The organism is Segniliparus sp., from assembly GCF_051660745.1.
GTDB lineage: Bacteria > Actinomycetota > Actinomycetes > Mycobacteriales > Mycobacteriaceae > Segniliparus.
Genome location: NZ_JBOFQF010000017.1, coordinates 114,774 through 166,411 on the forward strand (window position 1 = coordinate 114,774; position 51,638 = coordinate 166,411).

General features: G+C 69.0%; 39 protein-coding genes and 1 pseudogene. 28 read left to right on the forward strand and 12 right to left on the reverse strand.

The window, feature by feature from the left end:
- Positions 1–18: 18 nt before the first annotated feature.
- Together ACRC20_RS04895 and ACRC20_RS04900 are read right to left on the reverse strand one after the other, a co-directional pair.
- The gene (locus tag ACRC20_RS04895; protein ID WP_438685221.1) at positions 19–1,194 is read right to left on the reverse strand and encodes a 3-deoxy-7-phosphoheptulonate synthase; all 1,176 of its coding nucleotides are present in this window, start codon (positions 1,192–1,194) and stop codon (positions 19–21) included.
- Between the two features lie 291 nt (positions 1,195–1,485).
- Positions 1,486–2,655, reverse strand: coding sequence for a hypothetical protein (locus ACRC20_RS04900; RefSeq protein WP_438685222.1), 1,170 nt, complete (start codon positions 2,653–2,655; stop codon positions 1,486–1,488).
- A gap of 328 nt (positions 2,656–2,983) precedes the next feature.
- Between ACRC20_RS04900 and ACRC20_RS04905 the strand changes: the two genes are divergently transcribed.
- Together ACRC20_RS04905 and ACRC20_RS04910 are read left to right on the forward strand one after the other, a co-directional pair.
- Complete coding sequence (locus tag ACRC20_RS04905; protein ID WP_438685223.1) at positions 2,984–3,970, forward strand: hypothetical protein; 987 nt, start codon at positions 2,984–2,986, stop codon at positions 3,968–3,970.
- Positions 3,967–5,361, forward strand: coding sequence for a purine-cytosine permease family protein (locus ACRC20_RS04910; RefSeq protein ID WP_438685224.1), 1,395 nt, complete (start codon positions 3,967–3,969; stop codon positions 5,359–5,361). The genes ACRC20_RS04905 and ACRC20_RS04910 overlap by 4 nt, the downstream gene beginning before the upstream one ends.
- Here ACRC20_RS04910 and ACRC20_RS04915 read toward each other — a convergent pair.
- The 4 genes from ACRC20_RS04915 to ACRC20_RS04930 form a co-directional block, all read right to left on the reverse strand.
- On the reverse strand, positions 5,315–6,043 hold the full coding sequence (locus ACRC20_RS04915) for a class I SAM-dependent methyltransferase (RefSeq protein ID WP_438685225.1): 729 nt from the start codon (positions 6,041–6,043) through the stop codon (positions 5,315–5,317). The two genes, ACRC20_RS04910 and ACRC20_RS04915, sit on opposite strands and share 47 nt — an antisense overlap.
- 250 nt (positions 6,044–6,293) lie before the next feature.
- Positions 6,294–6,599, reverse strand: a complete 306-nt coding sequence (locus tag ACRC20_RS04920; protein WP_438685226.1) for a growth/differentiation factor — start codon at positions 6,597–6,599, stop codon at positions 6,294–6,296.
- A 15-nt stretch (positions 6,600–6,614) separates the two neighbouring features.
- Positions 6,615–7,943 (reverse strand): TFIIB-type zinc ribbon-containing protein, encoded by a 1,329-nt coding sequence (locus ACRC20_RS04925; RefSeq protein WP_438685227.1) that lies wholly within the window; start codon positions 7,941–7,943, stop codon positions 6,615–6,617.
- Between the two features lie 213 nt (positions 7,944–8,156).
- Positions 8,157–9,518: an SPFH domain-containing protein gene (locus tag ACRC20_RS04930; protein WP_438685228.1), complete on the reverse strand. Its 1,362-nt coding sequence runs from the start codon at positions 9,516–9,518 to the stop codon at positions 8,157–8,159.
- Between the two features lie 495 nt (positions 9,519–10,013).
- Between ACRC20_RS04930 and ACRC20_RS04935 the strand changes: the two genes are divergently transcribed.
- The 3 genes from ACRC20_RS04935 (at position 10,014) to ACRC20_RS04945 (ending at position 14,391) form a co-directional block, all read left to right on the forward strand.
- Positions 10,014–12,884 carry a hypothetical protein gene (locus tag ACRC20_RS04935; protein ID WP_438685229.1) on the forward strand — a complete coding sequence of 957 codons (2,871 nt, stop codon included), beginning with the start codon at positions 10,014–10,016 and terminating at the stop codon, positions 12,882–12,884.
- A complete protein-coding gene (locus ACRC20_RS04940) occupies positions 12,881–13,744 on the forward strand; it encodes a hypothetical protein (protein WP_438685230.1) in 864 nt (287 codons plus the stop codon). Before ACRC20_RS04935 ends, ACRC20_RS04940 begins: the two co-directional genes overlap by 4 nt.
- Positions 13,745–13,836: 92 nt before the next feature.
- Positions 13,837–14,391, forward strand: coding sequence for an RBBP9/YdeN family alpha/beta hydrolase (locus ACRC20_RS04945; RefSeq protein ID WP_438685231.1), 555 nt, complete (start codon positions 13,837–13,839; stop codon positions 14,389–14,391).
- A gap of 50 nt (positions 14,392–14,441) precedes the next feature.
- On the opposite strand, the gene ACRC20_RS04950 is transcribed toward ACRC20_RS04945, so the two are convergent.
- Positions 14,442–15,632, reverse strand: a complete 1,191-nt coding sequence (locus ACRC20_RS04950) for a glycoside hydrolase family 6 protein (protein ID WP_438685232.1) — start codon at positions 15,630–15,632, stop codon at positions 14,442–14,444.
- Positions 15,542–16,558, reverse strand: a complete 1,017-nt coding sequence (locus ACRC20_RS04955; RefSeq protein ID WP_438685233.1) for an o-succinylbenzoate synthase — start codon at positions 16,556–16,558, stop codon at positions 15,542–15,544. The genes ACRC20_RS04950 and ACRC20_RS04955 overlap by 91 nt, the downstream gene beginning before the upstream one ends.
- 390 nt (positions 16,559–16,948) lie before the next feature.
- Here ACRC20_RS04955 and ACRC20_RS04960 point away from each other — a divergent pair, with 390 nt between their 5' ends.
- The 5 genes from ACRC20_RS04960 (at position 16,949) to mdlC (ending at position 23,253) form a co-directional block, all read left to right on the forward strand.
- On the forward strand, positions 16,949–18,328 hold the full coding sequence (locus tag ACRC20_RS04960) for a DEAD/DEAH box helicase (protein ID WP_438685234.1): 1,380 nt from the start codon (positions 16,949–16,951) through the stop codon (positions 18,326–18,328).
- Positions 18,329–18,463: 135 nt separating this feature from the next.
- Positions 18,464–19,609, forward strand: a complete 1,146-nt coding sequence (locus tag ACRC20_RS04965) for a DNA cytosine methyltransferase (RefSeq protein WP_438685235.1) — start codon at positions 18,464–18,466, stop codon at positions 19,607–19,609.
- A complete protein-coding gene (locus ACRC20_RS04970) occupies positions 19,606–20,541 on the forward strand; it encodes a DUF4928 family protein (protein WP_438685236.1) in 936 nt (311 codons plus the stop codon). The genes ACRC20_RS04965 and ACRC20_RS04970 overlap by 4 nt, the downstream gene beginning before the upstream one ends.
- 281 nt (positions 20,542–20,822) lie before the next feature.
- Positions 20,823–21,620: an SDR family NAD(P)-dependent oxidoreductase gene (locus tag ACRC20_RS04975; protein WP_438685237.1), complete on the forward strand. Its 798-nt coding sequence runs from the start codon at positions 20,823–20,825 to the stop codon at positions 21,618–21,620.
- A 43-nt stretch (positions 21,621–21,663) separates the two neighbouring features.
- Complete coding sequence (gene mdlC / locus ACRC20_RS04980; protein WP_438685238.1) at positions 21,664–23,253, forward strand: benzoylformate decarboxylase; 1,590 nt, start codon at positions 21,664–21,666, stop codon at positions 23,251–23,253.
- Here the strand turns inward: mdlC and ACRC20_RS04985 are convergent.
- Positions 23,188–24,294 (reverse strand): AraC family transcriptional regulator ligand-binding domain-containing protein, encoded by a 1,107-nt coding sequence (locus ACRC20_RS04985; protein WP_438685239.1) that lies wholly within the window; start codon positions 24,292–24,294, stop codon positions 23,188–23,190. The genes mdlC and ACRC20_RS04985 overlap by 66 nt on opposite strands.
- Before the next feature lie 98 nt (positions 24,295–24,392).
- Between ACRC20_RS04985 and ACRC20_RS04990 the strand changes: the two genes are divergently transcribed.
- The 8 genes and pseudogenes from ACRC20_RS04990 (at position 24,393) to ACRC20_RS05025 (ending at position 34,977) form a co-directional block, all read left to right on the forward strand.
- On the forward strand, positions 24,393–25,649 hold the full coding sequence (locus ACRC20_RS04990; protein WP_438685240.1) for an alanine racemase: 1,257 nt from the start codon (positions 24,393–24,395) through the stop codon (positions 25,647–25,649).
- Positions 25,646–26,953 carry a D-arabinono-1,4-lactone oxidase gene (locus ACRC20_RS04995; protein ID WP_438685241.1) on the forward strand — a complete coding sequence of 436 codons (1,308 nt, stop codon included), beginning with the start codon at positions 25,646–25,648 and terminating at the stop codon, positions 26,951–26,953. Before ACRC20_RS04990 ends, ACRC20_RS04995 begins: the two co-directional genes overlap by 4 nt.
- Before the next feature lie 2 nt (positions 26,954–26,955).
- Positions 26,956–28,386: an amidase gene (locus tag ACRC20_RS05000; protein WP_438685242.1), complete on the forward strand. Its 1,431-nt coding sequence runs from the start codon at positions 26,956–26,958 to the stop codon at positions 28,384–28,386.
- Positions 28,387–28,582: 196 nt separating this feature from the next.
- Positions 28,583–30,139, forward strand: a complete 1,557-nt coding sequence (locus tag ACRC20_RS05005; protein ID WP_438685243.1) for an APC family permease — start codon at positions 28,583–28,585, stop codon at positions 30,137–30,139.
- Positions 30,139–31,386 (forward strand): annotated as a pseudogene (locus ACRC20_RS05010) (acyl-CoA dehydrogenase family protein); the annotation flags it as partial. The gene ACRC20_RS05005 and the pseudogene ACRC20_RS05010, both read left to right, overlap by 1 nt.
- 98 nt (positions 31,387–31,484) lie before the next feature.
- Positions 31,485–32,675 carry a GNAT family N-acetyltransferase gene (locus ACRC20_RS05015; RefSeq protein WP_438685244.1) on the forward strand — a complete coding sequence of 397 codons (1,191 nt, stop codon included), beginning with the start codon at positions 31,485–31,487 and terminating at the stop codon, positions 32,673–32,675.
- A gap of 8 nt (positions 32,676–32,683) precedes the next feature.
- Positions 32,684–34,024 (forward strand): NtaA/DmoA family FMN-dependent monooxygenase, encoded by a 1,341-nt coding sequence (locus ACRC20_RS05020; protein WP_438685245.1) that lies wholly within the window; start codon positions 32,684–32,686, stop codon positions 34,022–34,024.
- A gap of 50 nt (positions 34,025–34,074) precedes the next feature.
- Complete coding sequence (locus tag ACRC20_RS05025) at positions 34,075–34,977, forward strand: oxygenase MpaB family protein (protein ID WP_438685246.1); 903 nt, start codon at positions 34,075–34,077, stop codon at positions 34,975–34,977.
- Positions 34,978–34,996: 19 nt separating this feature from the next.
- On the opposite strand, the gene ACRC20_RS05030 is transcribed toward ACRC20_RS05025, so the two are convergent.
- Together ACRC20_RS05030 and ACRC20_RS05035 are read right to left on the reverse strand one after the other, a co-directional pair.
- Complete coding sequence (locus tag ACRC20_RS05030; RefSeq protein ID WP_438685247.1) at positions 34,997–36,352, reverse strand: LLM class flavin-dependent oxidoreductase; 1,356 nt, start codon at positions 36,350–36,352, stop codon at positions 34,997–34,999.
- Positions 36,349–37,596, reverse strand: coding sequence for an MFS transporter (locus ACRC20_RS05035; RefSeq protein WP_438685263.1), 1,248 nt, complete (start codon positions 37,594–37,596; stop codon positions 36,349–36,351). The genes ACRC20_RS05030 and ACRC20_RS05035 overlap by 4 nt, the downstream gene beginning before the upstream one ends.
- Positions 37,597–37,900: 304 nt before the next feature.
- On the opposite strand from ACRC20_RS05035, the gene ACRC20_RS05040 reads away from it, so the two are divergent.
- Genes ACRC20_RS05040 through ACRC20_RS05050 form a run of 3 tightly spaced genes read left to right on the forward strand, consistent with a single transcriptional unit; the run spans position 37,901 to position 40,781 of the window.
- Positions 37,901–39,100 carry an ABC transporter substrate-binding protein gene (locus ACRC20_RS05040; RefSeq protein WP_438685248.1) on the forward strand — a complete coding sequence of 400 codons (1,200 nt, stop codon included), beginning with the start codon at positions 37,901–37,903 and terminating at the stop codon, positions 39,098–39,100.
- Positions 39,094–40,035 carry an ABC transporter permease gene (locus ACRC20_RS05045; protein ID WP_438685249.1) on the forward strand — a complete coding sequence of 314 codons (942 nt, stop codon included), beginning with the start codon at positions 39,094–39,096 and terminating at the stop codon, positions 40,033–40,035. The genes ACRC20_RS05040 and ACRC20_RS05045 overlap by 7 nt, the downstream gene beginning before the upstream one ends.
- A complete protein-coding gene (locus ACRC20_RS05050; RefSeq protein ID WP_438685250.1) occupies positions 40,029–40,781 on the forward strand; it encodes an ABC transporter ATP-binding protein in 753 nt (250 codons plus the stop codon). Before ACRC20_RS05045 ends, ACRC20_RS05050 begins: the two co-directional genes overlap by 7 nt.
- On the opposite strand, the gene ACRC20_RS05055 is transcribed toward ACRC20_RS05050, so the two are convergent.
- Positions 40,759–41,646 carry a hypothetical protein gene (locus ACRC20_RS05055; protein WP_438685251.1) on the reverse strand — a complete coding sequence of 296 codons (888 nt, stop codon included), beginning with the start codon at positions 41,644–41,646 and terminating at the stop codon, positions 40,759–40,761. The two genes, ACRC20_RS05050 and ACRC20_RS05055, sit on opposite strands and share 23 nt — an antisense overlap.
- A 310-nt stretch (positions 41,647–41,956) precedes the next feature.
- On the opposite strand from ACRC20_RS05055, the gene ACRC20_RS05060 reads away from it, so the two are divergent.
- From ACRC20_RS05060 to ACRC20_RS05090, 7 genes are all read left to right on the forward strand, one after another.
- Positions 41,957–43,093 (forward strand): SGNH/GDSL hydrolase family protein, encoded by a 1,137-nt coding sequence (locus ACRC20_RS05060; protein WP_438685252.1) that lies wholly within the window; start codon positions 41,957–41,959, stop codon positions 43,091–43,093.
- A gap of 65 nt (positions 43,094–43,158) precedes the next feature.
- Positions 43,159–44,007: a PhzF family phenazine biosynthesis protein gene (locus ACRC20_RS05065; RefSeq protein ID WP_438685253.1), complete on the forward strand. Its 849-nt coding sequence runs from the start codon at positions 43,159–43,161 to the stop codon at positions 44,005–44,007.
- 244 nt (positions 44,008–44,251) lie between these two features.
- Positions 44,252–45,031, forward strand: a complete 780-nt coding sequence (locus ACRC20_RS05070; RefSeq protein ID WP_438685254.1) for a TIGR03084 family metal-binding protein — start codon at positions 44,252–44,254, stop codon at positions 45,029–45,031.
- The gene (locus ACRC20_RS05075; RefSeq protein ID WP_438685255.1) at positions 45,028–46,743 is read left to right on the forward strand and encodes an acyclic terpene utilization AtuA family protein; all 1,716 of its coding nucleotides are present in this window, start codon (positions 45,028–45,030) and stop codon (positions 46,741–46,743) included. Before ACRC20_RS05070 ends, ACRC20_RS05075 begins: the two co-directional genes overlap by 4 nt.
- Positions 46,740–47,888, forward strand: coding sequence for an acyl-CoA dehydrogenase family protein (locus tag ACRC20_RS05080; protein ID WP_438685256.1), 1,149 nt, complete (start codon positions 46,740–46,742; stop codon positions 47,886–47,888). Before ACRC20_RS05075 ends, ACRC20_RS05080 begins: the two co-directional genes overlap by 4 nt.
- A gap of 34 nt (positions 47,889–47,922) precedes the next feature.
- Positions 47,923–49,521 carry an acyl-CoA carboxylase subunit beta gene (locus ACRC20_RS05085; RefSeq protein ID WP_438685257.1) on the forward strand — a complete coding sequence of 533 codons (1,599 nt, stop codon included), beginning with the start codon at positions 47,923–47,925 and terminating at the stop codon, positions 49,519–49,521.
- Between the two features lie 14 nt (positions 49,522–49,535).
- A complete protein-coding gene (locus ACRC20_RS05090) occupies positions 49,536–51,545 on the forward strand; it encodes an ATP-binding protein (RefSeq protein ID WP_438685264.1) in 2,010 nt (669 codons plus the stop codon).
- Positions 51,546–51,638: the final 93 nt, after the last annotated feature.

A 51,638-nucleotide genomic window follows, 5' to 3' on the forward strand; every position in this document is an offset into this window, starting at 1 on the left:
CCTCCTTCGGGCTGTTGATTAGGAACCGGCGGTCTCGAGGCATGGCCCGAGCGGCGCATCGGTTCCAATGCGGGCTTGGCGGTCGCGGGAGTTTTCGCGACGGCGGCGGACTGACGCCGCCAGATCCTGGAGCACGGCAGCGGTGTTTTCCCACCCCATGCAGGCGTCTGTGACGCTCTGGCCGAAGACGAGCTCTCCGGGGCCGAGCTCCTGGCGGCCTGCCACGAGGAAGCTTTCCAGCATCACGCCCCGGATGGTGGTGTCGCCTTGGGCGACTTGTTCGCCGATTTCCCTGGCAACGAGGGCCTGTCGTTCGTGATCCTTGCCGCTATTGCCGTGGCTTGCGTCGATGACGAGCCTCGCAGGCAGTCCTGCGGCCGCCAATGCGTCTTCGGCGTCGCGGATATTGAAGGGGAGGTAATTCGGCCCTTTCGAGGAGCCGCGGAGCACGAGATGGCAGTCGGGGTTTCCGCTCGTGTGCAGTGTGGCTGCCGCGCCGTGGGGGCCTGGCGCGACATAGGCGTGCGGCTGGGCCGCGAAGCGTATGGCGTCCAGTGCGACTTTGACTGATCCGGTCACACTGTTTTTCATCCCTATGGGCATCGGCAGGCCGCTCGCCATCTGTCGATGCACTTGGCTCTCGACAGTGCGTGCCCCGATGGCTCCCCACGAGACCAGGTCGGCCAAATAATGAGGGGTCACAGGGCTGAGCCACTCCGTCGCGATCGCGAGCCCTTGTTCGGCGACTTGCAGCATCAGCGCCCGTGCGGCGTACAGGCCCTGGCTGAGGTTCAAATTGCCGTCGAGCGCCGGATCGGCGAGCAATCCGGTCCAGCCGGCAACAGTCCGAGGTTTTTCCACGTAGACGCGTGCGACGACCACGAGGTCCTCTGACAGGCTACGGGCCAGCGCGCCGAGCGATTCCATATACACGAGCCCGGCCTTCGCATCGTGGATCGAGCAGGGCCCGACCACAACGAGCAATCGGTCGTCGGCTCCGGTGAGCACGCCCTGGACCTCGACGCGGCCATCGCGCACTGTGCGAGCTCCGGATTCAGTGAGGGGCAATTCGCTCAGCAGCTGCTCGGGGCTGATCACAGCGCGTATCTGATGCTGTCCACCGATCCTATGCGGTGAGAATTGGCAGATTTTTTCTTCTCTGGTCTTCTGAGTCAGAATCTCAACGCTTTGCATGGATCTCACTCCTTCCGTTTTCTATGCTGTTTGTTGCTGCGCCGGTTGTTCCGAAAATTTTTCCTAAATATTTGCGGTCAACCATGAACGATGCGCTGCGCGGGAGTCGCCCTTGTCTCATGGTGGCGGGCTTGGTTCGTGGACTCGCGGGCTTGGTTCGTGATGAGGGTTGATATAAGTAAGCGCGGTTTTCGGCGAAGTGGTTCGATAGGTCCGTGTCGGCTGTTCTCGATATCTCTATCTGGATTTTCGACGCAGTCCCGGGGCGCGGCAGTGCGGGAATTCACCGCCTCAGGCGCTCTTCCTCTCTTCGGCTGTCTCTGCCAGCTCTGCTTGGGCAATGATATCGCGCATTATCCACCCAGCTTGAAACCTGCTTTGCACCCCGAAGTCGCTGTAGATATCTGCAATATATTTGCGACACGTCCGAACGGCAATGCCGAGGCGTTTGGCCACCACCTCGTCTTTGCAGCCTGTGGCGAGCAGTTTTATTATAGCGATCTTCATATCTTGGGAAAGCGATTCAGGCATCTTCTTGCTGCCGCTGGCCCCCTGGAACACTTCGCTGCCGCTCCAAGCGTTCTCGGCCGTGCAGGCGATGAAGCCGAGGAGCGTGTCGTGGCGCACGATGTGCGCCTTCTTCGTTTCTCGCAAGCTATCGAGCAAAAGGGCCTCCGTGCTGTCGAAAATCGCCAACGCGTGCAGGGGGGAGGCTGTTGTGCGCACTTCGCCGCCCGATGCGGTGATCTGATCCGCGAGATCTCTGGCTTCTGCGTCGTAGCGCGATGTATGGGGGAACAGCACCCGGACTCTCGCGCGTTTCGATAGGATCCTCGTGCTGCTCGCAATCATATGTTGGGCCATAGTGGAGGCTTCCCTCCACGAGGGCGACATGACGAGGATGTCCTGTGCGTGACGAGCGCTGGTCACAGCGAGCGCGTCTGACACGTAGTCCCCGTCCGTGACTGTGACGATGGAGTCGATTCCCTCATAATCCGCTCGGCTGGCGCTCGGAAGCGTGATCGCGTCAAGCTGTGCCTGAAGATCGTTCAGCTGGGCCTGCCATGCTGCGATAGTATCGGACAAGGGCCTTGTTCGGCGTAGCCTGAGCACCTCCGGATGTATCGCTACGCAGATGTGCTGGCGCCCTGCGTCGGGCGTGGCCAGCAGTTCTGCTTTTTGTAAGGCTACGAGTGCCTGCTGGACCTGGTTCGCGCTCCATTTGAAATCTGCTGAAAGCTGCTCACGAGTTCGACCCCCGGTGGCGACGAGGTGTTCGTAAGCTTTTATCTCGTTTTCTTCCAAATCGAGATATATTGCCGTCGTTGAGTTCTCGTAGTGGTGCGACGCCGTATCAGGTGGTGAATTGCGGCCCGCGAGCGAATATTCGAGCCCCGTGGATCGCGCAACTGTCGATGCTTCAGGTTTGCAGATGTTTAAGTCAGTTATTTTTTTAACCATTCAAACCTCCCCGGTGTGTCATCTGTGAGTTTTGAAAATTTCTGCATCAGTCACGTTGCGGAACAAAGTAAAGCAAAGCCGCGTGTTCTCCTTGCTTGTGTTTTGTTGCCTGCATCTAGTAGTTTATAGAGCGGTCTTGCGTTTTCCAACATAAATTTTACTGAGCGCAATCTGCTTGCGTGCAAGCAATATCTCTTGACAAGAGATGCTTGAGCATGGTAAGTATGCCCCTGGCCGTGTGTGCTGAGTTTCTTTTCCGTTAACTGGAGGGGTCGTGGCTGTTACATTAGCCGATTTGGCGGGACGCTCAGGACTTTCTGCTGCCGACGTGGCGTTTTTGGCGGGAGTGGAGGAGAGCACGGTGGGCAGGCTCTGGGCGGCGGAGGACTGGTTGGACCGGATTAAGGGCAAGACGCTTCAGTCGCTTGTGGCCATCCTGCCGGGCGTGGCGGAGTATATGGTGAGTGACGCGCTGAAGCGCAGGCGGCGGCAACTTGTCGATGCGCTGGGGGAGGTCGGCCTACATGTGGACCCGATGTCATTCCGGCGTTTGGTCGCGGCGGAGAAAGTCCCGGAACAGGTCCTCGCGAACACTTTAAGCGCGGCGCTCTATGTTATGAGGGGAGACGCCCAAGAAGCAGCCAGGCATTTGGCTCGATTCTGGAATCGGTCACATGACCGCGCCTTGGGGTGCTTATGGAAAGACTATGGGTCTGGCGGGGTTTTCACGGACCCCGGCCCCCTGATCGAGGCTTCCTCGGAGCTCGTTTTGAAGCTGGCGGAGAGCGGCAACTCCTATCACGCGATGCTTGGGCACGCCACTTTGGCGCATCATATAGCGAAGGCGACGGGGCATCGGGTGTTCGCGCCGGATCCGAAGCAGTTGAGCCGTCGTACAGTCATGTCGTTTCGAAGCATGGTCATCGGGCGTATTATCCAAACCGGCGACCTTGCAGAGGTAAGGCATTACGGCCAGATGACGAGCCGGAACACGTTGCTCGGCATGGTGGAGCGCTGGTCGTTCCCCACCTACAACCGGGATGCGACGGCGACCACTGATTTCTCGTTGCCAGGGTCGGTCCTTCTGCGCAATACGGCGGTTGAGCTGTTGGGCGATCTCGGCACCCCCAACGAGGCGTACTTCTTCTACCTGGTTGCGGTGGCCGTGCCGCTCATGCTCCAGTACGATCCGACTTTGGGGCTGAAAGCCTCGCAGGTGGGTGCGGCAGTGGTGACAAGAATGGAGACTTGCGTCTCTCCGGTCGTGAGACAGGCCGGTGCGACGCTGTTAGGAGCTTTGCCGAGATCAGCATGACCTTCTCCCAGCAGATGCTTGAGCATCACGGGGTCGAGCAGATCCCGCTTCGGGCGCGCTCGGGATCCTTGCGCTCTCAATCGTGGTTGTGGGCGGCGGCGAACCTCAATCCGTTCGTCATCGCCTACGGCTTTTTCGCTGCGGAGTTCGGGTTGTCGTGGCAGTGGGCGGCGGTCGCGGTCGTTGTTGGCTGTGCTGTGGGCTACGGCCTGCTCGGCTTGGTCGCGGTCGTGGGGGCGAGAGGCGGGCGGCCGACTATGGCGCTGAGCCAGTCGGTTTTCGGGCGCACAGGCAACTTTCTTCCAGGCGCGGCGAGCTGCCTGGCGCTCTTGGGTTGGAGCGCGGTGAACCTGGTGCTGGCGGTCCTTGCCGCTGTTTCGCTGTACGAAGAGAGGGCAGGCTTCGAGGCGGGGGGTCGTGCTCGGCTTGTGTGTTTCGCCGCAGTCGCCCCGGTGGTTCTCATGATCGCGTTTTTCGGGTACCGGTTGCTGATGGCCGTGCAGCGGTGGATCGCCCTCTTGGCTTTCACGGTGGTCGCGGGTTATGCGGTTCTCACCGCGCATCTGGTCCATCTCCCGGAAAGCTCTGCCGCGCCGGGGCTGGCGGCGCTGACGGGCGGGGCGGTGTTCGCGCTTGCTGCCGGGGGGTTGGCGTGGGTGATGGCAGGCGCGGACTACAGCCGGTATTTGCCCGCGTCGGCGAAGGCGTCGAGCGTCGCGGGTTGGACGGCGCTTGGGGGAGGGCTGCCTGCGGCGCTGCTGATGTTGTACGGGGTGTTGCTGTGCGCGTCACGCCCCGAGCTCGTCGCAGGTTTGGGCCAGGACCCTGTCGGCGCGCTCGCGAGCCTCGTCCCGCCGTGGTCCGCCGCAGTTTTTCTGTCCGTGACCGCCGTCGGGTTCATGAGCAACGCGGCGATCAACCTCTACTCCTCGGGCTTGAGCCTGCTCGCGCTCGGCGTCCGGCTGCGCAGGCCGGTGGCGGTCGTGGCCAACGGGGCGCTCGTCCTGGCCGCCGCAGGGTACGTGGTGTTCGTGTCGCCGGGATTCTCCGTGGCGTTCGAATCATTCCTCGACATCCTCGGGGTGCCGATCGCCGCATGGTGTGCGGTGTTCCTCTCGGAATTCGCGCGGGGAAGCGAGTGGTCTATGCCCGCTTGTCCGGCCCGGGCCACAGGGAACACCGGAGCCGTGGTGCTTGCGAGCCTCGTGGGGTTTGGGCTCATCACCTCGCGTGACCCCGTGCTCAGGCCGATCCTCGGCTGGTTGTTCACCGAGCACGCCAAACAGTCGGGTTGGGGTGCGGCGAACGTTGGCGTGCCGGTCGCGTTCGTCCTGGCTTGGGCGCTCAGTCGAGTTTTCTCGCCTCGATCAGAAGGAACTTCGGCGCGGTGAAGCGCTCCTGCCACCACGGGTCCAGCATCTGTTCCGTCGAGGGGCGCGGCTCCTTCAGCCCGGTGATCGCGAACCCGGCTTCGGCGAGCAGCGCGCTGTAGGACTCCAACGGGCGGACCCAGTAGACCACTGGCGCGGGCGATCTCGTCCCGTCGACCTCGAAGCACCGAGAAGCCCGGTAGTTGGCGAAGTAATCCTCCACGTCGCCCCCCTGGTGCGTGAAGCAGGGGTGCAGCATCAACACGACAATCTTGCCTTCAGGCCGTAGGACGCGGGCCGCCTCGGAGAATGCCGGAGCGGGGTTCTCGAGATCGTTGACCACGTGGTTGAGCACGACGATGTCGAAGCTCGCCGCGAACTCCGTGGGCAGGTCGCCTGCGTTCGCGACCAGATGCTCCACGGCGATCCGGCGTTGAGCCGCCTCTTGCCGGGCGGCCTCGACCAGCTCCACGGCAGTGTCCACGCCCACGACCTGCGCGCCCCGTTCGGCGAGGAGCCGTGAGAGGTACCCTTCGCCGCAGCCCGCGTCGAGCACGCGCAGCCCCGCGAGCGGGCCGACGAGGGAGAGCACCGCCGCGTCCGTGAGCTCCGTCCGGTATCGGTCCCGCCTCCGGCGGATGATGTCGACCCAGAACGCCGCGTTCTGCGAATAGCTGCTCGCGCCCAGCGCCTGGTTCGTCAAAAAATCCTCCGGATTGAGTTAAAGGGCTTGCGACCGGCCACCCGTGCCTCGGGCATGCCAGCCGTAAGTTGCTGGGGTCTTGGCCGCATAGCGTACCCTTTGTCGCCCCCGAACTCCACCGATCCGAACTCAGGCCGCGCACCGAGAAACACGCAGTTCGCGCACGGGTTCTCACGTTTTATCGGTTCGCAACCGCGATGCGCGTCTCTAAATCGCTAGGATCGTGTCTCTGTCGCACGCCCCACACGCGCTACCCGCGCACCTCGCGTTCGTTCCTGCCGGACATCTTCGGGTCCGAAGCCCCCGTCACGTGGTCCACGTGGTGGTCGCCGCTTTGCAAATTGGCGACCTCGGAGGCGGTCTCCGTCTCGTGGTGGTGCCGCTTGTCGGTGTTGCGGTAGCGCGTGTACATGAACATGTAGAAGGCAGGCCCGCCGAGCAGGCACACCAAGCCGTACCACTTGCTGTTGTCGCTGGACGACGAGTGGGACGAGTGGGATTGGGCCACGACGAGATCTGTCATGGCCGACAGGTGGCTCAAGACCAAGGAACCCATGCTTGCCTCCTTCTCTCAGAACATCAGATACGACGCGAGCGCGCCGAAGGCCGAGCAGACTTCGACCACGCCGGACATGACCCAAAGGCGCCACATGTTGAGCGGCACCGAGCCCATGGTCTCGCCGGTGCGCCCGTTGACGGCGATGTAGTGCAGGAGCTCGTTCCCGTTGCTCTTGCGCTCGTAGTAGCTGTAAAGCCAGACGGGCAGGTAGGCGGAGATCCAGCGCTCGCCGCGCACGTCGATGTCCTGCTGGCCCCAGCGCACGCCTCGGTCGTAGAAGCCGAGCGTCTCGGCGGCGCGGAAACGCCCGATGTCTTGCGCTTGCAGACGTGCTTCGTCGAACATCGAGTCGATGTCGAGATCGCGTCGCTGCGAAGTGAATCCCGAGAGGTAGTTCGGGTCGTAGCGCACCGCGTTCTTCGTGTCGAACGGCATGATCGAGTTGATGATGTTGTTCGTGTTGCGATCGGTGTGGAAGTCGCGCTTGTCGGCCGCCGACTCGATCGTGAGGTCGTCGATGTAGAGGTCGAATTTGCGGGCCACCTGGAACACGTCGTAGTCGTAGCGCGTCTCCGACCGCTCGTTGTCTCCGCTGCCGACGCGAACCGAGTAGGAGCTGGTCGTGTGCTCGCCGTATCCGGTGAACTCGAGCTCGGCGTTGAAATCGACGATGAGATAAGGCAGGTAGACGCCCACGACGTTTTCGGGGGCGAACTGCGCGATGAACTTCCGGTTCGCGAAGAACTTGCGCTTGCTGGCGAATTCGGAGATCCGGCGGACCGCTTCTGCTTGTGGGAGCGCGAAGGGCAGCACGACGTCGGGCACGGCGCCGTTCTGGATCTGCTGGTTGATGGAGAGTTTGTTGCGGCACCAGTGGCAGCGCGCCTGCACGGCATGGGCGGTGTCGATCGACACTTCTGCGCCGCAGGCGTTGCATTTGAAGCTGACGACCTGGTCGACCCCCGGCACGACATTCCCCGACCCGGAACCGATCTGACGTCCGCGCAGCTCGCTGATGGGCGAGTTGAGATTGAACACTTCGGCGGCGTTCTGCCCGCTCCACGAGAACCGGCAGAACCGGCACACGAGGTTGCTGCTCTTGATGTCGAGAGCGATGTCTGTGGAGCCGCAGCGCGGGCATTTGTTGAGCCCGTCGCCGCGTTCTGAGCCGGTCTGGATGACTTGCGGCCCGTCGTGGCTCTCGTAGGTCACTTGCGGCGCTTCGCCGGGGGCGTACCCCGCGTTGTTCTCCGCGTCGCGCGTGTGCCGCACGTCGTCCCACGTGGTTCCTTGGAACGATTCCGCAGGCGTCTCTTGGGCGGCTTGGTCTGGCGGGATCAAGCCTGCGGTTTGGGCTCCGCCTTGGGGCGGTGGCGGTGGCGGTGGCGGGTACGCGCCTTGGGGCGGTGGCGGTGGCGGGTACGCGCCTTGGGGCGGTGGCTGCGGCGGGTAGTTGGCTTGGGGCGGCGGGTAGCCTGCTGGCGGGTATCCGCCTTGGGGCGGCGGGTACGCGCCTGGCCAGTTGCCACTGTTGTGCGGGCCTGTCATTGCGGACTAGAGCCCGAGCGCCTTGGCCTTGGCGGCGTCGTAATCGGCCTGTGTGATGAGGCCCTGGTCGAGCATGTTCTTGTACTGCGCGAGCTTGGCCACGGGGTCTTCGCTGGCAGGCGCTTGCTGCTGTTGCGGGGAGTCCTGTGCGGGTGCGCCTTGCTGGGGGTAGCCCTGGGCGGGTGCGCCTTGCTGCGGGTAGCCCTGTTGCGGGTAACCCTGGGGGTAGCCTTGTTGCGGGTAGCCCTGCGGGTAGCCTTGCTGCGGGTAGCCCTGGGGGTAGCCTTGTTGCGGGTAGCCCTGTTGCGGCGGCACCTGCTGATACGGCGTCGGTCCGGCGGGTTGCTGCAGGCCGCCCACTGCGCCGCCTGCCGCGTTCAGGCCCATGCCCATCATCGCGATGCCCGGAGCCCCGCCGCCGGACTCGCCCGCGGCCTGGAAGCCGCGTGCGACCGACTGCTGCAGGAAGGAGTTGCCGCGCGAGCCGCTCAATGCGTCAGCCTTCTTGACGTCGGACAGCAGCGCGCGGGTGTCCTCGTCGTACTCGATGGACGCGATCGCCACGTTGACGATGGTGATGCCGCGAGCGCTCTGCCAGTGGTAGCCGTTTTCGACGGCGGCCGAGAGCGACTGGGCGAAGCCGAGCGAGTCGCCCTGGATGCGGGCCATCCGGTTGCCCTTGCTCGGGTCGTTCGTGTAGTGCGAGAACGCGGGCGCGAGCGAGGACACGACCTCGTTGAAGAGCTGGGTGGCGGCGTCGTTCTCGAAATCTGTGAAGTCGAAGACCGCGCCGCCCGGCTGCAGGTACGTGAGGGGGACGAACTGCGCGGCGAAGAGGATCGGGTCGAGGATGCGCATCGTGTAGGTGCCGCGGGTGATCGCGCCGACCTGGGCGCCGAGATAGGCGTCGTCCCAGTAGATCTCCGACTGCGTGCCGAAGCGGTTGTTCGGGATCTCGCGCAGGTTGACGTAGAACACCAGTTGTTGGCTGCCGGGCTGGCCGCCGAACTTGAAACGCTCCCACGACTGTTTGATCAGCGGGCTGACGATACCGTCGCCCGCGAAAATCGACTGCGAGTTGACATCGTTGGAACGCCACTCGTAGCCGCCGGGCTGGGCGATGAAGCCAGTGATCTTGCCGTCCTGGAAGGTGAGCAGCCCAGTGCCCTCGGGGACGACGATCTTCGAGCCGTTGCTGATGATGTTCGACGACCCGTGGACGTTGGACCCCCGGCCCGCGTTTTGGCCGGAGGGCACACCGGGGAAGATCGCCGACGTCGGAGCGACCTGTGGCGGGACGATGAAATCTTTCCACTGGTCGGCCAAGGTTCCGCCGATCGCGCCTGCGAACGCCTGAATGAATCCCACTTTTCCGCTCCTTAGCCTTTCGGGCGACCCGAGAGTGGTCCCCAGACCGCCAAGTATATGGGGTGGCGGGTTTATCGGGTTTATATGGGGTGGCGGGTTCTGGCGCGCGTGGGCCTTCGCTGGGGGACGGTCTGATGATTGCGAGCCTGCTCCGGTCGCGCTATGATCATGAGAGCCCCGTTCTGGGGTTTCGAACTGAATTTCTTTCGGACCTTCGCCCGATCCGCTCCCCGAAAGGCTTGCCCGCCGAAAGGCTTGCCCGCCGAAAGGCTTGCCCGCCGAAAGGCTTGCCCGGGAAATGGCGACGCGAAGACCGCGAACCTCATCAATGATGTATCTGCTCTTCCGCAGTGAGCCGCAGTTCCAGGACGACCTGATCGAGCTCGGGCACATCGCCTGACTTGCCGCATTCCTGTCAGCCACGCGCGAGCGCAGGAAGCGCCGCCGCCCGACATTTTCGGCATGCAGTGGACGAGGAGTCGAGGAGGAAACCTCATGACCACCGTCAAACGGATCACCGATCTGTCCGACTACACCACCGTGCTGCCCTATGCCAGCGAGCTGTTCGGCATTTACCAGCCGCTGCTGGGCTGGAAGTCCAAGCGCATCGCCAAGCGGGTCGCGGACGGCTACCAGGCGGACAAGAGATCGCTCATGGACCGGCTCACCCGCCGATTCGCCGCCGTCGTCGACATCCGGTACGGCGAGGGCGAGCGCGTCAGCATCGCGCTCAAGCCGGGAGTGCTCCAGGGCGTCAAGCAAAGAGCCCACGACAGCGTGCTGCTGGACACGCTGGCGGCAGACCTCCCCGCCGCTGTCGTGCCCGGCCCGGACGTGTGGGCGCAGAAGATCACGCCGACGCGGGTCGAAGCCGTGCTCGGCAAAGACGTCGTCGCGGCGTACACGTCCGCGTACCGGGAGATCCGCAAGGCCGACGGCGGCGACGCGGGCGAGCGGTCGCGGGGGGCGGCATCGGCGCTGGACAGGAAGAACGCGCAGACTGCCGCGTTCGAGCACCAGCTCCAACGCGAGTCCGCGCTGGCGGGGCTCCTGCTCAAGCTTGTCGCGGAGAAGGACTTCGCGGCGCTGGCCGCGCTCTTCTACGCTCCGAGGGACAACATCGAGGAAGCCGAAGACCTCATCCGGCGCGCGAACGCGGCCGACGGCGCGGACGCTCTGCTGAGCATCGGGAACTTCGACCCCCAGGACCGCGTGGGCATCAAGAGCGTGGTGCTCTCGCCCATCAGCGTCGTGCACCTGTTCCGGCAGTATTTCTTCGAGCTGGACACGTTCCTCGGGACGCCCGTCAGCCACGTGTGGCTCAGCCCTGGGTCCAGCGTCGAGCTCGTCGAGGTGCAGACCCGCAGGACGACGGTGGAGCGGACCCTGCAGACGGTGCTGGACACGATACAGAAATCGGAGTCCGCCACGACCGACCGCGACGAGATCTCCGACGCCCTCAAAGAGGACAACAGCCAAGACATCAAGTTCGGCGCGAGCGTCAAAGCGTCCTACGGCCCCATCGAGGCGACGTCCAGTTTCGACTACAACAATTCGCAGAAGCTGGCCCGCGAGGCGACGCACAAGCAGATGCGGGAGAAGACGAGCAAGCTCTCCTCGGAGATCCGCAAGAATTTCACGTCGACGTTCAAGCAGGTCACCGAGTTCACCGACGTCTCAAGCGTCAAGCATGTGATGGCCAACACCGGCAGCGGCCTGATCAACTACGAGCTGCGCCGGAAGATGCGCCAGGTCGGGGTCCAGGTGCAGGACATCGGCACGTACCTGTGCTGGCAGACCTATGTCGACGATCCCGGCAAGACCCTCGGCCTGGCGAGCCTGCTGCATATCGCCAAACCTGCGGACCTGGACGGCATCCCCCACCCGGAGGAGATCCCGCTGCTGCAACCCTTCGCCGACGAGCGGATCGTGACGATCCCGTTCATCTCGATCGAGGGCACCGACGCCGACAACGAGGGCGAGGTCTACGTCGACGGCGTGGAAGCCGACAACTCCGAGTGGTTCGGGACCCTTGAGAAGATCCAGTCTGATTTCCTGCAGGAGTTCGTCGCGGCCAAGGCCAACTACGAGCTGACTGGCGTCGAGTTCGACTCGCAGGGCAAACCGGTGACCGCGTCCCGGAAGGGCCCGATCGCCAACTCCGGCGAGAAGGCGAGTTTCGTCCTGCATCTGAATTCTGCGGATTTCCAAGGCCAGAACAGCCTGACGCTCAAACTCGTCCTGCACTGGTCTCCGCGAGCTGGGGCCAACAGCGACATCGTCGCCAAGAACGAAGCGAATCTGGCGAGCTTCAAAGCCGCTGAAAAGGCCGCCTACGAGCGGGCCTATGTCGAGTCCGTCAAGGAGCGGGTGACGCTGGCGAGCCAGATCACCACGCGAAGCAGCGACGACCTCCGCGAGGAGGAGCGGATTGTGGTGTATCGAACGCTCGTCCAGGACATGCTGCTCAAGGGTGTCGAGCTGCCCGACGACCGGACCAGGCACGTCGCAGCCGAGCTGTTGAACTCCATTTTCGACGTCGACAAGATGCTGTATTTTGTGGCGCCGGAGTGGTGGCGGCCCCGGTTGCACCGCAGCAGCCAGCAACTCGGCCAGGCCTCGGGCCCGCCGCACGATCGAGCCGCGCTCCTTGGCGCCGACATCCGGCCCGCGCTGCGCCAAGGGCTGCTCGCGCACACGTTCAACGCGAACACGAATGCAGCGCCCCCGACGTCCAGCGCGGCGCGAGTCGGCTGGGGCGGCGTCGACGATCCGGCCAGGGACAACTATTTGATCACCGAGTCCTCGGACCCGGCCAAACTGGGAAGCTCGTTGGGCTGGCTGCTGCAGCTCGACGGCGACAATATGCGCAACGCGTTCCTCAACGCGCCGTGGGTGAAGGCGGTCATCCCGGTGCGGCCGGGCCGGGAAGCGGCGGCCATCGACTGGCTCAAAGGCGTGGAGGGCATGAACGGGATCACCGACGACGTGCTGTACCACACCGACAATCCCGCCGAGGTGGACGTGGACGGGCAGCCCCTCGACGGCCAGAAGATGATCGACGTGCTGATGGACCTCGCCGAGAAGGTTCGGCGCAAGTACCAAGAGGGCATCCAGACCGGGACGTTCCCCAAGCCAGGGGAGGTCGCCGACCCGCAGCTGGTGGACGACGAGAACACCGTCACGGCGACGCCGATCGACCGGGTGTACGAGCATGGCTTCTTCCCGCTGCAGGGGAGCTTCCGGGCCGACGTCGCCGGGAACTACGAGATCTTCGACCAATGGGTCGAGATCCTGCCGACCGACCAGATCGTGCCCGTCGAGGTGAAGTACGACCCGCGCAGCGGGCGCATGATCGTGGAGTGACGATCATGGGCAAGCGCGAGATACGGATCAGTATCTTCTACACGGACCTGTACGTCTGGGACTTCATGCGGCGCAAAGCGTTCCTCGAAAGCTTCCTGAAGCAGGCGAACGACTTTTACGGGAAGTACAAGCTCCGGATCGACCCGTTCCCGTTCCCGTGGGACTACACGCTGTACAAGAATGCCTTCGTCCTCTCGACGGGCAAGGGCTTCCAGCCCGACGTGAACCAGGACCAGCTCGCCGCCGACATGAGGGCGGACACTGCGGACCGGGCGGCGCTCCAACAGAAGCTCGCGGATCCCAACCTTACCGTCGGCGAGCGGGCGGAACTCGTTCGACAGGGACAGGAGCTGGACAAACGGGCCCAAGGGCGGATCTGGCAGGGCAGCACGTCCAACGGGGAGTACGACCTGCGCCTCGCCCTCGGAAAGCGTTTCGCGAGCGACAAGACGCTCAAGAGCCGCGAGGCCGAGTTCCGGAAGACGCCGCGACTGGTCATCGTGTTCTGCGAGTTCGTCTCGCTGCAAGTCCACTCGCAAACCAGTTTGGACGCGATAGGCATGTACATCGACGCGCTGAGCCAGTCGGAGAGGAAGCGGTATGCGGCGTACAAGAAGCCGGTCCCCGCCTTCGAGCAGTCGTTCGTGATCATCGATATCTCGGGGGCCTCGTGGCACACGCTGGCCCATGAGATCGCCCACGGCAACGGCCACGCGCACCCGACGTCCTCGTACGGCGGCTATTACGACGGACCGCAAGAATCGATTTACAACTACTTCTCCAGCGGGATGGACCCGTCCAAGGTCGTCCTCGAGGACGCAGACCTCAAGTCCCTGGAGAACGCGTACTTCGTGAGATGAGCCCACGCGCGGGCGCGGGCGACAGGTTTGCGCGCGCCGAAACCCGCATCCCGTTAATATCGAATACCAGTCCACCTCACGAAAGGACGCGAGTGCGTATTTTTATCGTCCACGGGTACAGCGCCGGGGCCGGCGATCATTGGTTCCCCTGGCTCGCCGACGAGCTCCGGAGCAAAGGCCACGAGGTCGAAGTCGTCGGTCTGCCCACGCCTGCCGAGCCGGTCCGGGAGGAATGGGAAAAGGCCCTCGCCTCCCGCGTCGGCCCGGTCGGAGCCGACACGGCCTTCGTCACCCACAGCCTCGGGACGATCACCGTGCTGCGCTACCTCGCGAGCCTCCAAACGCCGTGGCGGGCGGGCGGGCTGGTCCTGGTCTCCGGGTTCACCGGACCGCTCGAAGCGCTCCCGCAATTGGACGAGTATTTGGCCGAGGACCTCGACCCGGCTCCGTTGCGCGACCGCCTCGGCGCGGTCAGCGCCATCTATTCGGACAACGACGAGTACGTCCCGCCCTCGGCCACCCGGAAACTCGCCGAAGCGCTGGGCGCGGCGAGCACTGTTGTCCCCGGCGCGGGGCACTTCCTCGGCGCGGACGGGCACACCGCGCTTCCCGAGGCGCTCGAAGCCGTCCTTGCCATTGCCCGCTGAGCCGGGCCTGGGCCTTCGAGGTTTGCTAGCGCCTGCCCGCGCGGCGGCTCTTACCGGCCCGCGTTGTGGACCAGGTCGATGGCGTACTGGTCGACGAAGGTCCCGGCTCGGGGCTCTCCTCGGCTGCACGCGCCGTCGGACTCGCCCGGGCGTTTGATCCAGAGGTAGGCGTCGGCGTGCTCGCCCGCCGTGTCGGTGGTGGGCTGGGCTCCGAGCGCCCGGCCGTTGGGGTTGCACCAGCTGAGCGGGGAGTCGGGCGCAGGCCCGACGCCGTTGCGCCCGGTGTCGATCACGTAGTGCGAGCCGCCGGTGAGGGCCGAGACCGCTTCGCCGTAGTCGACCTCCTCGTCGGTGGTGAAGAAGTTCGAGGTGTTGAGGCTGAAACCCCGCGCGTGGTCGACGCCGACCGCGTTGAGCCGGGAGGCGATCTCCTCGGCGCCAAGCCAGCGGGAGTTGCCGCCGTCGATGTACACGGCCGCAGCCGGGTCGCGGTTCAGCGCGTCGACGGCGTAGCGGATCAAGCCGAAGCGCTCCTGGCGCTGGTCGGGAGACAGGCAGTCGGCCATGTCGAGCGCGTCGGGCTCGAGGACGATCGCGACGGGCGAAGAGCCCAGGCTGGCCGCGATGCCGTCGATCCACGCCCGGTAGTCCGCTCCTGTCGCGAACCCGCCCGCGGCGAAGCTCCCGCAGTCTCGGTGCGGGATCGCGTAGATCGCCAGGACGGGCATGTTGCCAGCGGCCTGGGCCCCGTTGAGGTAGCCGTTGACCACCGACGAGGAGACGGCCTCGTCGATCCAGAACGCCTGCGGCGTGTTGGCGATGGCAGTCAGCTCCGTGCTCGCCGGATTGGCGTTGGCGGCGCGCAACGCCGCCGACGTGGGATTCACGTAGAGGGAGGCGCCTGCGAGGGGATTGCCCCCGTCGGCCAGGCGCAGCGACGGCTCGGGACCGTCCTGCGCAGCGCCGTCCTGGGCGGTGTTGTCTTGCGCAGCGTTGTCCTGCGCCGGATCGGCGGCGCAATCCGCGCTCGCGACGGCCACGAGGGCCACGAATGGGGAGATCCACCGCGCGACTGCGCCAACGGCTGAGGAAACCACGCTGAAAAGCATAGGGCCACAAGGCGGGAAGCGCGAATCAAGATGGTGTTCTCTCACATGGCGGCAGCCGCGTTGTGGAGGCGGAGGACGCGGTCGAGGCGCTCGGCCCACCACTGGCGGCGCTGCGGGTCGCGCATGTCCCATCGTTCGAGGAGGGCAGGGTCGGGGACCGGGCGGTCGGCGTGGGCGGCGACGCGGCCGCCTCGGGGGTTGCGGTCGTCCTCGGGTTGGAGGAGGTCGCCGGTGAGGAGGGAGCCGGTGCCGAAGCCACAGGCGTAGGGGAGCTCGGGGAGGCTGGCGGCGAGGGCGATTTGGGCGGCGAGCCCGACAGAGGTCTCGACGGCGCTGGAGACGACGACGGGCAGGCCTGCGGCGTGGGCGATCTCCAAGGAGCGCCGCACGCCGCCGAGTGGGGTGCATTTGAGCATGGCGATGTCGGCGGCGCCTGCTTTGGCGACGGCGAGAGGGTCTTCGGCCCGGCGGATGGACTCGTCGGCGCAGATCGGCACGTCGGTCTTCTTGCGCACCTCGGCGAGTTCCTCGATGGTCCAGCAGGGTTGCTCGACGTATTGGAGGCCGCCTGCGGCTTTGTCGAGGAGGGGGAGGTGTTTGAGGGCGGTGTCGACGTCCCATTTGCCGTTGACGTCGATGCGGACGTGCCCACGGGGTCCGAGGGCGTCGCGAACGGCTTCGACGCGGGCGACGTCCTCGGCGAGGGAGTCGGGGTGGTCGGCGACTTTGATCTTGGCGGTGCCGGATCCGGCTTCCCTGGCGCGCCGGTTGGCCTCGTCGGGGCCGACGGCGGGGATGATCGAGTTCACCTGGATCGAGTCGCGGACGGGAGCGGGCCAGTCTTGGAAGGCGGCTTCGAGTGCGGTGCGCAGCCAGGGGAGGGCCTCGTGGTCGTCGTAGTCGCCGAAGGCGCAGAACTCGCCCCAGCCCGATGGCCCCCGGAGCAGGACGCCCTCGCGGACGACAATGCCCCGGAACTTGACGTTCATGGGGACCGAGAAGAAGCGGACATCGGTGAGATCCGAGCGGGAAACGGGCAGCTCGCTGATCGGGGTCATGGTCGCTCCTTCATGCGGTGGCGGTGGTCCGGCGTGTCGAGTCGTCAGGTCGAGCGTAATGTTCGGACGCCTCGCGCCGCCATTCGGAGCGAGTGCCGCGAGGCTGACCTGCGCTTGCGGCTGCGCCAACAGACCGAGGGCAGCGCCGGGGTTTCTGCGCCTCGACTGCGCCCGGCGGGCGCGGACCGCATGTTGTGATAAGGTTTCAGGGTATCCAGACCGGGCGGTAGCGGCGTGTGTCGGGCGTGAGGGAACTCTTTTCCACGCCGATGCGAGATTCGCGCCAACGAGCAGCGAGAGATCGAGGGCTTCCATGTCCTTGGCCTCCGCGCCTGCGCTCCGCCGTTTTAGACCACCGTTTTGTCCATCACTTTTGAAAGCAGCACACGTATGTCCAACCCCACTTTTGCCGACTTAGGCCTTTCCCAGCCGCTCGTCCAGACCTTGGCGCGCCAAGGGGTCACCGAGCCGTTCCCCATCCAGGCCGCGGCGTTGCCCCCGGCGCTCGCAGGCCGGGACGTCCTCGGCCGTGGCCCGACCGGCTCGGGGAAGACACTGACCTTCGGCCTGCCGATGCTCGCCCGCCTCACGGGTGGGAAGAGCGCCCCCCGCAAGCCTCGGGGCCTCGTCCTCGTTCCGACCCGGGAGCTCGCGGCGCAGGTCGCGGCCGCGCTCGCGCCGCTCGCCTCGGCGGTCGGGCTGCGGGTGACGAGCGTCGTCGGCGGGTTGTCCATGCAGCGCCAGTCCGACGAGCTCGCGCGGGGGGTCGACGTGCTCGTCGCGACTCCGGGCCGTCTCGCCGACCACATCGGGCAGCGCTCGGTCTTCCTCGACGAGGTGTCGATCACGGCATTGGACGAGGCCGACCAGATGGCGGACATGGGGTTCTTGCCGCAGGTCGTGAAGATCCTCGACCGGACCCCCGACACCGGGCAGCGCCTGTTGTTCTCGGCGACGTTGGACGGCCAGGTGGACAAGCTCGTCCGCCGCTACCTGAACGATCCCGAGACATGCTCGACGGCTCCGTCCTCGGCGAGCGTCTCGACGATGGAGCACCACATGTTCTTCGTCGGCCAGGAGGAGAAGAAGCAGGTCGTCGCCGAGATCGCGGCGCGCGAGGGGCGCACGATCCTGTTCGTGCGCACCAAGCACGGCGCGGACCGGCTCACCAAACAGCTCCGCGCGGTCGGGGTGGGCGCGGCGGCGATCCACGGCGGCAAGGCGCAGAACAACCGCACCCGCACGCTGGACGCCTTCAAGTCGGGCGAGATCTCGGTCCTCATCGCCACGAACGTTGCGGCGCGCGGCGTCCACATCGACGGCGTTGACCTGGTCGTGCACGTCGACCCGCCCGCAGATCCGAAGGACTACCTGCACCGCGCGGGCCGCACCGCGCGGGCGGGCGAGTCCGGCGTGGTGGTCACGCTGGTGACCCCTGCGGAGCGTCGTGACGCGGAGGCGATGGCGCGGGCCGCGGGCGTCGTCGTCAAGGGCGTGCCGGTCCGGTCGGGAGACGAGGAGCTCGTCCGCGTCAGCGGCGCGCGCCAACCGTCCGGAGTCGCGCTTGCGGCTGTCGCGGTGCCCGTCCCCCAGACACAGCCGCGCAAGCCCGCCCGAGCCCGCGCGGGCGGCAGGCCCGCCGCCGCGCGAGCGCACGGGCCGAAGCGCTCGGCCGAGGCTCAGACCGGCGGAGCGCACGCCGCAGGCCACTCGCATTCCGCCGCCAGCCACTCGCGCGCAGGCGCGCGGCGCTCGCGCACCGGGCGCTGAGCAGGCGGCTCATGGCCTGAGCCGCTGCCGCCCGAGGCGGCGCGGCGCGCGACCGGATTTTGTCGGAGCCAACTGTCATACTCTCCCCATGGGATTCTCCGTGCGGCACGCGCTCGCAGGCTTCGAGGAGCGTGAGTGAGCGGCTTCTACGAGTTTTTCGCGGGCGGCGGGATGGCCCGGGCCGGTCTCGGACCGGGCTGGGACTGCTTGTTCGCCAACGACATCGATCCGAAGAAGGCCGCGAGCTATGCGGCGAACTGGACGGGCGAGCAGTTCCGCACGGCGGATATCAGCACGTTGGCCGCCGCCGACCTGCCGGGCCGCGCCGAGCTGGCGTGGGCTTCGTTCCCATGCCAAGACCTCTCGCTCGCGGGCGCGGGCGCGGGCCTCGGCGGCGAGCGCTCGGGGACGTTCTGGTCGTTCTGGGGCCTGGTCAAAAAGCTCAAAGCCGAGGGGCGCGCCCCTCGGATCGTCGTGTTGGAGAACGTGGTGGGGCTGCTCAGCTCCCACGCGGGCGGAGATTTCGCCGCCGTGTGCTCTGCGATTGCCTCCGCCGGGTACAGCATCGGCGCGCTGGTCGCGGACGCCGCGCGTTTCACGCCGCAGTCCCGGCCGCGTTTGTTCGTAATCGCGGTCTCGAAATCGGCTCCCGTCCCGCGCGGCCTCGTCGCCGGGGAGCCGGATCCGGCGTGGCATCCGCGCGGGCTCGTCCGCGCCCACGCCCGCCTTCCGGAGAACATCCGGCGAGCCTGGAACTGGTGGGCCTTGCCCGAGCCCGCGCCGAGGCGGCACGTCCTCGCGGATCTGGTCGAGGCCGAGCCGACGTCGGTCCAGTGGCACGCCCCCGAGCAGACCGCCCGCCTCCTGGACACGATGAGCCCGATCAATCTCGCGAAGGTCGAAGCCGCGAAGCATGCGGCCTGCCGGTCGGTCGGCACGGTCTACCGAAGGACCAGGGCGGGCTCAGGCGGCGAGAAGGCTGTGCGGGCCGAAGCCCGTTTCGACGGATTGGCGGGATGCTTGCGGACTCCGGCGGGAGGTTCGAGCAGGCAGGTCCTTCTTGTCGTCGAAGGGGGCGAGGTCCGATCCCGGCTGCTCTCCCCGCGCGAGGCAGCCCGGCTGATGGGCCTGCCGGACAGCTATCTCTTGCCGGAGCGCGCCAACGACGCGTACCACCTCCTCGGCGACGGCGTGGTCGTGCCGGTCGTCCGGTTCCTCGCCGAGCACCTTGTCGAGCCGTTGGCGGACTCCCGCGCGGGCGGGGCGAAGAGGACCGCGTGACAGGGGGCTTCCCCGACGGGCTCGACGCGTTCGCGGCAGAACGGGGGTTCAACGGCAAAGGGCCGCTGTGCGTGGCGTTGGTCGTCACCCAGCACGCCAGGGCCGCAGGCTTGCCGCTCGACCCGGACGCGCTGCTCACCGACGGCGGCGGCCAGGTGCTCGGGCTCGGCAGAAGCGCCGTGCAAGCGATCTTGGGCCGCCACGGCCTCACCCGTGTGCTCGCCTCCGAGGGAGGTCGCACGAGCCGGGGCAGCATCGGCAATATGCGCGAGTACGTCGCCTTCCTGAACCGCCAGGCCGCGACGGGAACCGTGGACCTCGACGCGGCCGAGGCGTTCTGGATCCAGCGTGTCCACGCGTTCTTCGCCGCCAAGCCGTTCAAAATCCGCCTCGACGCGTCGCGCGGCTCGCGTGTCGTCGTCCGCGACGTGCTCGAACAGGCGGTGGACCGCCAACGCGCGGCGCCAGGCACGCAGTACGCGGGAGCCGTGCTCCAGCATCTGGTCGGGGCCGTCCTCGACAACGCGCTCGGCCTCGGCGCGGTCGCGCACCACAGTTTTTCGACCTCGGACGCCCAGACCGGGCGTGTCGGCGACTTCCACATCGGGGACGCCGCGATCCACGTGACCACCGCGCCGAGCGAAGCGTTGGTCCGTCGGTGCCGGGAGAACCTCGACGACGGCCTCTCGCCGATCATCGTGACCACAGCGCGGAACCTCGCCGCTGCGGAGGTCTTGGCGGCGAACGCCGGGCTCGAAGAGCGGATCGACATGTTCGAGGTGGAGCAGTTCGTCGCCTCGGACCTCTACCGGCGCGGGAATTTCACGGCCGAAGGGCGCCGAGGGGCGGTGCACGAGATCGTGGCCCGCTACAACCAGATCATCGACGAGCACGAGACCGATCCGAGCCTGAAGATCGAACTCCGGCAGTAGCCGTGCGGTTTCGGGCGTTCCCGTTCCGGCTGCGATTGCGACGCGCAACCAGGCGAAGGGGAACAGCAGCGTCATGCCCGCGTGGCCGAGCAGGCGACAAGAGCCAGAAATGGTCAATAAGGCGTTCTTCCGCGAGGGCGCGCCGAATTTTCGGGCCATGTGTTTTGCGTCAATTTTCCTGACATATTGGACGTGGGCCTGCCTATACTGGCCGAGGGCGCGCCGCCGCGTCGCATGCCCGCCTGCACCATCGAACCCGATCGAACAAGAAGAGGCCGACTATGACGAGCGCGCAGACTTTTCTCATCACCGGCTCGGAGTCCGGGCTGGGCCGAGAGACGGCCATCCAACTCGCCAAGGCAGGGCACCGGGTCGTCGGCGGGACGTTGGACGAGCGCCGCCGCGCCGAGGCGGACGCGGCCTTCGCCGAGGCGGGCGTCTCGGTGGAGACTGTTGTCTTGGACCTGACGAACCCCGACGATATCGCGAAGGCCGTCGAAATCCCGGCGGACGTCCTGATCAACAACGCCGGGTTCGGCGCGCAGGGGCCGATCGTGGAGAGCCCGCTCGAACTGGTCCGGCAGGTGTTCGAGGTCAACGTGTTCGGCACGCTCGCCCTCACCCAGGGCGTGGCCCGCAGGCTGCTCGCGCAGGGCGCCCGAGGGAAGATCGTCATCATCTCCTCGATCGCGGGACTGTTCGTGAGCAAGGGCGCCGGGGCCTACACGGCCAGCAAGTTCGCCCTTGAGGCGGTGGCCGAGGAGCTTCGGCTGGAGCTGGTCCCGCACGGCTTCGAGGTCAATGTGATCAACCCCGGGCCCTTCTCGACCGGGTTCAACGAACGGCTGGTGGGGAACGCGCCCGCGACGACGCTCTTGGCCGACGACGGGTTCGCGGAGGCGTACTCGGGACTGACCGAGGGCCAGTACGACCCGAGCATCGCGGTCGACGCGATCGTGCGGGTGGCCTCGACCCCCGGCTCGCCGTACCGGACGATCGTCCCGGCCGCCGTCGGCGAGCTGGCGAAGGGCTACCAAGAGCAGGTGTGGCACGACCTCGGCGATGTCGTGGCCGTCTAGTCCGCCGCGCAGGCAACACACACCCGGCAAAGGAGGCGGAGGCATGGGCACAGTGCGCGACGCGGTGTACGCGGTGCTGCGAGAGCACGGCGCGACGACGTTCTTCGGCAACCCGGGGTCCAACGAGCTGACGTTCCTCGACGGGCTGCCTGAGGATTTCCGCTACTTCCAGGCGCTCCACGAAGGGGCGGCGGTCTCGATGGCGGACGGCTACGCGCAAGTCAGCGGCAGGCCGGCCGTGGTCAGCCTGCACTCCTCCTCGGGCACCGGCAACGGGATGGGGATGCTGAGCAACGCCTACATCTCGCGCAGCCCGCTCCTGCTCATCGCGGGGCAGCAGGTGCGCGCGACCGTCGGGGCGGACCCCATGCTGGCGATACCGCGCCCCACGGTCCTCACCGCGCCGTTCACCGGCTTCTCGGGCGAGCCGCTGGCCGCCTCGGACGTGCCGAGAATGGTCAAGGAGGCGCTGGTCGACATCGCGCACGGCAGCCGCCTGCCTGCGTTCCTCTCCATTCCGTACGACGATTTCGACGCGCCGTTCGAGGAGCCTGCCGCCCGTGCGCTCGGCCACCGGCCTCGACGCGGCGACCGGCTCGCCGCGGCGGACCTGGCATGGCTGGCCGACCAGCTCCGCTCGGCCGGGCGGCTGGCGCTCGTGGCGGGATCGGACCTCGACGGCGCGGCCGACCAGCGCCAGCTCGTGGAAGTGGTCGAAACATTGGGGGCCGATGTGTGGGCGCCGCCGTCGGGGTACCGGCTCGCCTTCCCCAACCGGCACCCGAGCTTCCGGGGTTCTCTGCCCGCCGCGCAGCGGCAGGTCGCCGAGCTGCTGTCCGGATACGACCTGGTGGTCGTCCTCGGCGCGCCGGTGTTCCGCTACCACCAGCACGTGCCGGGGACGGACATCGGCCTGTTGACCCGGCTCGTCCACATCACCGACGACGCGCGGGCAGCGGGCCGAGCCGCGGTGGGCGAAGCACTGATCGCCGGGCTCGGCCAGATCGTCGCGGACCTCCACGAGGCGCTGGGCGCCGCGCCCGGCGGCGCCACGCAGTGGCAGCCGGTTCCCGAGCCGCCCGCGAGCCCCGGCCCCGCGCTGCTGTCGGAGCAGGTCTTCGCCGCCGTGCGCCGCGCTGTGGCGGACCCGGTGCACGTGCTCGAATCGACCTCGACGGTGCGCCAGTTCTTCGCGCAGGCGGATGTGCGCGCGCCGCGCTCGTATCTTTTCCCCGCGTCCGGCGGGCTGGGCTTCGGCCTCAGCGCGTCGATCGGCGCGCAGCTCGCGGTTCCGGGCCGCCAGGTCGTCGCTCTCATCGGGGACGGGTCGATGAACTACACCGTCTCCGGGCTGTGGACCGCCGCCCGCTTCGGCGTGCCGGTGCTGTTCGTGGTCCTGCGCAACGGCAGCTACCAGGCACTTCGGGACTTCTCGAACCTGTTGGGCACGACGGACGCGGATTATCTCTCGGTGGCAGGGCTCGACTTCGTGCCCATCGCGCGAGGATACGGAGTCGAGGCGCACCAGGTCGCGTCCGCAGGGGAGCTGGAGGAACGGATCCGCGCGTCATTGGGCGAGGACGGACTGGCCTCGGCTCCGCTGCTGCTCCAGGTCGACACCGTGCTGGAGTAGCAGCGACGCGCCATCGCGCGTCCCCGTCGCCCGGTCCGTGGACGGTGTCAGCCCGGTCCACCGGAGATACGCGCGGCGGAACTCGCGCGTGTCGCTGAAGCCGACTTCGGCTGCGATCTCGTTGATCGCCTTCCGCGTCTCGCGGACGAGGGAACGGGCCCGTTGGCAGCGCACCCGGTCGCGCAGGCCGCTGAACCGCTCTCCTGCGGCGGCGAGACGGCGATGCAGGGTGCGTTCGGCGACGTGCAGGCGGTTGGCGATTGCGGCCATCGTCATCGGGCGGCGCAGGTTCTCCCGCAACACCGCCTCGACCACGGCCACGATGTCGTGCGGGGCCTCGTCGGAGCGCAGGAGGCTGCGGCACGCGGCGACGGCGACAGCCTGGTTGGCCGGGTCCCATCGGGGCAAGGGCCGCCGCAATGTCGCGTCGGAGAAGACGAGCCGGTTGGCTCCGGCCCCGAATCGGACCTGGCAGCGGAAGAACTCGGCGTACTCGGCGGCGTAGGACGGGGCGGGGTAGGCGAGCTGCAGGTAGTGCGGCACAGACTCCTCCTCCAGCATGAAGCGCGCGGCGAGGAGCACGCTGCAGAACAGCTCTTCGCAGAGGAAGGGGAGGATGTCCGGCTCCGGCGCGCGCTCGTAGACGCGCAGGGCGGTCTCGCCGTCGAACTCCTCCTTCGCCACGTCCATCAGGCTCCCGGTGGTCTGGTGCAGCTCCAGTCCGAGGTCCAGCGCCTCGCCGAGCGTCGCGGAGGAGCGCATCGCGAGGCCGAGCATGCCGAAGGAGAGGAACACGTCGCGGCGGCCGACCTCGATGCCGAGGGGGACTCCGGGCATGGCGCGGACCGCGCAACGCAAGAAATCGGCGGCTTGGCGGAAGGACACCCGCGTGTCCGGCGCGGTCAACGACAGTTCGGCGAGGCCCGCCCGGGCGAGCCACGGCCGGGAGTCCAGGCCCCGGCGCTCGGCGGCGGCGGCGACGCTGGAGAGCACCGAGGCAGGGATGAGCGCGGCGCGCAGCCGCGGGTCGGCGAGGGTCATCGTGCTCCTCTCGTCCTGCGGGCAGTGTCCGGTTTGCCACCCATTGTGACTATGCTACCCCTGGCGCTGGGCCAGGCCCGTGCGGTTGAATCGACGTCATGGCTGTCGACTTGTCCCACAAGCCGGAGACCCCCGGCGCGTGGGAGTCCCCAGAGCGCTACTGGCCGTCGCTGACGGCGGCCACGCGAGAGCTCGACCCCCCGCTCGGAGTCCTCGAACTGGACGCGCTTGCCCACAACGCGCACGACATGCTTCGCCGAGCAGGCGGCAAGCCGATCCGGGTGGCCTCGAAATCCGTGCGCTCGCGGGCCGTGCTCGACGCGGTGCTCGCGCTGCCCGGATATGCGGGCGTGCTCGCCTACACCCTTCCCGAGGCGCTGTGGCTCGCCCAAGGCGACGCGGAGCATCCGCCCATCGGGGATGTGGTCGTCGGGTACCCGAGCACGGACCGGGCCGCGCTCGGCAGGCTCGCCGGATCCGCCGAACTGGCCGCCAGAGTGACGCTCATGGTCGACTCCGTCGACCAGCTCGACGCGGTGGACCAGGTCGCGGCTCCGCGAGGGCGCGAGGTCGTCCGGGTGTGCCTCGACGTGGACGCCTCGTGGCGCTCGCCCCGCCGCAAGCATGTCGGAGTGCTCCGGTCCCCGGTCCACACGCTGGACGAGGCGCGCGAGCTGGCCGCGAAGATTGTCGCCCGGCCTGGCTTCGCGTTGGTCGGGATCATGGCGTACGAGGCGCAGATCGCGGGTCAGGGCGACGATCTTCACGGCCGGGCGGCACGAACGGCGGTGATCCGCTGGGTGCAGCGCCGCTCGAAGGCCGAGCTGCTCGAGCGCAGGGCGCGCGTGGTCGCCGCCGTGCGCGCGGAGGCCGATCTCGCGTTCGTGAACGGCGGTGGCACCGGATCGCTGGAATACACCTCGTCCGACCCGTCGGTCACCGAGCTCGCGGCGGGGAGCGGGCTGTTCGGCGGCTTGTTGTTCGACTCGTACCGCGCGTTCCGCCCCGCGCCCGCCGCCGCGTTCGCGCTCCCGGTCGTGCGCAAGCCCGCGCCGAGGGCCGCCACGCTGCTCGGCGGCGGCTGGATCGCCTCCGGGCCGCCGGGGGCGGACCGGGTCCCGCTGCCCGTGTGGCCGAGCGGGTTGCGCCTCGTGCCGGGGGAGATGGCGGGCGAGGTGCAGACCCCGGTGGCCGGGGATGGGGCCGAGGGGTTGGCAGTCGGCGACCGGGTGTGGCTGCGCCATGGCAAATCCGGCGAGATCAGCGAGCACGTCGACACGTTCGCCCTGGTGCGCGGCGGAGCCTTGGCGGGCCGGGCGCCCACGTATCGAGGCGAGGGAAAGGTGTTCCTATGAGCGACCGGCTCTGGCAGAACTGGGGGAGGACCCAGTCGGCGCGGCCAAGCGAGATCGTCCGTCCGCTGGACACGGCGCAGGTCTGCGAGGTCGTCGCCAACGCGGCGCGGCGCGGCGCGCGGGTCAAAGCGGTCGGCTCGGGGCACAGCTTCTCCGGGATCGCCGTCGCGCCGGAGATCCTGCTCGACCTTGGCGCGATGGCCGGGCTGGTGGACGCCGACCTGCGGCGCTGCCGTGTCACCGTCGCCGCAGGCACGCCGCTGTGGCAGCTGTCGGGGCTGTTGGCCGAGCGCGGGCTCGCCATGGCGAACATGGGCGACATCGACCGCCAGACGGTGGCGGGCGCGATCGCCACCGGCACGCATGGGACGGGCGGCGCGTTCGGCGGGCTCGCGACGCAGGTCGTCGGGCTCACGCTGGTCACGGGGAGCGGGGAGACGCTCCGCGTCGACGAGGCCGAGCACACGGAGCTGCTCCTGGCGGCCAGGATCGGGCTCGGCGCGCTCGGGGTCCTCGTGGATGTGACCCTCCAATGCGTCCCCGCCTTCCAGCTGCGCGCGCAGGACCAGGCAGAGCCGCTCGCCGACGTCCTGGACGGCTTCGACGAGCGGGTCGCCTCGGCGGACCATTTCGAGTTCTACTGGTTCCCGCACACGCAGGTCGCGCTGACGCGGACGAACACGCGGCTTCCGGCGGGCGCGCCGTTCACGCCGCCGGGCCGGATCTCGCGATGGGCGCGCGACGAGATCCTCAACAACGCCGTCTTCGGGGCGGTCTGCGGCGCCGGGTCGCTCGTGCCCGCCGCCGTCCCGTCCCTCAACCGCGCGGTGGCCAGGCTCGCCGGGAGCAGCGTGCGTGTCGACCGCTCGGACCGCGTGTTCGTCTCGCCCCGCAGGGTCCGCTTCCGCGAGATGGAGTACGCGATCCCGCGCGAGGCCGTGCTGGCGGCGTTCGCCCGGGTGCGGGCACTCCTCGACGGGCGGGGCTGGCGGATCGGCTTCCCGGTCGAGGTGCGCACGGCGGCGGCGGACGAGAACTGGCTGTCCACCGCGCACGGGCGCGAGAGCGCGTACATCGCCGTCCACCGCCATGCGAGGGAGGACCCTGCCGAGTGCTTCGCGGCGGTGGAACAGATCATGCGCGATTACGACGGGCGCCCGCACTGGGGCAAGATGCACAACCGGACGGCAGCCGACCTGCGCGGCAGCTACCCGCGATTCGACGACTTCCTCTCGGCGCGCGAGCGCCTCGACCCGAGCCGGGTCTTCGCCAACGATTACTTGAGCACAGTATTAGGAGACTGAATATGGCCGAAGCCCCCTTGTCCGCCACCGTGTCCGCGTTCACGGACGACGCGCTCGGCGACCTCGACGCGACCGGGGTCGCCGAGCGGATCGCCTCGGGCGAGACCAGCGCCAAGGAATGCGTGGCGGCGGCAATCGCTCGGCTGGAGCGGGCGAACCCCCGACTGAACGCGGTGGAGTTCGAGGACTTCGAGCGGGCGTTGCGCCGGGCTTCGCAGGCCGAGCGGCCGAGCGGCGCGTTCGGCGGCGTGCCGACGGCGGTCAAGAACAACATCCACGTCGCGGGCCTGCCGCTCACGATGGGCTCCGCCGCCATCCCGCCGATCCCGAAGGCCTTCGACGGCCCGTTCGCCAAACAGTTCCTCGACACCGGGGTCATCCCGATCGCGTCCACCTCGCTGCCCGAGTACGGCTGGTCGGCCAGCACGGAGCGGTCCGGAGGATTCGTCACCCGCAATCCCTGGCACACGGATTTCTCCTCCGGCGGCTCCTCGGGCGGCTCGGCCGCGCTCGTCGCCTCGGGCGTGCTGCCGATCGCGCACAGCAACGACGGCGGCGGCTCGATCCGCATCCCCGCTGCGGCCTGCGGCTTGGTCGGGCTCATGGCAAGCAGGGGGCGGCTCCTTGGCGACCCGTCGAGCGACTCGGCCCCGATCAAATTGGTCGTCAACGGGGTGCTGGTGCGCAGCGTCCGCGACTGCGCGCGCTTCTTCGAGGCCGCGGAGCAGTCCTATCGCAATCCTCGGCTGCAGCCGATCGGCAGGGTGGAGGGGCCTGGGGCGCGGAGGCTGCGCGTCGGGGTGTGCGTCGACTCGCCGCTCGCGCCGCCGACGGACCCGCAGACCCGCGCGGCGACCGAGCGCGCCGCCGCGCTGCTCGAGTCGCTCGGCCATGTCGTCGAGCCGTTCTCGCCGCCGCTGCTGTCCTCGTTCAAGACCGATTTCCAGGACTATTGGTCGTTCCTCGCGTTCGCGATCGCGAAAGGGGGGCGGCAGATGTTCGAGGGCTTCGACCCGGACGGGCTCGACCCGCTGACCCTCGGACTGGCCCGGCGGTTCGCGAGGCGCGCGTACCGGGCCCCGTTGTTCCTGGCCCGGCTCGCGGCGGCAGGACGAGTGTATGAGCGCGGCTTCGGCCAGGTGGACGTCATCCTCACCCCAGTGCTCACCCATGTCACGCCGCGCATCGGGTTCCTCACGCCGGACCAGGACCCCGAGGAGCTCTTGGCCAAGCTCAGCGACTACGCCGGGTTCACCCCGCTGCACAACGCGGCGGGCGCCCCGGCGATCTCGCTGCCGCTCGGACGGAGCGCGGAGGGCCTGCCGATCGGGGCGATGTTCAGCGGCAGGCGCGGCAGCGAGCGCATGCTGCTGGAGCTCGCGCACGAGATCGAGCAGGCGCAGCCGTTCTTGAGGCTCGGCGCGGAAGGCTGAGGCCGAAGTTCTGCGCGGCGAGGGCCGAAAAGTCCGCGCAGGTGGCGAGCGGCGATTCCGGGTTGGCCGTTGACGTGCGCCGAGACTCCGCAGAGACTTGTGCCTATGCGCTTGGACTGTAGCTGAGCGGGCGGCGGGCTCGGCCCGTTCGCCCGCGTTCGGGGTGCTCGATCCGTCCAACGCAAAGGCCATGCGCATGTCTGCTCCACAATTCGCCGTCAACGGCCGCTCACTGCGCGAAGCGGGCTCGGGCGGGCTCGAACAGGACGCGGTCGGCTCGTGGGGGGTGTTCGCCCAGGGCCTGGCCGCGGCGGCGCCAAGTGTCGCCATCGCAACCGTCCCGTTCTCGCTCTTCGTCGCGGCGGGCAAGGGCGCCGCGTTGGCGGCGGTCGTCGGGCTGGCGGCAGTCGTCCTGGTCGCGGCCACCATCAGCTTCCAGGCCGGGCGGACGGTGTCCTCCGGATCGCTGGGCACGTACGCGGGCAACGGCCTCGGCCCGGGGTTCGGCTATGCGGCGGGTTTCAGCCTCCTCGTCGGCTACATCGGGTTCGCGACAACGGGGACGCTCGGCGGGGTGCTGTACTTCGAGTCGTTCTTGGAGTCTGTCGGCGTCCGCTCGGAAGCCACGTGGTTCAAGCTCGCGCTGGTCGCGGTCGTCGTCGCGGTCGCCGTCTATCTGCCGTACCGGGGGGTGTCGATCTCGGCCAAGTACGAGCTGGTCTTCGAGGTCGTCGCCGTCGCGCTCATCTTTTTGATCGTCGCGGCCTCGTACACGAGCTACGGATGGCGCCTCGATGTCGAGCAGTTCTCGCCCGCGCATTTGGGCAACAGCTCGACCTTCATCGCCGCCGTCACGGCCGTCGGCTCCTACGCCGGGTTCGAGAGCGTTGCCTCGCTCGGCGCCGAGTCCCGCGACCCGCACCGGACGATCGCCCGCTCCTTGCTGCGCGTGGTCCTGATCATCGGGGCGCTGTACATTGTCGCGACGTATCCGCAGATCCTCCAGTTCCGGGGCGTCGACGGGGACCGCGCGATCCTGCCCCAGGTCGCGGCGAACGCGGGTGTCGGGTGGGCGGTCTACCCGGTCGGCCTCGCGGTGACTGTCGCGTTCGTCGTTTTCGTCACCGCCGTGATCAACTCTGCCTCCCGAGGGCTGTTCACCTTGGCCCGCGAGGGCGCGCTGCCCGCGTTCTTGACCCGGGTCCATCCGTCCCACAAGACTCCGGTCGCGGGCATTTTCCTCATCGGGGCCATCGCCGCCGCCTTCTCCACTACCGCGACGCTCATCTCGGTCGGGCGGCTCGTGTTCGACGTGTACGGCGGCTACGTGGCCAATTGGGGCTTTTTGACGAGCTACCTGCTCGTGGTGGTCGCGACCCCGATCTGGTTGTACCGCATCAGGGCGCTGACCACGGCGAAGCTCGTGGTCTCGGCCACGGCGGCGTTGGCGATCGGCTACGTGGTCCTGAGCAATTTCTATCCGGCGCCCGCGTTCCCGTTCAACGTCTTGCCGCTCATTTTCGCCGCGATCCTCTTCGCGGGCATGTCCCGGTACTGGTACTTGCGGTTGCGCCGCCCCGAGACGGCGGCTCGGATCGGCTCCGTCCAGACGCTCTCCGAGGCGGAGCAGGCACGGCTCGCGGAGCTGGGGATCCTCGAAGTCCTCCGTGCGGGCGGTCGGGAGCCCGCAAGCGGTCCGCCCGGTCCGAAAACGGCCCCCGGCCCACGGCACGACGAAGGAGCGCTGGTCTGATGGCCGTTGCAGCACGAACCGACACGACCGCGTACCGGGGCGTCGGCGACGAGGACTTCCAGACGTGGCGGGCGGCTGCCGAGCGGGCCGCAGCCGAGCTCGCCGCCACCGCGTTGGCCAGGGACCGGGCGAACGAGAACCCGGTCGCGGAGATCGGTCTGCTCCGCGAGAGCGGCCTCTTGTCCTTCGCCGCGCCGCGCGAGCACGGCGGCGCGGGCGGCAGCTTGAGCCAGGCGCTCAAGCTCGGACGGATCGTCGCGGCGGCGGACGGCTCCATCGGCCAACTGCTGCTGTACCACTACTCCAACGGGGTGTGGACCCATATCCTCGGCTCGCCCGAGCAGCGCGAGCGCATCGAGCGGGGCGTCGGCGAGCGAGGCTGGTTCCAGGGGAGCGTCAGCAACCCGCGCGACCCAGGGATCGTCGTCGTCCGAACGGGCGAGGGCTACCGCGTCACCGGGAAGCGGACATTCGCCACCGGGGTCGCCGTCGCCGACCTCGTCACGGTGCTGCTCTACGGCGACGAGCCGGTCAACGCGGTCATTCCCCGCGACCGAGAGGGCCTGAAGTTCAACGACGACTGGGACAACCTCGGGCAGCGCCTCACCGCGAGCGGCAGCGTCGAGTTCGACAATGTGCTGCTGCGCGACGACGAGGTGCTGAGCGGGCTGGCGCGATTCGACGGGGACCGTGAACGGCGCGACGGGCTGCGCACGCTGTTCAGCCAGCTGATTTTCGCGCATCTGTACGTCGGGATCGCCGAAGGCGCGCTCGCCTCGGCGGTCGCCTACGTCCGGGACAAGGGGCGGCCCTGGCCGGAGGCCCAGTCGACGGCGGCGGCCGACGACCCGTACCACCAGCAATTGCTCGGACGGCTGTCGGCGCAGATCGCTGCCGCAGCCGCGCTCGCCGACGCGACGACCCCCGAGTTCGAGCGCTCGCTCGCGGCGGGGGAGCGGCTGGCCGCTGAGGACTGGGGCGGGCTCGCCATCCGCGTGGACCAGGCGAAATCCGTCGCCACCGAGGTCGCGCTCGATGTCACGCACAATATTTACCAAGCCACCGGGGCGCGGTCCACCGCCAACTCCGTCGGGCTGGACATCTACTGGCGCAATGCCCGCACCCACACCACGCACGACCCGCTGCCGTATCGGCAGCGCGAGATCGGCAAGCATCTTTTGACCGGGGAATGGCCCGCGCCGCGCGATATCCGCGCCATCGCGAGGGCCGTCGAGGCCACCCAAGGGGGCGCAGCGCAGGGGAAGGAAGCGCAGGGGAAGGAAGCGCAGGGGAAGGAAGCGCAGGGGAAGGAAGCGCAGGGGAAGGAAGCGCAGGGGAAGCGGCCATGACCGCTCCCGTCGACATCCGGTTCCTCGACGACCCTGCCGAGCGGGAGCGGGCCTTCGCGGTCTTCTGGCGCGCCATGGTCGGGCTCCCGGCGCTCGGCGGGGCGCGCGTCGAGGAGCTGGTCGAACCGGGGCGCTACCTCGGCGCGTTCGAGCGCGGTGCGATCGTCGGCGGCGCGAACTCGTACACCAGTTGGCTCGTGGTCCCCGGCGGCGGCAGGGTCGCGCACGCGGCGGTGACGCACATCGGCGTGCTGCCGACCCACACCCGGCGGGGCATTCTGACCGCTTTGGCGGCCCGGCAGCTCGACGACATCGCGCGGCGGGGCGAGGTCGTGGCGAGCCTGCGCGCCTCGGAAGGGGCGATCTACCGCAGGTTCGGCTACGGCGTTGCCACGACGAGCTCGACATACCGGGTGCGGCGCAGGCGCGCCGCGCCGCATGCGGCGTTCGACCACGGCCCGGTGGAGCTGCTCGACTCGGCAGCTTCTCCAGACCGGTTGGCCGCGATCTACGAACGCGCGTCCTGGACGGGCGCGGTTGCCCGCCCGCCGCAATGGTGGCGGCTGAGGGCGTTGTTCGAAGCCGCGGATCCGGTCACGCCGTACACGGTTGGGCACGCGGACGGGTACGCGCGGTACCGGCCGCTGGGCACGGCGGCATGGTTCGCCAGCGACGAGCGGGTCGTCAAAGTCGACGACCTCGTCGCCCACAGCGACGACGGCTACCGCGCGCTGGTCGGCCATCTGCTCGGCCTCGACCTGGTCGACGTCGTCGAACTGGGCCCGCGCCCGGTCGACGACCCGCTCGGCCACCTGGTCGACGACCCGCGAAGCGTTGCCGTCGTCGGGACGCGCGACGAGACGTGGCTGCGTTTGGTCGACGTCGAGGCCGCCCTCGGCGCGCGCCGGTACGCGGAAGCCCGCCCGGTGGTCGTCGAGGTCGCCGACTCCGTGCTGGAGCGCAACGCGGGCCGGTACATCGTCGGCCCCGACAAGGCCGCGCGCACCAAGGCCGCACCGGAGCTGTCGCTCGACGTGGCCGCGTTGTCGTCGCTGTATCTCGGCGGAGCCACCTGGCGCCAGCTCGTCAGGGCGGGCAGGGCCGTCGAGCGCGAGGCGGGGGCCGCTGTCCGCGCCGACGCCCTGTTCGCCACCGGCTCGCAACCTTTCGCGGGCACCAACTTCTAGGAGCACCCATGTCGCGCCAACTGCACCTGCTCGCTTTCGGCAATGTGCGCTCGGGCGGCGCTTGGCGTTTGCCGGGCGTCGAGAACGGCCCCGAGCACCGGCTGCGCGCATTGGTCAAAACCGCCCAGACCGCCGAGGAAGCCAAGTTCGACGCCATCTTCTTCGCCGACGGGCTGAACTTCGGCCCCGAGGCGACCTGGGCGCACAAGGCCACGGAGGACTTCGAGCCGCTCACGGCCACCTCGTTCCTCGCCGCGGTCACCGAGCGCCTCGGGCTCGTGGTGACCGGGTCCGCGACGTTCCAGCCGCCCTACCACCTCGCCCGCCAGCTGCTCTCGCTCGACCATCTCAGCGCGGGGCGCGCCGGGTGGAACCTCGTCACGAGCTTCGCCAAGGCCGCCGCGTCGAACTTCGGCGACCGGGGCTTCCTGCCGCATGACGAGCGCTACCGGCTCGCGGAGGAGACGCTGCACGTGGTCAGGGAGCTGTGGCATTCCTTCGAGCCCGAAACCGTGGTGGAAGACCGCCGGGCGGGGGTGTACAGCGATATCGCGAAGATCCACGTCGCGGACCACGACGGCGAGTACCACCGGGTGCGAGGGCCGCTCGGCGCCGCGCCGTCGCGCCAAGGCGAGCCGGTGGTCTTCCAAGCAGGGTCGTCCGCGACTGGGAGGGCGTTCGCGGCCAAACACGCGGAAGTGGTGTTCACCGGGCAGACCGACGCCGGTCGGGCCACGAGTTTCGCCGACGCGCTGCGCGCCCAAGCCCGCGCGGCGGGCCGGGCCGTGGTCCCGTTGATCACGCCGTCGCTCGGGGTGGTGGTCGGTTCGACGGACGCGGAGGCCGAGGCCGTCGAGCGGACGGTCTACGAGCATTTCATCCCCGAGTTCCAGGCAGGCTGGCTGCTCGAGGTGGACGTCGACGTGGTCGGCGCGGATTTGGACGGCCCCGTCCCCGCCTCCGCCTTCCCCGAGACCACCGAGACGCATCAGACCGCGTTGGCGGGGTACAAGCACCTCGCCACTGCCGGCAACCCCACCGTGCGGGAATTCTTGTACCGCACGCTCACCGCGTTCGGGGCCCGGTTCGTGGGATCTGCCGAGCGGGTGGCCGACGAGATCGAGCGTTGGTTCGCCCTCGGCGCGGCGGACGGGTTCATCGTCAGCACCTCGGGGCTCCCCGGCCAGTTCGAGCTGTTCGCGGAACAGGTCGTGCCGATCCTGGTCCGCCGGGGCCTCTTCCGCGCCGACTACGAAGGGACGACACTGCGCGAGCACCTCGGGCTGCCGCGGCCCGCGTACACCCGCTCGCGATGGGGCGGCGATATTACCCAAAGATTAGTGCGATGAATCACGAAGTTAGCTTGCTAGGTGCTGCATAACACTGATAATCTCGCTGTATGTCCCGTTACGCCATGCGCGACCGCATTTCGGCTCTCGACCCGGAAACCGACTATGAGGAAATAGCCCGGCTCCTCGTCGCGCACGAGTTCCCCTGGGACACCGTCCAAGCGTTGAGCTTCGCCTTGTTCCGCACCTACGCGGTGCCGTCGATCGGCGACCTGCTCTACGACACCGCCGAGCTGACCAAGCGCACGCAGAAGCGCTACGACGACACGGTGTTGATCCTGGACGCCGTCGTGGAGCACGGCATGGCCTCGGAGGAGGGGCGCATGGCCGTGCGGCGGATGAACCAGATGCACGGGTCGTACGACATCAGCAACGCGGACTTCCTGTACGTGCTGGCGACATTCGTGGTGATGCCGGTGCAGTGGATCAACAGTTACGGCTGGCGGAAGCTGACCGACGTCGAGACGGACGGGATCACGAACTACTACCGGGCGCTGGGCAAGCGGATGAACATCAAGGGGATCCCCGAGACGTACGCCGAGTTCTCGGCGCTGCTCGACTCCTACGAGGCGGCGAACTTCGCCTACACGGAGAAGACTCGCGCGGTGGCGGACGGCACGCTCAACCTGCTCACCGAGCTGCCGCCCAACAAGTACGCGCCGAAGGCGCTCGTGCGCTGGTTCTCGTTCGGGCTGATGGACGACCGCTTGGCCGACGCGTTCCACTACCCCCGGCCCAGCGCGTTCGCCAAGACGGTCGCGGTGGCGGCGCTGCGGCTGCGTTCGGGCTTCGTCCGGCTGCTGCCCCCGCGCAAGCAGCCGTACTACTCCCGGCAGATGCCGTCGGTCCAGAGCTATCCCAATGGGTTCCAGGTGGCGCAGCTCGGCACGTTCCCGTCCTGCCCGGTGCGCCACCAGGACGTCGAGAAGCTCGAATCAGAGCAGGCCGTCTAGGCCGTCTCCGCGCCGCGCGCTAGCGGCGGTACGCGGCCCCAGGATGGCTGAGGGGGAGCAGCGGGCCGTCCGACCCGAGACGCTCTCGCAAGGTGCCGCGCTCGGGCTCCTGCGGCACTCGTCCGCGTTTGCGCAGCTCGGGCACGACGAGCCGGGCGAAGTCGGCGAAGGTGCCCGGCGTGGTGGCGTACGCCAGGTTGAAGCCGTCGACATCGGCCTCGTCGGCCCAGCGCTCCAACTCGTCCGCCACTTCTTCCGGCGAGCCGACGAGGACGGGGCCGCGCCCGCCGATCCCCAGCTCGCCCGCCAGCTCCCTCGTGGTCCAGACCCGGTCCGAGTCCTTGGTGAACGAGGCCAGCGCCGAGCGGTTTGCCTCGGTCTCGACATGGCGGAGCGGCTCGTCGGGGTCCAGATCCGCGAGGTCGACCCCGGTCCAGCCGCCGAACAGCGCCAATGCGCCCGAATGGCTGGCGAACCGGCGGTACTCGTCCAATTTGGCCACGGCGAGGTCGTGGGTCTCGGCGACGACCGGGGTCGCCATGGTGAACACCTTGATGGCGCGGGGGTCGCGCCCCTGCTCGGCGGCGGCCGCGCGCAACGCCCGCACCGGGCCGCGCACGATCTGCGGGGTCGGCCCGGAGACGAACACCGCCTCGGCGTGCGCGGCGGCGAACCGGACGCCGCGCGACGAGGAGCCCGCCTGGAACAACACCGGCGTGCGCTGCGGGGAGGGCTCGCACAAGAACGGCCCCGGCACGGTGAAATACCGGCCCTCATGCCCGATGTCGTGCACCTTCGCCGGGTCGGTGAACACGCCGCGGTCCCGGTCGCGCACCACTGCCGAGTCCTCCCAGGAGCCCTCCCACAGCTTGTAGCAGACCTCGAGGTACTCGTCGGCGACGTCGTAGCGCTCATCGTGCGGGATCTGCGCGTCGAGCCCGAGGTTTCGCGCGGCGCTGTCCAGGTAGGAGGTCACGATGTTCCACGCCACCCGGCCATTGGTGAGGTGGTCGAGCGTCGTGAGCCGCCGGGCGAGGGCATAGGGCTGCTCGTAGGTGAGCGACACGGTGACGCCGAAGCCGAGCGTCTCGGTCACCGCGGCCATCGCGGACACCGCCAGCGTGGGGTCGTTGACCGGGAATTGGGCCGCGTCCGCGACAGCAGCGTCCCGAGAGCCGCCGTACACGTCGTACACGCCCAGCACGTCGGCGAGGAACAGCGCGTCGAACCCGCCGGAGTCCAAGATCTTGGCGAGTTCGGTCCAGTAGCCGAGCTCGCGGTAGCGGTGCCCCTGGTCGTCCGGATGCCGCCACAGCCCCGGCGCCTGGTGCCCGACGCAGGCCATGTCGAAGGCGTTGAGATAGATCCTGGTCACGCGTCCTCCCCGATGCTGTCGCGGTGCGTCTCCCGCGCCGCGAGCGCGGCGGCGAACGTGAGCGCGGCGAGGACGGCGAAATACCCGAGGACGAGTCTCGGCCGCCCGTGGTCGGCGGCGACCAGCGCGGCCGCGACGAGCGGGGCGAACCCGCCCGACAGGACCGCTCCGACCTGGTAGCCGAGCGAGGCGCCGCTGTAGCGCACCCGGGTGTCGAACAACTCCCCGAACCATGCTGCCTGCGGCCCGTACATCGAGTCGTGCACGACATTGACCCCGACCACGATCGCCAGCACGACGGCGAGCTTCGACCCCGTCTCGGCGGCGGCGAAGAACAGCGCGAGGGCGAGCACCCCGGCCACGGCTCCGAACAGGTACGGGGGACGGCGGCCGATCCGGTCGGACAACGCGGCCCAGGCGGGCGTGCTCACGAGCCCGACAGCCGAGGAGACCAAGACCGCGACCAGGCCGATTTGGCTGTCTTTGCCGAACCTGCCTTGCAGATACGTCAGCGAGTACGTGGTCAAAAGGACGAACAGCGCGATCTGGGACAGTCGGAGCCCGGTGGTGAGCAGCACCTCGCGGCGCTGGGTCCGCAGGACCTCCACGACCGGCAGGCGGACCAGCTCGCCGCGCTCGCGCAGCTTGCCGAACACCGCCGCGTCGGCGAGGCGCAGGCGGATCGCCAGCCCGACCGCCACCAGGACGACGCTGGAGAGGAAGGGGATCCGCCAGCCGTAGGCGAGGAATCCCTCGGGGCCGGTCGCGACGCGCACGAGGGCGAAGACCCCGGAGGCGAGGAGCATCCCGGCGGGGGAGCCGAGCTGGGTGAAGCTGCCGAACAGGCCGCGGCGGCCGGGCGGCGCGTGCTCCACGGCGAGCAGCGCGGCTCCGCCCCACTCCGCGCCTGCGGCCAGGCCTTGCAGCACCCGCATCGCCGCGAGCGCCGCCGTGGCGGGCACGCCGACGTCGGCGTAGGTCGGCAGCAGTCCGATGGCCGCAGTGGCGACCCCCATGAGCAGCAGCGCGCCGACGAGCACCGCTTTGCGCCCGACCCGGTCCCCGAGATGCCCGGCGATCACCGCCCCGAGCGGGCGGGCCCCGAACCCGGCGGCATAGGTCGCGAACGCCGCGAGGACGCCCGCCGTCGGCGAGATATTCGGGAAGAACAGCGGCTTGAGGACCAGCGCGGCGGCTGTGGCGTAGAGGTAGAAGTCGTACCACTCGACCGTGGTCCCGACCATGCAGCTCAGCGCGACCGCGCGCAGGCTCGGCCCAGGCTGGTCGGCGGCGCCCGCTGTCGGGGGCCGGATCGCCACATCGGTCTTCATCCTGCTGGATGCTAGAGCGAACCCTGCCGGGCCGGGGTTGTCGAGACCTGCGCGGCCAGACGGCCTGCCGGGCGCCGCCGGGCCGGTCCCGGCGGATTCTCGACGGCTACGGTCAGAGCGATCCAAACTTGCCCGAACGCCGCAGCGCTCGCCCGATGGCTCCGATCCCGCGACCGGCCCCCTTGACCGCGCCTCGGATCGGTGGCCTCATGGACCCATGAGCGAGAGAGACGAAGGGGCGCACGAGAGCCCTGACCAGTCCGAGGGCACTGCGCCGTCTGAGGGCACTGTGCCGTCCGAGGGCACTGCGCCGTCCGAGCACTCTCAGAGCACCGTGCCCGCCGAGGGCACGGTCCTGCCGAGCGGCGCGGTGGTGGGCGGCGCAGGCTCCGACCCGGAGCCCGCCGCAGGCTGGTCGAGGCGGAAAGCGCTCACGGCGGCTGGGCTCGGCGTGGGCGCGCTCGCCGCCCTCGGCGGCGGAGCAGGCTGGTGGTTCTTGCGCAAAGACACTGTCGAGCTGCGCCTCGCCCACGGCGGCGGGGTGTGCGAGGCGCCGCTGTACGTGGCGTACGAGAAAGGGTTCTTCGCCAAGGAGGGGCTCAAAGTGGCCCTGTCGAAAGTCGGCGGCCAGGAAGACACCCATGCGGCGGTCGGATCCGGCAAATACGCGGGCACTCCTGGGATCTTCTTCTCCTGGCTCAAGCCCATCGAGGACGGCCAGAACGTCAAGCTCGTCGCGGGGCTGCACGAGGGGTGCCTCCGGCTGGTGGTGCGCAAGGACGGCCCGATCAAAGCAGTCGGGCAGCTGCGCGGCAAGAAGATCGGGGTGAGCGGGCTGCAGAGCTCCGCGCTCAACTTCTTCTCGCTCGACCTCCTCGAAGCCGGGATCGCCCCCTCGCCAGAGGCGAAACAGGTCGAATGGGTCGTCTACGACGACGACGCGCTGCCGAAAGCGCTGGAGAAGGGCGATATCGACGCCATCGCGGCCTCCGACCCCGTGGCGCTGCTGCCGGTGTCGAGCGGCCAGGCCGTTGTGCTCTCGGACAACAGGCACGGGCACAACGCGGAGCAGTACTGCTGCGCGACGGCGCTCAACGGCGACCTCGTTCGCAAGCAGCCAGACGTGGCCCGCAAGCTCGTCACCGCCTGGGCCGAGGGCAGCAGGTGGATCGGCGAGAGCGAGGCGAACCTGCACGAGACCGCCGACATCGAGGCGAGCCGCAACTACGTCGCGGGCACGCGCGAGCAGATCGAGGGCGCCTTGAGCACCTACAGCTTCCACCCGTCGGCGAAGAAGCTCAAGCCCGCGCTCATCCCTGGGATCGAGAAATTCGCCAAGACCGGCTTTCTGAACCCCGGCACCGATCCCCAGAAGCTGGCCGACAAGGTGTACGGGGATCTGGGACTGGATTGGTAGCCGCCGTCGTCGCTGCGGTCGTGTGGGCCGTCGGCGGCGTGGTCACGGCGGCGGCTCCGGACGCGCTGGCCGTCGACTCGCGGGCCACGGCGTTCCTCACGGCCGCAGCCGGGCTCTTCGCGGCGCTGTCCGCCGTGGCCGTCTGCTCGGCGCGGCTGCGCAGTGTCTTCGCGGCGCGGCTGCGCTCTGCCGCGCCGTGGTCGGCGCTCGTCGGGCTCTGGTTCCTCGGCTGGGAGCTCGCCACCGCCAAGTCGGGGTTGGCGCGTCCGCCGTATTTCGCCGCGCCCCAAGACCTCCTCGCCCAGTTCTGGCGGTACCGGGCGCTTCTGGCGGACAGCTTCGCGAGCTCGCTGCGGCTGCTCGTGCTCGGCTTCTTGCTCGGCGCGGCTGTCGGCGTGCTCACCGGCACGGCGATGGGCTGGTCCAGGCGGACCGACTACTGGCTGCACCCGGTCATCCAGTTCATCGGGCCGGTGCCCGCGCTGGCCTGGGTGCCGATCATCTTCGTCCTGTTCCCGACCTCGTACTCGGGCGCGGTCTTCCTGATCGCGCTGGCGGTGTGGTTCCCGGTCTCCGTATTGACCAGGGCCGGAGTCGCGAGCGTGCCGCGCAGCTACTACGACGTGGCGCAGACCCTCGGCGCGAGCACGGCCTTCCAGATCTTCCGGATCGCGCTGCCGAGCGCCCTGCCCTCGATCTTCACCGGGCTCTTCATGGGGCTCGGCGTCTCGTTCGTGAGTCTGACCGTGGCGGAGAACTTCGGGGTGAACAGCGGGCTTGGCTGGTTCATCCTGTGGCAGAAAGGCTGGTCGGCGTACCCGGCCATGTACGCGGCGATCCTGCTCATGGTGGTGTTCTGCGGCGGCTTGATGACGTTGCTGCTGCGGATCCGGTCGAGGGCGCTGCGCTGGCAGAAGGATTTGGTGCGGTGGTAGGCCAGGCGCTCGACATTGTGGACGTGAGCTTCCAGTACCCGGGGCAGGGCGCCGCCGTGCTCGACCATGTCTCTGTCTCGGCGAAGCCGGGGGAGCTTGTGGCGCTGGTCGGTCCTTCTGGCTGCGGGAAGTCGACGCTGCTGCGGCTGGCCGCCGGGCTGGAGCGCCCGAGCCAGGGCGCCGTGTACGCGGACGGGCGGGTGGTCGGGCGCCCGCACCCGTCCCGCGCGGTGGTCTTCCAGGACCCGACGCTGCTGCCATGGCGCACCGTGCGCGCGAACGTCGCGCTCGGGCCGCAGGCGCGCGGCAGGCAGAAAGAGGAGGCTGCGCTGGTCGACGAGGCGCTCGGCAGGGTGGGCCTCGCCGATTTCGCCGACGCGTTCCCGGCCCAGCTCTCCGGCGGCATGGCGCAGCGGGTGGCGTTGGCTCGGGCGCTGGTCGGGGACCCCGCCGTGCTCCTGATGGACGAGCCGTTCGGGAAATTGGACGCGCTGACCAGGGAGACCATGCAAGACGAGCTGCTCGGCTTGTGGCAGGCCAACAAGTTCACAGTGCTGCTCGTGACCCACGACGTGGACGAGGCGGTGAAGCTCGCCGACCGGGTCGTGGTGTTCTCGCCGCGCCCGGCCAGGACGGTCGGCGAGTTCGCGGCGACCGCTCCGAGGCCGAGGGCCTACGGGGACCCCGACTGGCTCCGGCTGCGCGCGCAGATCCGAGGCGCGCTTAATGCAGAGGGAGCCCGGTGAGCAGCGACTCGGTGTAGAGCGGGACGCGCACGTCGTCCGCGCTCAGGGCCTTCGACTTGAACACCGACGGCACAGGCCGGGGATGGACGGCCGTGAACGGCGCCCGCTCGGAAGCCTTGAGCAGGTCCCGGTCGACCACGAGGCACTGCAGGCCGAAATGATGGCACCAGATGTTCCTCAGCTCGTCGAGCGCTTCGGCGAACCTGTCCGCGTCGTTGCAGTACAGGACGCGCCCGAACGGCTCGGACGGGCTCCGCCACATCTTCTTGAGGATCACGTAGAGCTGCTCCGAGTCGTCGGGGCGGCGGATGAGGAAGTGCTCGCAGTCGAGGTCTTCATGGTCTTTCAAGATGCGCTGGTCCGCGTAGCCGAGCAGGTCGATGATCGTGCTTTTGTCCGAGGTGATCAGATTCTTGCCGCCGCAAGAGGGCGGCACCGGGTCGGGGCTGATCACCAGGACGTCGGTCTCCACGTCCTGGAAGCCGAGCCTCTTGCTGATCTCGTACACCTCCGGGGACGGCGCGCGATGCAAGAAGGTGGCATGCTCGGCGGACAGCGCCAGCTCGAAGAGCCGCACGCCCTCGTCGCGGAGCCCTTCCCGCACATGCCAGCTGTGCAGTTCGCAGAACACGTGCGTCGCTCCTGCGGCCTCGCGTGCGGTGAACATCGTGCCGAGGAATCCGACGACCTCGTCGCCGTCCTCGACGAGATAGCCGAAATGGTCCTCGCCGCCGCCCCACACGGGCCGGAACAGCCGCTCTCGCACGTGCAGCGGCAGGTTCGCGCTGCAGAGCGCCGAGCCGAGGAGCAGTTGATGGACGTGGACGGCGTCTGCGGCAACCGCCTTGCGGACTGTCGTGGACACCGCGTCAGGCGCTTTGTCCGTCGTGGAGCGCGAGGGTGGAGGTCTTCTCCGGCATAGCGCCTCTCTTCGTGGCCGTCGGGCGCGCGTTTCGCGTTGGCTCCGCGCGAGCGCCGAGAATCTGTCACATTCGACCCTAGGCAGGGCAGGGCCCGGCGCACGAGCCGTCTTGCGCGTGGCAGGCTTGGTTGTCTGCGCGCAAGCGGCCTTGACAACCGGGGAGATTTCTGATCCTCCCTCATCCTGTGTGTCTCCCGTGAGTTTGCTGGAGCAAAGGGCTCTGCGACCGGCGAGAGATTACTATGTGCCTTCTATGAATCCACCTGTTGTCATGAAGGCGCTCTGCGCGCTGTCCCTGGTCGGTGTCTTCTGCGGAGCATTGGCCAAGGCCGACCCGGAGCCGGCTCCCGCGCCGCCAGCCGCGACGGGCGATCCCCAGGTCACCTTCTTGCCCCCGCCTCCCGCCCCAGCGCCTGCGCCCGCACCGGCTCCGGCTTCTCCTGCGGACACGCCTGCGCCCGCACCGGCGCCCGCTCCAGCTCCGGCAGACCCGGCCGCTCCGGCTCCGGCGCCTGCCCCCGCACCGGCTCCTGCTCCGGCAGACCCGGCCGCACCGGCTCCTGCGCCCGCACCGGCCCCGGCTCCCGCAGACCCGGCCGCGACCCCGGTCCCGGCGCAGGTCCGCAAGTACGTCGCGTTCGGCGACTCCTACGCGTCGGCGCCGTTCCAGGACCCAGTGGACGACCCGTCGGGATGGTGCCGCCGTTCGTTCAGCAACTACCCGTCGAAAGTCTCGGAAGCCTACGGCCTTGAGCGAGGCACGGCGTTCGTGGACCTCAGCTGCAGCGGCGGCACCACTCCCGGCCTCACCTCCGTGGTGCCCGGCGACCTCGGATGGGGCGGGCAGCCGACGGCTCTGACCGACTCGATCACCCCGGACACGGATTTGGTGACGATCACGATGGGCATGTCGAACGACACCCTCTCCGCAGTGTTGTTCCGAGGCTGCAGCGGAGGGAACTGCCAGGCCAAGGTCGAGGGCACGCCGCAGCTGGCGGACATGGGCGAGTTCATGAAGCGGGTCACGGACACGACCGCGGCGGCGGCGGCGCAAATCCATCAGATCGCGCCGAACGCGAAGGTCCTCTTCGTGGGCTACCTGCGCGCGGGGAGCGCCTGGTGCGACGCCTGGGGCGTGTACAACGCCGACGACGCCGCGTACATCGACGGGCTGCAAGCCCGGACCAACGAGGCGCTCAAGGCCGCCGCCGCGCAAAGCGCGTCGCAGTATGTGGATGTGAACGCGCATGGCGACCACGGGGTCTGCTCCGCCGAGCCATGGGTGCGCGGCGACGGATCCCACTCGGGCGCGCCCATCGCCCTGCACCCCACCCCCGAGGGGCACAACGCCACGGCCGCCGACATCCTGCACGCGCTCGGCCGCCCCTGACCCGGACGCCGCCCCGTGCTGCGCCATGGGGCGATGAGGCCACGGCGGCGGTATAGGCTGCTCGCATGGCAGTGACGCGCGACCGGGGTTTCGTCCAAGTCGACGTGTTCGGGACCGGGACGTGCCTCGGCAACGCACTGGCGGTCGTGCTCGACGGCGACGGGCTCGCCGAGCAAGACATGGCGCGCCTGGCGCGGTGGACCAACCTGTCCGAGACCGCGTTCCTGCTCCCGCCGACGACTTCGCAGGCCGATTACCGGGTGCGGATCTTCACCCGCGTCGGCGAGCTGCCCTTCGCCGGGCATCCGACGCTCGGCGCCGCGCACGCGTGGCTCGAGAGCGGGGGCGCTCCCCGCAGCGCGGGCCGCCTCGTGCAAGAGTGCGGAGTCGGCCTGGTGGAGGTCCGCGAGGACGGCGGGGCATTGGCGTTCGCCGCCCCGCCCACGCTGCGCGGCGGCCCCTTGGACGAGGCGTACCTCGCCGCCCTCGCGTCGGCCTTCGGGATCGAGCGGGACCAGATCGTCGCCCACCAATGGGTCGACAACGGGCCAGGCTGGGCGGTGGTGCGGCTCTCGTCCGCAGACGAGGTGCTCGGGATCGAGCCGGACCTCTCGAAAATCCCCACGGCCAAAATCGGGGTGCTCGGCGCGTACCCGGAGGGAGGGGAGCACGCGTTCGAGATCCGCGCTTTCGCCCCCGCCATGGGCGTGGCCGAGGACCCGGTGACCGGGAGCCTGAACGCCGCCGTTGCGCAATGGCTCATCCGCGCCGGGGAGGCGCCCTCCTCGTTCCGCGTGTCGCAAGGCGCCCGCGTCGGCCGCGCGGGATCGATTCGCGTCAGCGCCGAGCCGGACGGAACGGTCTGGGTCGGCGGCGTGTGCGCCACCCTGATCCAAGGCAGCGTGACGCTCTAAACGGGCGGGTTTCCAGGCGTCGCCCAAGATCGCGTGTTCGCGTCGGGCGGTGGCGTGGCGAGACTGTGAGCTGTGCTTCGGGAGCGATGTGACCTACATTGATGTTCGCTCAAAGATTGCTGTGAACTGGATATTTTTTGAAATGACAGCCCCGTCACGGGGCAATAAGTGATTCTCTGTTAGCCTGGCAAGTGACTCCTCGTTAACATGCGCGGAGCCCAACCCGACAGCCTATGGAGGTGCCGTGGCGGAACTCGCTGGGATTGTTGCCGATCTCGTCGCCGAGGGCGAGGCCGTCGACGGCCTGGTCTCGGACCTCGCGCCCGAGGGCTGGCATGCCCCGACGCCGTCCGAGGGGTGGACTGTCGCGCACCAGATCGGCCATCTGGCGTGGACCGACGACATCGCGCTGTTGAGCGTCACGGACCCGGAGGGGTTCGCCCGGACGGCCATGGAGAAGGCGGACCGGGCGGCCACGCTGGTGGACGACGGCGCCGCCGAATACGCGGCGCGGCCCCACGGCGAGCTCCTCGAATCCTGGCGGCGCGGGCGCGAAGCCCTCGCCCAACAGCTCCTCGTGGTCCCGGAGAAGGCGAAGCTGCAATGGTTCGGCCCGCCGATGAGCCCGGCCTCGATGGCCACTGCGCGGCTCATGGAGACATGGGCGCACGGACTGGACGTCGCCGACGCGGTCGGCGCGCCGTGGCCCGCGACGAGCAGGATCAAGCATGTCGCGCACATCGGCGTGCGCGCGCGGAACTTCGCCTTCGCGGTCAACGGCCTGACCCCTCCGTCGGAGGAGTTCCGGGTCGAGCTCGCCGCGCCGGACGGAGGCGTGTGGGCATGGGGGCCCGAGGGGGCCGGGCAACGGGTCTCCGGCTCCGCGCTCGACTTCTGCTACCTGGTCTGCCAACGCCGCGCGCCAGGCGCGCTCGACGTGGTCGCGGAGGGCGCGGACGCGGCCCAGTGGCTCGCCGTCGCCCAAGCTTTCGCGGGACCGCCCGGATCGAGGAGAGCAGCATGAGCGGCGGCATTGTGCGGATCGGCAACGCCTCCGGCTTCTACGGCGACCGGTTCGCCGCCGTGCGCGAGATGCTGACCGGCGGGGAGCTGGACGTGCTCACCGGCGACTACCTGGCCGAGCTGACCATGCTCATCCTCGGCCGCGACCGGCTCAAAGACCCGGGCCTCGGCTATGCGAAGACGTTCCTCCGGCAGATGGAGGAGGGCCTCGGGCTGGCGCTGGAGCGCGGGGTGAAGGTCGTCGTCAACGCGGGCGGCTTGAATCCGAAAGGGCTCGCGGACAAGCTCGGCGAGCTGGCGGGCAGGCTCGGCCTCGACGCGAAGATCGCGCATGTGCGGGGCGACGACCTCGTGGGGAGGTCGGGCGAGCTCGGCTTTGGCTCGCCCGCCGCCGCGAACGCCTATCTCGGCGCGTTCGGGATCGTGGAGGGCCTCGCGGCGGGGGCGGACGTCGTGGTGACCGGCCGGATCACCGACGCCTCCCTCGTGGTCGGCCCCGCCGCGTGGCGCTTCGGCTGGGCTCGGACCGACTACGACCGGCTCGCGGGCGCGGTGGTCGCGGGCCACCTCGTCGAATGCGGGACCCAGGTCACCGGCGGCAACTACGCCTTCTTCAAGGAGATCGCGGACCTCGGCCACGCGGGCTTCCCCATCGCGGAGATCGCCGCCGACGGCACGAGCGTCATCACCAAGCACGCCGGGACCGGCGGCGCGGTGACCGTTGGGACGGTGACCGCGCAACTGCTCTACGAGATCCAAGGCGCGCGCTACGCGGGCCCCGACGTCACCACCCGGCTCGACACGGTGCAGCTCGCCAAGGACGGCCCCGACCGGGTCCGGGTCTCGGGGACGAAGGGGGAGCCGCCCCCCGAGAAGCTCAAGGTCTCGCTCAACACCATCGGCGGCTTCCGCAACGAGATGACCTTCATCCTCACCGGCCTCGACATCGAGGAGAAGGCCGAGCTGGCGCGCAGCCAGCTCGAGCCGCTCCTCGCCAAGCGCCCCGCCGAGGTGGTCTGGGACCTCGCCCGCGTCGACCGCCCCGACGCCCCGACCCAGCAGCAGGCCAGCGCCCTGCTGCAATGCGTCGTGCGCGACTTCGACCCGGACAAGGTCGGCAGGCAGTTCTCCAGCGCCGCCGTTGAGCTGGCGCTGGCGAGCTACCCCGGCTTCTCGCTCACCACCCCGCCCGGCGCGGGCTCCCCGTACGGGGTGTTCACGGCAGGGTTCGTGCCCCAGTCGGAGGTCCCGCACGAGGCGGTCCTGCCGGACGGCTCGGTGGTCCCGGTCCCGCCGGCGCCACAGGCGCAGGAGCTCGCGGAAGTCCCCGAGCCCGCCGTGCCCGCCCATGCGGCCACGGGCGCGACGCGCCGCCGCGCGCTCGGCGCGATCGCGGGGGCGCGCAGCGGCGACAAGGGCGGCTCCGCGAACATCGGGGTCTGGGCGAGGACCCCCGAGCAGTTCTCGTGGCTCGTCGGCGAGCTGACCGTCGAGAAGCTCAAGGAGCTGCTGCCCGAGGCTGCGGGCCTCGTCGTCCGCAGGCATGTGCTCCCGAACCTGCGCGCGATCAACTTCGTCATCGAGGAGATCCTCGGGCGCGGCGTCGCGGAGCAGGCCCGGTTCGACCCGCAGGCGAAGGGCCTCGGCGAATGGCTGCGCTCGCGCGAGCTGGCCATCCCAGAATCGCTGCTCGGTCCGGAGGAGCTGCTGTGAGCATATGGACAAGCCCCGAGCGCCTCGCGCTGCGCGAGACGGTGCGCGCCTTCGCCGAGCGCGAGGTCCTGCCGAACGCCGAGGCGTGGGAGCGGGCGGGCGAGCTGCCGAGGGAGCTGCACCGCAAGGCCGGGGCGCTGGGCCTGCTGGGCCTTTCTTTCCCCGAGTCGGCGGGCGGCGAGGGCGGGAGCAGCGCGGACGCGCTCATCGCCTGCGAGGCGCTGCACGAGGCCGGGGCGCCTGGCGGGCTCTTCGCCTCCCTCTTCACCTGCGGCATCGCGGTCCCGCACATCGTCGCCTCCGGGGACGAGCGGCTCATCGAGCGGTACGTGCGCCCCACGCTCGCGGGCGAGCTGATCGGCTCGCTCGCCATCACCGAGCCGGGCGGCGGCTCGGACGTCGGCCACCTGACCACCTCCGCGCGCCGGGACGGGGACCATTACGTCGTCAACGGCGCGAAGACCTACATCACCTCCGGGGTCCGCGCCGACTACGTGGTGACCGCCGTGCGCACCGGCGGCGAGGGGGCGGGCGGCGTCTCGCTCCTCGTCGTGGACAAACAGACGCCGGGGTTCACGGTCAGCCGCAAGCTCGACAAGCTCGGCTGGCGCTGCTCGGACACCGCCGAGCTGTCCTACGTCGACGTCCGGGTGCCCGCCGAGAACCTGGTCGGCGCGGAGAACACCGGCTTCGCGCAGATCGCGGGCGCGTTCGTCTCGGAGCGGGTGAACCTCGCGGGCCAGGCGTACGCGTCGGCGCAGCGCTGCCTGGACATCACCGCGCAGTGGTGCCGCGACCGGCACACCTTCGGCAGGCCGCTCATCAGCCGCCAAGGCGTGCAGAACACCCTGGCCGAGATGGCGCGGCGGATCGATGTCGCCAGGGTCTACACCCGGCACGTCGTCGAGCAGGAGCTGGCCGGGAACAAGGACCTCGTCGCCCAGGTCTGCTTCGCCAAGAACACCGCCGTGGAGGCGGGCGAATGGGTCGCGAACCAAGCGGTCCAGCTGTTCGGCGGGCTCGGCTACATGGCGGAGAGCGAGGTCGAGCGCCAGTACCGGGACATGCGCATCCTCGGCATCGGCGGGGGCACGACGGAGATTCTGACGACGTTGGCAGCGAGAAGATTGGGATACACCGCATGACAGGAGCACGACGAGGCACGAGGAGTGCGACCAGATGACACTGTTGCGCTCCGCGCTGGACACCGCCGCCCCGGCGTACAAAGAGTCCGCCGAGGCGATGCTGGAGAAGCTCGCCGAGCTCTCCGCAGAGCAGGCCAAGGCCCTCGTCGCGGGCGGCGAGGACAAAATAGCCCGGCACCGCAAGCGCGGCAAGCTCACGATCCGCGAGCGCATCGAGTCGATCCTCGACCCGGACACCCCGTTCCTCGAGCTCTGCCCGTACGCGGCATGGGGCACCGACAACCCGATCGGGGCCTCCTACGTCTTCGGGATCGGCCGGGTCGAGGGCGTGGAGTGCGTCATCGGCGGCAACGACCCGACCGTGCGCGGCGGCACCACGAACGCGTGGACGGTGCGCAAGGGCTTCCGCGCGTACGAGATCGCCGCGCAGAACCGGATGCCGCTCATCTCCATGGTCGAGTCGGGCGGGGCCGACTTGCCGAGCCAGAAGGAAGTCTTCATCCCCGGCGGGCGCATGTTCCGCGACATCACGCGCCTGTCCGCCGAACGGATCCCGACGATCTCGCTCGTCTTCGGCAACTCCACCGCGGGCGGCGCGTACGTGCCGGGGATGAGCGACCACGTCGTGATGATCAAAGAGCGCTCGAAAGTCTTCCTCGGCGGGCCGCCGCTGGTGAAGATGGCGACCGGTGAGGAATCGGGCGAGGAGGAGCTCGGCGGCGCCCAGATGCACGCGCAAATCTCCGGCCTCGCCGACTACTACGCGCAGGACGAGCTCGACGCGCTGCGCATCGGGCGGCGCATCGTGGCGCGGCTGAATTGGCGCAAGCAAGGGCCGCTGCCGCAGGCCGCGCCCGCCGCGCCGCGCTACGACGCGGAAGAGCTGCTCGGGGTCGTGCCCTCGGACCTCAAGATCCCGTTCGACCCGCGCGAGGTGATCGCCCGGTTCGCGGACGACTCCGACTTCGACGAGTTCAAGCCCGACTTCGGCTCCAGCCTGGTGACCGGCTGGGCCCGGGTCTTCGGCTACCCGGTCGGGATCCTGGCCAACGCGCGGGGCGTGCTGTTCTCCGCCGAGTCGCAGAAGGCGACGCAGTTCATCCAGCTCGCGAACCAATTCGACACCCCGCTCCTGTTTCTGCACAACACCACCGGCTACATGGTCGGCAAGGAGTACGAGCAGCGCGGCATCGTCAAGCACGGCTCGATGATGATCAACGCCGTCTCGAACTCGAAGGTCCCGCACATCTCCCTGCTCATGGGCGCTTCCTATGGCGCCGGGCACTACGGCATGTGCGGGCGGGCGTTCGACCCGCGTTTCCTCTTCGCCTGGCCGAGCGCGAAATGCGCGGTCATGGGCGGCGCGCAGCTCGCGGGCGTGGTGTCGATCGTCTCCCGCGCGGCGGCCGAGGCGCGGGGCCAGGTGGTGGACGAAGCCTTCGACGAGGCGATGCGCACCGCCATCGAGTCGCAGATCGAGGCCGAGTCCCTGCCGCTCTTCTTGTCCGGGCGGCTCTTCGACGACGGCGTCATCGACCCCCGCGACACACGAACGGTGCTGGGCCTGTGCTTGTCAGCTATCCACGGAGCCCCGGTCGAGGGCGCCCGTGGCTACGGAATCTTCAGGATGTGACGGTGTCTCAAGATATGAACAGGGAAATTACGTCTGTATTGGTCGCGAACCGGGGCGAGATCGCCCGCCGCGTCTTCCACACCTGTCGCCGATTGGGCCTCGCCACTGTGGCGGTGTTCGCGGACGCGGACGCGGCGAGCCCGCACGTTCGTGAGGCGGACGCCGCCGTGCGCCTGCCCGGCAACACGCCCGCCGAGACGTATCTGCGCGGCGATCTGGTGATCGCGGCGGCGAAGGCCGCGGGGGCGGACGCGATCCATCCCGGATACGGCTTCCTCTCCGAGAACGCGGGCTTCGCGCAAGCGGTGCTGGACGCGGGCCTCGTGTGGATCGGGCCGCAGCCGAAGGCCGTCGAGCTGATGGGCTCGAAGGTCCGGGCGAAAGAGCTCATGGCCGAGGCAGGCGTGCCGGTCTTCACGAACCTCGACCCGGCCAAGGTGTCCGCGAGCGACTTCCCGGTGCTGGTCAAGGCCAGCGCGGGCGGCGGCGGGCGCGGCATGCGGATCGTGCGCGAGCCGGGCGGGCTCGCCGCAGCAGTCGAAGCGGCCTCGGCGGAGGCGCTGTCCGCGTTCGGCTCGGGCGAGGTGTTCTGCGAGCCCTATTTGGAGACCGCGCACCACATCGAGGTCCAGGTCATGGCCGACAAGCACGGCACGGTGTGGGCCGTCGGCGAACGGGAGTGCTCGATCCAGCGCCGACATCAGAAGGTGGTGGAGGAGGCCCCGGCCCCGTTGGTCGAACGGATCGGCCCGGACTTGCGGGCCAGGCTCTTCGATGCGGCCCGCGCGGCGGCGAAGGCCATCGACTACGAAGGGGCCGGGACGGTCGAGTTCCTCGTGTCGGACGCGGGCGACGTGCGCTTTTTGGAGATGAACACGCGCCTGCAGGTCGAGCACCCGGTCACCGAGGCGACGACCGGGCTCGACCTGGTCGAGCTGCAACTGCGCGTCGCGGACGGCGGTCGGCTCGACCCCGAGCCGCCGGCTTCGCGCGGCCACGCGATCGAGGTCCGCCTGTACGCCGAGGACCCCTCGGCCGATTGGCGGCCGCAGACCGGACGTTTGCGCGCGTTCGAGATCGACGGCGCCGTGTTCGGCGGTGCTCATGCCTCAACCGCCGGCGGGCTGGCCTCTCCGCCGAACGGCGGTTTGCGACTCGACTCCGGCTTCGAGTCCGGCTCGGAGGTGAGCCCGTATTACGACGCGATGCTCGCCAAGGTCATCGCGTACGCCCCCACCAGGGAAGAGGCGGCCCGGGCGCTGGGCGGGGCGCTGCGCCGCGCACGAGTGCACGGCGTTGTGACCAACCGGGACCTCTTGGTGAACATCCTCGCCGAGCCGGAGTTCCGGGCAGGCCGCACCGACACCGCCTATCTCGACCGGATCGGCCTCGACCGGCTCGCCGCGCCGGTCGCGGGCGACGCGGCCCGCGTCCTTTCGGCGCTCGCCGCCGCAGTCGCGGACGCCAAAGCCAACCAGGCTGCGGACCCGCTCCTCGCGGCCCTGCCGAGCGGATGGCGCAACGTCCCGTCCGCCGAGGCGCGCAAGGTGTTCGAGACCGCGCACGGCGAGGAGCTGGTCGCGACGTACCGGTTCGAGCGCGGCGTGTTCGCCTCGCTCGAACACCCGGATGTCTCGCTCGTCTCCGCCAGCGAAGCCGAGGTGGTGTTCGAAGCCGCCGGGGTGCGCCGTCGCTTCGTGGTGTCCCGCGACAATGCGGCGTTCGACGTGGACTCCTCGCTCGGCTCGGTGTCGCTGCGCCTGCTGCCCCGGTTCGTCGACCCTGCGGACCAGGTCGCGGAAGGGTCGCTTGTCGCGCCCATGCCGGGGTCGGTCGTCAAGCTCGGAGCGCAGGTCGGGGAGAGCGTCGTCGCCGGGCAGACGATCCTCTGGCTCGAAGCGATGAAAATGCAGCACGCGATCAATTCGCCTGCGGACGGGACGCTTGTGGAGCTCGATGTCGCGGTTGGCGACCAGGTCAACCAGGGCGCGGTCCTTGCCGTGGTCCAGGAGGTGGGGGAGTGATGCGCGGGTCGGGGAGAGCGTTGTCGCCGGGCAGGCGGTCCTCTGGCTCGAAGCGATACGGAGTTGCGGTGCACGCGATCAATTCGCTTGCGG

Bases quoted from the DNA above. Each gene is read 5' to 3' on its own strand.
- ACRC20_RS04895 (WP_438685221.1), bottom strand. From the start codon at position 1,194: ATGCAAAGCGTTGAGATTCTGACTCAGAAGACCAGAGAAGAAAAAATC.
- ACRC20_RS04900 (WP_438685222.1), bottom strand. From the start codon at position 2,655: ATGGTTAAAAAAATAACTGACTTAAACATCTGCAAACCTGAAGCATCG.
- ACRC20_RS04910 (WP_438685224.1), top strand. From the start codon at position 3,967: ATGACCTTCTCCCAGCAGATGCTTGAGCATCACGGGGTCGAGCAGATC.
- ACRC20_RS04920 (WP_438685226.1), bottom strand. From the start codon at position 6,599: ATGGGTTCCTTGGTCTTGAGCCACCTGTCGGCCATGACAGATCTCGTC.
- ACRC20_RS04935 (WP_438685229.1), top strand. From the start codon at position 10,014: ATGACCACCGTCAAACGGATCACCGATCTGTCCGACTACACCACCGTG.
- ACRC20_RS04950 (WP_438685232.1), bottom strand. From the start codon at position 15,632: ATGGGACATGCGCGACCCGCAGCGCCGCCAGTGGTGGGCCGAGCGCCT.
- ACRC20_RS04955 (WP_438685233.1), bottom strand. From the start codon at position 16,558: ATGACCCCGATCAGCGAGCTGCCCGTTTCCCGCTCGGATCTCACCGAT.
- ACRC20_RS04960 (WP_438685234.1), top strand. From the start codon at position 16,949: ATGTCCAACCCCACTTTTGCCGACTTAGGCCTTTCCCAGCCGCTCGTC.
- ACRC20_RS04975 (WP_438685237.1), top strand. From the start codon at position 20,823: ATGACGAGCGCGCAGACTTTTCTCATCACCGGCTCGGAGTCCGGGCTG.
- mdlC (WP_438685238.1), top strand. From the start codon at position 21,664: ATGGGCACAGTGCGCGACGCGGTGTACGCGGTGCTGCGAGAGCACGGC.
- ACRC20_RS04985 (WP_438685239.1), bottom strand. From the start codon at position 24,294: ATGACCCTCGCCGACCCGCGGCTGCGCGCCGCGCTCATCCCTGCCTCG.
- ACRC20_RS04990 (WP_438685240.1), top strand. From the start codon at position 24,393: ATGGCTGTCGACTTGTCCCACAAGCCGGAGACCCCCGGCGCGTGGGAG.
- ACRC20_RS04995 (WP_438685241.1), top strand. From the start codon at position 25,646: ATGAGCGACCGGCTCTGGCAGAACTGGGGGAGGACCCAGTCGGCGCGG.
- ACRC20_RS05000 (WP_438685242.1), top strand. From the start codon at position 26,956: ATGGCCGAAGCCCCCTTGTCCGCCACCGTGTCCGCGTTCACGGACGAC.
- ACRC20_RS05005 (WP_438685243.1), top strand. From the start codon at position 28,583: ATGTCTGCTCCACAATTCGCCGTCAACGGCCGCTCACTGCGCGAAGCG.
- ACRC20_RS05015 (WP_438685244.1), top strand. From the start codon at position 31,485: ATGACCGCTCCCGTCGACATCCGGTTCCTCGACGACCCTGCCGAGCGG.
- ACRC20_RS05020 (WP_438685245.1), top strand. From the start codon at position 32,684: ATGTCGCGCCAACTGCACCTGCTCGCTTTCGGCAATGTGCGCTCGGGC.
- ACRC20_RS05025 (WP_438685246.1), top strand. From the start codon at position 34,075: ATGTCCCGTTACGCCATGCGCGACCGCATTTCGGCTCTCGACCCGGAA.
- ACRC20_RS05035 (WP_438685263.1), bottom strand. From the start codon at position 37,596: ATGGTCGGGACCACGGTCGAGTGGTACGACTTCTACCTCTACGCCACA.
- ACRC20_RS05040 (WP_438685248.1), top strand. From the start codon at position 37,901: ATGAGCGAGAGAGACGAAGGGGCGCACGAGAGCCCTGACCAGTCCGAG.
- ACRC20_RS05060 (WP_438685252.1), top strand. From the start codon at position 41,957: ATGAATCCACCTGTTGTCATGAAGGCGCTCTGCGCGCTGTCCCTGGTC.
- ACRC20_RS05065 (WP_438685253.1), top strand. From the start codon at position 43,159: ATGGCAGTGACGCGCGACCGGGGTTTCGTCCAAGTCGACGTGTTCGGG.
- ACRC20_RS05075 (WP_438685255.1), top strand. From the start codon at position 45,028: ATGAGCGGCGGCATTGTGCGGATCGGCAACGCCTCCGGCTTCTACGGC.
- ACRC20_RS05085 (WP_438685257.1), top strand. From the start codon at position 47,923: ATGACACTGTTGCGCTCCGCGCTGGACACCGCCGCCCCGGCGTACAAA.
- ACRC20_RS05090 (WP_438685264.1), top strand. From the start codon at position 49,536: ATGAACAGGGAAATTACGTCTGTATTGGTCGCGAACCGGGGCGAGATC.